Here is a 57,671-nt window from a genome sequence, read left to right as displayed (position 1 = left end):
TAGAATTCACGCACGAAATGAACAACTTCCCAATGTGCTTCTGATAGCTCGATGCTTTCTTCTTCTGCCAGCATAGGGACAAGTTCGGGTGTCCAATCCTCAACGTTTTTTAAGTAACCTTGAGCATCGGTTTCAATGGTTTTACCTTGGAATTCAAGCATGGTACGCCTCAACATTTGGAACGCTGCCAGAATAGTGATTCAAGGGAACTGCTGCAAGTAGAAGTTATTATTTTTCCTGTTCAGTAAGCTGAGACTCTTTTATTTGGCTGGTGGCGAGTCATGACACCTTGGTGCGAATTGCAGACATAAAAAATGCAGACATAAAAAAAGCACCTCGAAGGTGCTTTTTAAAATATCTAGTAGCGATTAATCGTCGCCACCCATGATGCCTAATAGTTGAAGTAGGCTCAGGAATAGGTTGTAGATAGATACATACAGCGTAACAGTAGCTGAAATGTAGCTTGTTTCACCACCGCGGATGATTGACTGTGTTGTCAGCAGAATTGCTGCTGAAGAGAACAGTACAAACATTGCGCTAATTGCTAGAGAAAGCGCAGGTAGTTGTAGGAAAATATTTGCGACTACAGCGGCAATAATTGCGAAGAAACCCGCCATTAGCATACCGTTAAGGAACGATAGGTCACGCTTAGTGGTTAGTGCGTAAGCAGAACAAGCAAGGAAAGTCAGTGCTGTACCACCTAGTGCAGTAATAATCGCATCACCCATACCTGCACCTAAGTACATGTTTAGGATTGGACCTAGGGTGTAACCCATAAAGCCAGTTAGTGCGAATGTAAAAACAAGACCCATTGAGTTATTACGGTTCTTTTCAGTTAAGAACATTAAGCCGTAAAAACCAACAAGCGTAATGATCAGGCCTGGATGCGGAAGGTTCATCGCCATTGCGAAACCAGCAACAACAGCAGACCAGACTAATGTCATTGAAAGTAAGAAGTAGGTATTACGAAGTACCTTGTTTGTAGAAAGCACGCTTTCGTACGCACCACTATGGTTGACACTACGATCGTTCATGAAGACTCCCCTTAGGGTTAATAATATTGTTATCTGTTAAGACATATATGGGGTTAAAAGTTCATTAATGCAAGTTTATAGCCGCATTTTATTACGAGTAACCCAGCTATGCCTCAGAGCTAGTGGCTAGATGATACTTAACATTTCGTTAGCGTGAGCGTCGAAGTTGTAAATGAATGTTACAGTTCACCATTTCTATGAGTGAAATCACAATTTGCATTGCAAGGAAAGAGCCCTCTGCTCAATGTATAACCAAAACAAAGGGCTGTGATACTATCGAGGCTAGTGCTAATGCAAGATCTGACTCAGGAAAAGCTGAGTGCGATCAGACTGAGGGTTATCAAAGAAGTCTTGTGGGTTATTTTCTTCAATGATTTCACCCTGATCCATAAATATCACGCGATCTGCGACTTGGCGTGCGAAGCCCATTTCATGTGTCACACATAGCATTGTCATCCCTTCATTAGCGAGCTCAACCATGACGTCTAATACTTCACGAACCATTTCTGGATCCAGTGCAGAAGTAGGTTCATCGAACAGCATGATTTGTGGATTCATGCAGAGCGAACGTGCTATCGCAACACGTTGCTGTTGGCCACCAGATAATTGGCCGGGGTATTTGTCAGCCTGATCAGGGATCTTCACGCGTTCGAGGTAACGCATGGCAATTTCATCGGCTTCTTTTTTAGGCATCTTCTTTACCCAAATAGGTGCCAGCGTGCAGTTCTCTAACACAGTTAAGTGAGGGAAAAGGTTGAAATGCTGAAAGCACATGCCCACTTCTTTTCTCACCAGCTCAATGTTTTTAAGATCGTCGGTTAGTTCGTTACCCGCGACTAATATTTTCCCTTTCTGGTGCTCTTCAAGGCGGTTAATACAACGGATCATGGTCGATTTACCTGAACCTGAGGGGCCACAAATAACGATTTTTTCGCCTTTAGTCACGTTAAGGTTGATGTTTTTTAGCACATGGAATTGCCCATACCACTTGTTGACATCTGTTAGCTGGATCATCGGATCCGTGATAATCGTGTTGTCTGTCATAATGCAGTCCTTGCTTAACGTTTATGGCCGGTATGCAGCTTATTTTCTAAATAAATGCTGTAACGAGACATACTGAAACAGAAAATCCAAAAGACGAGAGCAACAAAAACATAGCTCTCAGTGGCGAACCCAAGCCAATTGGGATCGGTATTCGCTGCTTGACCGATACCGAGTACATCGAACATACCTATGATGAGCACTAAACTGGTGTCTTTAAACAGGCCGATGAAGGTGTTTACAATCGAAGGGATTGTAATTTTTAATGCTTGCGGTAAAACAATTAGATACATTTTTCGCCAGTAGGTCAGCCCTAATGCATCTGCTGCTTCATATTGCCCTTTGGGGATAGCTTGTAAGCCGCCACGTACTACCTCAGCCATATATGCTGCGCTAAACATAACCACCCCAATTAAGGCTCGTACTAGTTTGTTCATTTCCATTTCACTAGTTAGGAACAGCGGTAACATCACAGATGCCATGAAGAGAACGGTAATGAGTGGTACGCCACGCCAAATCTCGATATAGACAGTACAAATGCTACGAATGATTGGCATGTCTGAACGTCTACCAAGAGCAAGAAATACCCCAATCGGTAGAGAGACAACTATCCCGACGATAGCAATGATCAGGGTGACTAATAGGCCGCCCCATAAATGTGTTTCAACAACTTCTAGCCCGAATAGACCACCATAGAGCAAGATGGCAGCAAAGAAGGGGTAGATATTAACGAATACGAGCCAAATCCATTTCCGACCCGGTGTGGACTCGATGGCTAATAACGCGATAAAAATGGCCAAGGTAAAGTAAAAAAGTTGCGGTCGCCATAACTGGTCTGAAGGGTAGAAACCAAACATAAACTGCTCAAAACGCACATTGATAAAAACCCAACATGCTCCTTCGCTAGTACAGTCATTTCGGGTTGTTCCTACCCAGTCTGCGGTTAAAAAAGCCCAATCGATAATATTCCAAAGGCCAACTAAGGTGATATAGCCGAGTACAAAGGTCAAAATCGTATTGAGTGTTGATGAGAACAGGTGTTTTCTCGACCAACCGACAATACCAATTGTATTGGATGGCGGCGGTAGATCAGGTTGGAATTGATGCTTACTCATACATTACCTCTCCACCAAAGCGACTTTGCTGTTGTAGATATTCATTAAGTACGATGTCACCAAACTTAATGTGAGGTAGACCCCCATCGTCATTGCAATAATCTCTATTGCTTGTCCTGTCTGGTTGAGTGTTGTACCTGCAAAAACTGAAACCAAATCGGGATAACCTATTGCCATAGCAAGCGATGAGTTTTTGGTTAAATTCAGATACTGGCTAGTGAGAGGTGGAATAATGATGCGAAGAGCTTGTGGAATCACGACAAAGCGGAGCGTTTTACCTTGCGGTAATCCCAGCGCTAAAGCGGCTTCTGTTTGACCATAACTTACGGCATTAATGCCTGATCGCACAATTTCAGCAATGAAAGAGGCGGTGTAAATACTCAGTGCTAATAACAGCGCAGCAAGTTCGGGCAGGATGCTGATCCCCCCGCGAAAGTTAAAGCCTTTCAGCTCTGGGTACTCAAGTGAAATTGGCATACCAGACACAAAATATGTCGCAAACGGTAAGGCAATTGTCAAAAGTAATACAGTACGTAAAATTGGTGATTGCTCACCTGTTAAGCGTTGTTTACGTGTGGCCCAAATTGCATAAGCAATACTGCATACTAAACCTATGAGGAATGCTAACCCTATCCAGATAGAACCCTGCTCAAAAACGGGCTTGGCAAAATACAATCCGCGAACATTAAGAAATACGCTTTCCCCAAAACTCAGGCTTTGGCGAGGAGAGGGCAGCACTTGCAATACGGCAAAGTACCAAAAAAAGATTTGTAGCAAGAGTGGAATATTACGAAAGGTTTCAATGTATACGGCCGCTAAACGACTAACAATCCAGTTGGACGACAGTCGAGCGATACCTATGATGAATCCCAGTATTGTCGCTAAAATAATGCCAAGTACAGACACTAGCGCAGTGTTGAGTAGCCCGACAATAAAAGTGCGCCCGTACGAGTAAGTTTCATTATATTCAATCAGGGTTAAGCCAATGCCAAAGCCTGCCTCTTGCTCTAGGAAGCCAAAACCTGTGGCAATACCGCGAGCATCGAGATTAGCGAGAGCATTACTGACGATGGTATACAAAAAGAAAAAGAGCCCAACAACGGCTAAAGCTTGAAAAATAATGGCACGAAAAGTGGGATTATATAACAAGCTTTGCTTCTTATCGGTTGGGAGTGATACTTCCGATGTATTTGTTGTTTTAGGAGCCATACAACAACCTCAGTCCCTAGGTGCTAAAAAGTGATGTGACGCAAGGTGATAGGTGTTAGGCGTGGACATTTAGCTAACGGGCTAAAACCTATAGTTAAAAAGAGAGGTGGCATCATGCCACCTCGCTATTTTTTATGATGATTAACGGATAGGTGCTGCGTAAAGAATACCGCCGTCTTTCCATAGCGCATTCAAGCCACGTTTGATTTCAAGCGGTGAGTTTTCTCCGATAGTACGATCGAAGCTCTCGCCATAGTTACCTACTTGTTTCACAATTTGGTAGCCCCAATCATCACGTAGCCCTAAGCCTTTACCTTTAGGGCCATCAAGACCAATAAGTCGACGAATGTTTGGATCATTCGATTTTTTCATTTCATCCACATTTGCTGAAGTGACACCGTATTCTTCAGCATTGATCATGGCATTAAGCGTCCACTTCACAATGTTGAACCACTGATCGTCACCTTGGCGAACAACTGGGCCGAGTGGTTCTTTCGAGATAATTTCCGGTAAAACAACGGCTGAACTTGGATCTTTAAGGTTTAAGCGAAGTGCGTATAGGCCTGATTGGTCTGTGGTCAATACATCGCAGCGACCAGAGTCAAACCCTGCTGAAGTTTGTGGTGCTGTATCGAATACAACCGGATTATATTTCATGCCGTTTACACGGAAGTAATCGGCAAGGTTAAGCTCTGTGGTTGTACCTGATTGCACACAAATAGCGGCGCCATCAAGCTCTTTGGCACTAGAGACTCCTAGTTCTTTTTTCACCATAAAGCCTTGACCGTCGTAGTAGCTTACGCCAGCAAAGTTAAGGCCTAATGAAGTATCACGGTGAAGTGTCCATGTTGTATTGCGAGATAGTACGTCAATCTCGCCTGATTGAAGGGCGGTGAAACGTTCTTTTGCTGTTAGTGGAATATATTTTACTTTTGACTTATCACCGACAGTTGCCGCCGCGATTGCTTGGCAAAATTCAACATCAATGCCTTCCCATTCACCTTTAGAGTTTGGGTTTGAAAAGCCAGGTAAACCAGCGCTCACGCCACACTGGACATAACCTTGTTTCATGACTTTATCTAGCGTGCCATCAGCTGAAGCATTAGCTGAAAATAGTGCAGTTGAGGTGGCGAGTACCGCAAAAACAACTGAAAATTTGTTAGCCATTAGTACCTTCCTTTGTAAGTTTGTGAAGCAGTAGAGCACTGTCACAATGCATAATGATGCAAGAAGCACCATGTCTTTTGTATATAGTAAACATACTGTTAACAAAACTAAGTATAGAAACAGATACGGGTTCGTCTAACATCGAGTGTCGAATTCCTCACATTTTTTTCATTTAAGCAAAGCTGAATAGAATGAATTGCTTGCAATTAGACTTAACAATAGAGATGAAAAAACGGATGAGGCGGATTGGTGGAGCGTTTTAATATACCTAAAAGCAATACATTGAAATTATATGTTGAACTAACCTCTTGTTTGACTAGATTCTGAGCGGTTGGCATTTTTTATTAGAATTAGAGCTTTACATGTTTTTCATGACTCTATATTATTCGCCGCACTTACGGAGAGATGGCTGAGTGGTTGAAAGCACCGGTCTTGAAAACCGGCATACGTTTATAGCGTATCTAGGGTTCAAATCCCTATCTCTCCGCCACATTCGAAAAAACCGCTGAAACTTCAGCGGTTTTTTTTCGCCTAAATTTTGTGATTAAAGATAGGGTGCCGAACCCTAGAACAGGGTTCACCTGAGCGAAGCGAAAGCACATTGCCCGTGCCGAAGGCGCGAAAAGGCAATAGCCCGAAGGGCGCGAGCTTGCGAGCAGTAAATCCCTATCTCTCCGCCACTTTCAAGAAAGGCGCTAATTTATTAGCGCCTTTTTTACGTTTGAGCTAAGTGGAAAGGATTTGTACCAAATCCGCCATACCTAAATTTCCCCACCATATTAGGAAAACAGCTAAACCTCTTCTTACTGGCGCCTTAGTAGCACGTTAGGCCTCTTTTATGATGAACACCTTCTGTGTAAATACTCTGTTGATAGTTAATAATAGTTCTGATGAAAGCATGCATATTAATAAAAAAGGTAAAAACAACAACCATGTAATTAGTTCATTATTATATCCATGGGCATAATTCTCAAAAGGAAAACGTAAGAAACCATTAACTAGAAACAAAGGCATTGAAATCTTACCAAAATATGCGAATACCTTGTAGGTGGTTGATGTAGGTTTCATTGTGGTTATTTTATCATAAGTAAATAAAATCAAGATTAAAAAAGCCATGAAATGGCTAATAAGGAAAAAATTAAAATGGAAATTACCTAAAGAAAATATAGCTAAGGCAATATACCCAAAGGACTTTGGTATATTTACCTTTTGTTTAGAACTCATGAGTATACCTAGAGCAAGAAGAGGGAAATGTCCTATTACTGTAAAAAATAAGCTAATACCAAATATTTCGCCAGAAAATAAATACATTATTATAATCGAGAGTATTAATGGTAGGGTCAAAATGATATTCCCATACTTATTTCTCATGTTAATAACAAAAGGGAATATTAAGTAAAATTGAAATATCATGGATAAAAACCACCATGGACCAACAAGAGAAAATCCTTGACCAGGATATAAGTTATATAACAATGTCAGTTTAAGTAGTATTGCATCATATGATGAAGCGATAAAAAGTATTACACCATCCATTCCCTTGCCTAATAGAAGTGGTTTTAATATTCCTATATATGAAATGTAAAACAGAATGCTAATTAAAAACATAGGGTATATTTTTATCAATCTGTTTTTCAAAAATGGTAGTGTTTCACATTGTTTATTTTCGTACTTTAATGCCAAGCCGTAAGCACTAAAGAAAACAAAGAACTGAACACCGAAATGTCCAAAGTATGAAAACATTGCTCTAAGTATACCTGATGGTTCATTTAAAAAAATATCGAATAGCGCGTAAATGGTGTTTTCATTAAAGTACATCTCATTTTCTTTAGGGGAGGGAAAGCGATGCATAAAGTTATGCGTGACAATTAATAGAATGCCTAATCCTTTATAGAGATTAACACTATCCTTATTTATTCCGTTCCACTTCATAGGCTTCCTTGTCATGCTTAGTGGCACAAAGTTTAAATTTAGTTATTTTGCTAACTATTAAGAATAGTTCAAATATATTGTAAATCAATTGACTTGTTTGGTTTCGTTGTCTAAGTTAAATTTGATGGTAGATGCTATTGTGAGTAAATTGCTATAGGCAAGGAGTGCTTCAATGAATAATATTAAATACCTGTTATTGTCTCTATTCATTGTGCTATTCACATCTGCTTTTTTTCTTTATGCAAATCAAAGCTTTTTATTTGGTCGAGACTCTGTTAATTTTTCAAGTGTCTTAGGTGTCTTTATACGCTCATCTATTGAGCTGAGCTTGATGTTTATTCTTTTATCCTTTTTTAGAAATAGATGGATTCGAGCGGGAATCAGCATACTATTTGCCCTGATATTAACCTTGGTGCTAAGTTTTGAGTTGAAGTATGGAGGTTTAAGTCACGGTATTGTTGCTTCCGTTATTGATTCTACAGTAAAGGAAAGCTATGAGTATGTTTTCTCTGTCAATCTAGGTGTTGAAGTTTTATTTTTTATTTTGTTGTTTATTTTGATGCTTTCTATCTCCAGCATTAAATCAAATTGCGTTTACTTTTTTTATATCCCATTGTTAATTTCATCTTTGTTAGTTTTATCTTTTTACCATAGTAAAAAAGAGCGCGATGACGGCGGTGAGAAAGAACCCTTGTTTGCGTATTCAAGTAACATTTTAAGCTTTGCAAATACAATAAAAGAAACATTTGAATTTATAGAAAGTGAAAAGGTTCCTATTGTAAATAAATGGTCTGCAGTTAAAGTTAGTGATGAAAATGTAAATTATGTGGTAATTATAGGTGAGTCGGTTCAGCAAAAAATGTTCAAAGATGAGGTCGTTTCACCAGCATTCTCCGAAATAACACAACATTGGCTTTCGTATACCAATGTTATTTCTCCTTCAAACTTAACTCGATTTTCTGTGCCAAGAATATTGAGTGTTAATAATAATGATAACGTGAATAAAAGCCTCAACATTATTGATTTAGCAGGTATGGCTAACTTAACGACACACTGGTTTTCAAATCAATCACAAACGGGCGTTCATGATTCTCCAATCGCTCAGCTATCGAGAAAAGCAGATCATGTGATTTATCATAGCTTCGATTTCAGTTTTGCTGGTTATGATTCCATTTTGCTTGACGACCTTAAATTTGCACTAACAAAAAACAGTGGCAATAATATGTTTTTTTTACACATGATGGGTTCACACCCCGATTTTTGTAATCGAGTTGAATATGATGAAGCCCATCCAAATTATATAAATCGAAATCAAAAATTATGTTACAAAGATTCGGTTCGTAGCTTAATCTACTTCATAGATGCGATAAGTAATATACTTTCTCATTACGATACGCCATATAAAATTGTTTACCTCTCAGATCATGGACTGACAGATATTAACGACTCACCATATAAAACACATGGAACAAAAAATAAATTCAGTCGAGATGCTGTTCATGTACCCTTTGTGTTTGTTGATTCAAGTATAGAGAGAGGTAATATTGAGTATGACGATAGGCTTTATTTCTTACGTGATTTTCCACATACCTTTGCAAGTTGGATTGGTGTAACGAGTGCTAACACTATGCCATCTCTCAGTATTGAAAAGTGCGACTCTTGTCAGGTGCCATATGTTTATGATGGAATTACCAAGAGACAGCTTAATTAGCAATTGCTTATCTAAAAAATAAGAGTGCAGTTAAAGAGGCCAGCACTTTAAATCGGCTGGCCACTGTCACGTAAAAGGATAAGCACTAAGTATTTGTAACGTGGTACTTATTGTTTTTTAAGTTGTAGGTAAGTCAGAACAGACAGGAAAGTGAAGAAAGCCGGATCACTCCAACCAAAACCAACAAAAATGCCTGTTACACCTGCATACACAGTAATGATCACCCCTAACATGTTCGAGATGAGTAAAGCGGTTAATAGTTTCTTAGCCGTAATACCTGCCTCGATGTCTTTCAACATTAAGCTAACAGCCGCAATACCCCCCAAGAAAATACTGGTATGTTGCGACAAGAAATACGCATATTGGTCGTTGATTTCGACGCCATACATAGGCCACATCATGCTTGGTACAAAAAACAGTGCCAATGCAAAAACAAAATAAATGCTGCCATGTAGTGTTAAAAATGTTTTGTTGGTCATTTTGCTACCTTATTGCTATGGCGATTAAGCCATTGGCCCTTTGTTGATGCTGGTTAGTGGTTCGTTTATGTCAAAAATAACGCCACGAACATCATTAACGCCCATTTTTTGTAAGCGTGCGGAATGCATTTCTAAATAGGCTTGGGCTGTTGCTTCATCTTCAAAAAAGTAGATGCCACCACCTAGCTTATCTTGCGCGCTTTCGGTCCAAATTTTCCAAATCATGCCGGGTTCTTGGTTGATAGACTCCGCTAAACCAACCAGTGCTGTTGCCATTTCTTCGCCAAATGGGCCATTAAAATCGAAATCAACTTGAAGTAATTTAGCCATGGGTATGTTTCCTTATAAATAAAAAATAGTCGATAAAGTTAGTGACCATATCGGCTGCCAGCTCTTTGCTATGGGTCTATTCTTATCTATAAAAAACGAACAGAAAAGTTCATAATGTTGCGGTTAACTGTGGAAAAATTAGACCAATGAGATTAAAGAGCACGTTAGAACAGTGGCTAACCCTGTATGAAATTGAGCGGGCAGGCAGCATTCAAGCAGCCGCAACGGCACTGAATAAGAGTCATACCACGCTGATATATGCAGTTAAAAAGCTGGAATCACAATTAGCGGTGTCCTTGGTAGAAGTACAAGGGCGTCGAGCTGTACTGACAGAAGACGGTAAATCGTTACTGCGTCGTGCTACAGCCATGCTAGAGCAAGCACGCGAACTGGAAGAAATAAGTGAGCAACTTGCAAAAGGATTTGAATCAGAAATCACCATAGCGGTTGATCACCTGTGTGATCTGTCATGGCTATACAGCCCGATGGCAGAGTTTGTGGCGCAGAACAGCACAACCTCGATTCAAGTTGTCGAGACATCTCTATCAAAAACGACGGATATGGTGGTTAATGAGCTAGCTGATATGGCCATCGTCAATTTGCCTATCACCAATTATCCAGCCGAAGCATTTGGCGTGACGTCTATGGTGCCTGTCGTGGCAGCGCATCATCCGTTAGCGTTGAAAGACACCTTATGTTTAGCGGATATGTCTACCACCACACAGATTGTTATTCGGGATTTAGGACGCACGCTTCACCAATCCGGCAAGCAAGACGTAGGCTGGTTGAAATCACGTCAGCGAATCACTGTCGATAATTTTGACCATGCTTTTCGTGCGGTGGAGCAAGGGGTAGGGTATTGCCGCCTTCCTGAGCATCTTGTGCAAAGTCGCCAGAACGACAGCGTCGTTGTACTGAAGGTTGAAAACGCCGATCAGTACCAAGTCCCTTTGCATTTAACGCTCCCCAAAGGCGCGAAAACTGGCCCCGCAGCAAAAAACTTTTATGATATTTTGCTACGCTCGGCCAGTTCAAGACGCTAACAATCTTTTATGCGCATTGCTTCACTTGCGCTGAATGCTTGCCAAGCAGTAACTGCGTAGGGGCATCTGGGTAAAAATCGCAAGGCGCAAAAATGTGCATGGGCCGCTCAGAATAAGGATGTCTGAACGTTAGCTCAGCGGCATGCAATTGAAGCCGTGGCGCCTTTGTGATGGCTGCTTCATGGGCATAGAACTGATCCCCTAAAATAGGGTGGCCGATTGCTTGAAGATGAACCCGGAGCTGGTGCGAACGACCTGTGGTTGGAAATAGCGCCAGTAATGTCGTTCCCTGATCTCGCGAGATCACCTTGTAGTGAGTCAGTGATGGCTTACCTGTATTGAAGCACACCTTTTGTAATGGTCGATTTTCCCAGTCGCAAGTTAACGGAAAATCAATCACCCCTTTGTTGTTTTCAACTTCTCCCCACACTCTTGCATAATAGAGTTTTTTGGTTTGCCTATGTTGGAATTGGCTTCGCATATGGCACTCAGCTTTCTTGCGAAGTGCGAGCACAATCAGGCCTGACGTTGCCATATCGAGGCGATGGATAATTTGAGATTGTGGATGCTCAGCCAATACGCGTGACCATACGCTGTCTTGGTGAGCGGGATCTCGACCTGGATTTGAAAGTAAACCTGATGGTTTGTTGATGGCAATAATATCTTTGTCTACGTATAAAACATCCAGCCATGGGGTCATGGGCGGATTATAGATAAAATCGGTCACGCAGTTTTTCTCCGATCAAGGGGAAGTCCCTCAATCACAATGTTGATCGAGCTATTTGATCTTTTTGGGGAGATCAATAAGGGTTGTTATGAGTTAAAACAGTTTGTCGAACACTGGGTGTGCTCGGTGTTTGTAATAAAAGGTGTTTTTAACAAACGACGTTCGTAAAAAGCCTAGTTATAAGAGATGTAATGGCTGCCGAGAGGTGTTCTTGCATGCAGGTATGAACTAGGTCTTGAATGTGGCGCGGATTCTACTCCAACATGCTCGAATGTGGGAATAATATTTTCATCTTTTTTATGTAAAGAGTGAGCAGCCGTTTGTAGCCATCGTGATGGTTTTGAATTCGCGACTGGCTGCTCATTGTCTACTGTGAACTTTTAGGTGTTAAGCGTAGTTTCACTGTCAGCACAACAACTGTTATTCGAAGGCGTTTCTACATTCACGTTGCTATTGGAAACGAGCAAGGTTTGCGTTAAGCATTGCTCCGTTAATGCCAAATAATAACCAAGACTTGGGTGTACTAAGGCCTCTTCTTTGCCTAGATCATCAAACAGCCGCACTTGTATGGCGTCTTTAAAATAGGGCTCAGCTTCGAATTGATTCACTTCTTGCTCACTCATTAAGCCCCCCTGAACATGTAGTGTGTCTTTAGAGGCTTGGCTGAGTTTAGCCAGATAACCGGGCTTCACCGTACATAGGTAGCGCTTTGCCGCGACATGAAGCTGAATGGGGTCTAGGATACTACTTGGCAGATAAGGGCGAAGAAAATCAGCGCCAATATCTTCATGGAAACCGTCTATGCCGTTTTTCGTAATATCTTCAGGCAACCCTAAAATTAAGTGACCAAAATCATGTAAAAAAGCGGCGACAACCAACTCGCGAGTGCCGTTTTTCTTTTCGGCAAAGTAAGCGGATTGCATCATGTGCTCTGCCATAGAGATACGTTCGCCGTAGGCGACATGACCGTTCTCGATGAACTGCTGGTGGATAAAATCGATAACTTTCATTATCGCTCTCCTTGAATGGTACGCATGGTACTCAGTAAGGAGTCTTTGTCGGCATAACAACCCTGTAAGTGACGCTCGCCTATTGCGGCCACCTCACGGCCATGCAGAACGCGTTCGTTATCAAACATCATTAATTCGCCAGGCTCTAGCTTGCAGGTGAACTTGCATTCTTCACTGTGTAGCACTTCCATAAAGCATTGGTAGGCCTCATAAAAAGCGCGCTGTTCATTGAATGGTAAGCGGATAGTTTGAATCGAACGGTTGTTAATGCGTACTTTCGTAACCTTACCTTGAGTATCTGTTTCAATAATGCTGCCGCTGCTTTGCAGATCGACTTCGGCACTTTTAAAGCGGTAGCTCAGTATGGTGCGGTTCAACATGTCGAAGTGATGTTTATATTGTTCTTTTACTATTTGCGCGGCATAAAACCCATCGGCTAGGGCGGTGATCCCACCTTCAGGTGCCGCCACCAAACAATGTAATAACTGCAAGCTAGGCACAGGGTGACGATAAGGGTTATCTGTATGCAAGCTCAGCGGTTTAGGCGTAAAAGCTAGATTCTCAGGGTTCTCTTTGGTGATGACCTCGAAATATTTACCGTAATTGGTTTCACGAACGTAACCGAATTTATCAACCACTTCTAGTAGTTGCTGATCGTGATTAGGCACATGATGAAGGAACGCAATGCCATGCGTATTAACATGATTAAGCCACTGATATTTTGACTCTGGCTTATCAAGGTCGCGATAATCAACACTGACTGCGGCTTGATCTAATTGGCTTCCCCATAACGTCATACCCTCATCAGTATTTGTCGTGTGGCTCATGGCTTCAGAAGGAAATAGAAGTGCGTGCGGGTAGACAGATTGATGGCCATCTTGCCATTCAACAAAGAGCTGATCGTTATCGTATTGGGCATCAAGGATCTGAATGTCGAGATTAAGGTTAATGACTTCTTGTAGTCGTTGCCCTGATGGGTGAAGACACTCTGCGCATGGGCAGTTATCACGTAGCCAGAAGAAATGAAATGGCGTGTTGTTAACCGTTAAGTGGTTGTCAAAAATCGATAATACATTCATGTTAATACTACTTCTAATTAGCTTCTGTTTTCAGTGCGAGATTCAAAATGCGCAGACCATTTTTTCAAAACAGCAGCGCGGTCATTAGCCATGGCATTAAAATCAATATCAGCAATGGCGGATTCAACATCGGGGTAGTTTTTCACATTGCCGTTGACCTCTTTATGGGCCACGACAGGGTAGACAGTGTTATAAAGCTCGTTGGCTTCTTTTGAGACAGACCAGTTCACCAAGGCTTGTGCGGCTTTAGAGTCGGTGTTCACCAAGGCGACCGCTTCGGTATCCCAGCCAATCCCTTCTGGCAGTATCAAATCAATAGGAGCCCCTTGTGATTTGAGCTTGGCGGCGCGAAGCGCGAACGAGATACCAATCACCGTTTCCCCTTGGGCAGATTCAACACAAGGCTTTGAGCCTGAATGGGTATATTTGGCGATGTTATTGTCTAATCGCGTCATGTAATCCCAACCTTGTTCGCTCCCCATTGTTTGTAACCATGCCGAGACTTGGGTATAGCCCGTACCTGAAGAACTTGGGTTTGGCATCACAATGTGGCCTTTGTAAATTGGTTTGGTGAGATCTTCCCATGTGGTTGGCTTTGGCAAGTTAAGCTGCTTGGCGATAATTTCGTTAAAGCAGACAACGTTGAAAAAAGCGTCGTGGCCATACCAAGCTTGATTGGCTTGAGGATCGAGCATAGTAGGTTTTAATGATTGCACACCCACAGGGGTAAAAGGCTTGATGACGCCTTGCTCTTTAAGTAGTGCAAGCGAAGAGCCAGCCAGTCCCCAAATAACATCGGCTTGTGTATTTTTCCCTTCTGCAAGCAACTTCGCGGTGATGACACCGGTTGAATCTCGGACCCAATTAATGTCGATATCAGGATGGCTTTTTTGAAATGTATTTTTAAAATCGGCCAACAAGTCGGTTTCAAAAGCGGTATAGACAGTGATTGTTTCTTTTGCGTAAACGTGGGCTGACGTAGCAAGTAATAGGGTTACGCCGAGGCAATGTGCAAGTTTCATTTTCCATCCTTAGTCATTGTGAGCTTGGTGATAATAAGAGTGGTTAATGAAGGCTAAGTGTGATTTTTGTTACGAATTGGTTAATGGTTTTCTTTGGGGAGGATGAGTGCGTTTTTACTATCAGGTGTTATACCGAAAAGTAGCGCGGTTTCGTATGAATAACGTACACCAGCTTGCCAGGTTTGATCGATGAAACAACGGCTTGTATAAATGCTGTTCGCTTGAGCTTTAATTTAAGAATTAACGGTTTACAGCATCCGAGGGAAAACCTACTATAAGCGCCATGGAGAGATGGCTGAGTGGTTGAAAGCACCGGTCTTGAAAACCGGCATACGTTTGTAGCGTATCTAGGGTTCAAATCCCTATCTCTCCGCCACATTCAAGAAAGGCGCTAATTTATTAGCGCCTTTTTTACGTTTGGGCGAAGTGGAAAGGATTTGTACCAAATCCGCCATACCCAAAGCGCTCCGCCATATTCGAAAAAACCGCTGAAACGTCAGCGGTTTTTTTTCGTCTAAATTTTATGATTAGAGATAGGGTGCCGAACCCTAGAGCAGGGTTCACCTGAGCGAAGCGAAAGCACATTGCCCGTGCCGAAGGCGCGAAAAGGCAATAGCCCGAAGGGCGCGAGCTTGCGAGCAGTAAATTCCTATCTCTTTGTTGATGGAATGAGTAAGTGTAGATGGCACTTTCTAACTCGCTTTTGCCCCAAAGTTTGATAGATATAAATATTCAATAGGCTTTTTTTCACAAAGAATACAGTCAATAATTTTGACTTGAACTAACAATGATTACTGTGAGAATGGCACTTCTAACCAAAAAGTAACATTGTTAGCTCTGTAAGTGGTTAGCGTTGATTCATCTGCGCCTGAACCGAAGTTGCGCCAAGGTGGGTAATACGATAAGGTTTTCCACCTTTCGAGCTGATCAGTTTTTTACTTTTCAACTTCTTAAAAGTGTCTATTTTACAATCAGATAGACCATAACCTTCTCTCGTAAAACAGGTGATTTCAGCTAACTTTCCAGCGTCATCTAGGTAGCGACGAATTTCGCCACCCATTGCTAATGTATGAAGCACTCTTTGTTCTTGCTTTGAAATATTCAAAGGATTTCTCCGTTTATATTGCTAAGTTTTCCTCATGGTTGAGTTGGAGTGTGTGTTTGTCGATCGCAGTATCAAACACGGTGTCTATACAATGCTAAGTAGTGTTTTAGTCAAAAATTGCCTTTTACTTTTTCTAGATTCATGGAAGCCGCGAAGACTTCTGATTAAAAACGATTTGATATGAGAGATGAAGCCTCTACTTCCACTCTTAGATTTGATCGTCTGGGTTGCTCCACATAATTGGGTTAGCGAATACACCTTTAATGGTTGATGAAGATTTGCCAATGCCCTCAAGCACCCCTTGTGTTAATTCACGAGCAAACCAAAAGTCAGGTGATTCACCTGTGCCGACAGGTAATTCAACATTATGTTTGGCGTTAAAACGGCGAGCATAATGTTTTGGATCTCCGAGAACAAAGACGACATCAGCGTCTAATTCGCTCTCAGCTTGTTCCATTAATTTTGTCGCATAACCTTTACCTTGATGTTCTGGTCGTACTGCTAACGGAGCTAATACAAAGCACTTTAGATTGGGCGCTTTATCAATTGTGATTGGGGTGTAGCATGCGTGTGCAACTCCCTGATATACGATTGAATAGTTACCCTCTGCAATTAAATCTTCTGCAAATTGAGCGTACAATTTTGCATGTGCTTCTGTGTAAAAATCATCTGCATTAAAGGCTTCAAATTGAATTTGATAAGGTGTTTTCATTGTTTTATTCCTTTCATTTAAATACCAACCAGTTGGTATGTTTGTTATTGTTAAAAAAATCACGCATTAATACGTGATTTCAATAGGTTACTGGCAGTATTTTTTTGTGAACTCTATCTGGATTGCTTCGATAGGAAAATCATCATTTAACAAGTAGTTCATGGCTATGCCGTCAATCTCAGCAATAAACATCTTTGTGATTATTGTTGGATTATCGTGTCCTAACCTGCGAAAAACCTCTTCAGTTGAGGCTTGCAGGCCCTGATACCTCTCTTCAATAAGATCGGCAACGATAGCCCGTGTTACTGGGTGAACCATGACATTAAAGTTGAACTGGTACATCAATCGGTGTTCAGGAATTGTCATTCCGTCAAAGACCGACTTAATCAGCGATGACAACACATCATCTTCAATGTGTTGATCTTGCTTATCTGCTTCTTCTATAAACTCAGTGATATAAAGAAATACCGCTCTTAAAATCTCATCTTTATTCTTAAAGTGATGGAAGACTGTTCCCTTTGAAACTTCCGCAACTTCACAGATAAGTGAGACAGGCGTTTTCTCAAACCCTTGGCTCGCAAACAACTCAGTTGCTGCTTCAATGACTCTTTGCTTTCTACTCATTTGTCTTCCCAAAAAATAAAAAACCGACCAGTTGGTATGTAATATATTCTTTGTTTTGGTTACTGTCAAATGAACATGTACATTTCTATTTCAAACCTCAAATCTAAGAGTTGCTCAAATAGTTTTGTCCAAAAACACGGTGCCACGGCTCATAGCTACAGATTAAGTTTCTTTGCAACCTTAGTCGCCACGGCGATGATTTCAGACTCTTGTTGAGAAGAAATAGATGACATGTTGTAGAACAAAATACAGTCTTGGCGCACCATTCTTGGGGCTTCTTGTAGTTCTACTTCTCGAATATCACCACTTGCGATGTGTTGGCTCATCTTATCGGGTGAGCACACTGTCCATCCGCCCAGTTTTAGTTTATCGATGAGTAAGTGTTGCGAGCTGACAATCTCAAATTCGCTGCTGAGCTTAGTGTGTCTTAACTCATTGGCGAGGTCATTTTCTGTTATAAGCTGGCGAAAAGTGGCTAACTCAGCGATAGATACTGGTTTGTTCGGAATTGTTGAGTTGGTAGCAGTAAAGATGCTCAGATGAAAAGAGCCCAGGTTGATACTGCCAATGCCCGCGCTAGGGTGGAGGTTACCCATGCCCGGCATGATAGCAAACAGTGCATCGCCGTCTTCTACTTGCTGTAAACAGTGGTTTCTATCTCGTTGCAACCAGTTAATGATCATGCTTGGTTGAAGCGATTTAATCTCTGACTCGATACTCAACAGCAATTGTGAGGGGATTGAGCTGTCATGGTAAACGGTAATGTTGCTTAATTCACCTTTGTAGGCAGACAACGCAATATTCTCGAACTCCAAAGACTGTCTTGCCAATAACCTTGCACGTGGGTATAGCCGATGTGCCGTATCACTGGGTATTGCCTTCTTCCCTTCGATAGAAAAAAGCGTCACGCCCATCATATCTTCCAGTGCGTTAATGCGTTCTCGTACCGTTGAGCGCGCTTTACCCAGTTTATTACTGGCGGCGCTATAGCTTTGTAGTTCGTAAACACTGGTGAAGCAGGCTACTTGCTCTATCGAAATCATTTCATCACCTTCGTACTGTTTGAGCGTACATTTTGAATTTATATGTTTGAATCTAACAAGTTAATCTAGCCCCGTACACACAAGATTGTTAACGGGGATTTCAGATGAATAAGTCGATTATTTCACTCATGGTGACAGGTCTAGTTTCTACCTCAGTGTTTGCCGACGTTAAACCAATGTCGACAGTGCCAGCACAGCCGAACGAGCAAGTAACATTGAGTAACTATACCCATGCTCCTTTCAATCAGTGGGCATTCCAAAATATGGGGATCCACCCAAGCGTGATGGTCGCTCGTGATGGGGCAATCAAGGATATTCCTCAGGCGCTTGACCCAGAGATTGTTCAGCACAAGTTTGTCTATGGTGATGACGTGTTGTTATTTCGTGAGGCGATGATTAACGACCATACTGATGGCTATATTATTCTGAAAGATGGCAAAGTCCTGCATGAAGAATATTTTGGTGATTTTACTGCGAAAGATCATCACCTGTGGGCTTCAAGCACAAAATCACTCGTTGGTCAGGCGTTAGGCTTATTGGTTGAGCAGGGTAAAGTCGATGTAAATGAAAAAGTGAGCGCCTATATTGCCGAATTAAAAGGTACGCACTTTGGCAAGCAAACCGTGCGTACGCTTTTGAATATGACTTCCGCGATTAACTACAGTGAAGACTATGTGAACATGGCACCCGGTGATGTGCATTTCGAGTACTTTCGCCGCTTAGGCTTTATTCCAGCGTATGACTTGATGGCATTAGATCCGATGAAAGCAGACACACCACGTGATCTACTGGCTTTTGCGGCTATGTTTGAAAAGAATAAAGAACTGAAGGTTAATCATAAGTTTGAATACCATAGCCCGAACGTTGATGTGATTGGCTGGATCGTCGCGCGTGTATCTGGTCAGCCACTGAACAAATTCATTGCTGATAATATCTGGAGCAAACTTGGGGTGGAGCATGATGCCTTCTTCATAACTGACATGAACTACAACCCTGTCGCGACAGGGGGCTTCAATACGACATTACGAGACTTCGCACGTGTTGGCCTAGCAATGGTCAATAATGGTGCATATAACGGTGAGCAGGTTTTCTCTGAACAGTGGGTGAAAGACAGCTTTACTATCACCAAAGAAGAAAATGCTCACATGATGAATAGCGTGTATAAAGACGCTGATGGCGCCGTGTTTGATCCACACTTAGAGGGCTATAAAAACTTCCTTTGGGTGCATGACTCTGAGAAAAATATTGCGACCTTTCGAGGGGTATTTGGTCAGTTCCTCTATATTAACCAAGAAAAGAATGTCGTCATCGCTAGTTTCTCTTCGGCTGACAGCGCATCCAATGCCGCTCGTGAAACCTCAAAGGCAAGAGTTCAAGCATTCGAATCGTTAGCTGAATCGCTATAACTTGGTATCGATTATAAAATTAGGAGAATCAGACGCGTATCAAATGCCGAGGCTAAATTCGAACATTCAACAAAGGCACTGATTGCTAAGTGCCTTTCTTATGTTTGGGCCAATAACCGCTTAGCGACTGGCATATAAGTTCGTTATTACGAGGTTTATTGTATCTATATAGCCAAGTTGTCACTTTCTCTGCTTGGGCGTTTAGTCAGTTCTTTTACCCAGGCGCCACTTTTAATCCGGTATAGGATAGGAATCAGTTTCAAACCCTCTTCCAGTAATACAGCGCAAATAACAATCTCGACAGGCCAGCGAAACCAAAAAGCAAAGAGTAGTGAAAGGGGAACGGCTCCTAACCATTGTGCACAGAAATCGAGCTTCATGGTAAATTGCGTATCGCCCCCGCTTTTTAAAATACCAGACATGGCTGTCATTGTAATAGAGCGTAAAAAAATACTGGCTAAGATAAAAGGGAACAAGGTGTACAGCATGTCTTGTACATCGTCTTCAATTGCGTTGAATAGGCCCAACACATAATGTCGACTAACCCAAAGTAATCCCACTAAAATTAACCCGACAGAAATGGCTGAAATAAATCCAGCGGTGACGTAATGGTTCAGTTCTTTTTGCTGATCTGACCCTATTTTTTCACCAATTAAAATACCTACTGCTGCGGCACAGCCCCAACTTAATGCCGAAGCCATCACTTCAATAGGCGATAAAATAGAGATAGCCGCTAGTGCTGTCGTGCTAATGTTGCCGTAGATTGCATGGTATAAAAATACGCCGCCACTCCAAATAAACTCGCCAGCAATAATAGGTAGACTGATTTTTAAAAACGTTGCATGTTTAGCCCAACGAAATGATTGCTTGAATATTTTTGCTGAGAGCATCAGATACGGCTGCTGGTTATAGATATAGAGGAAAAATAATAGAGTAGAGAGCAAGCGAGCAGCCAGTGTTCCCCAAGCCGCTCCTATTAAACCAAGTGCTGGTAACCCCCATAAACCAAAGATCAGTAGGTAGTTAACAGTGACATTTAACACCAACTCAACCACAAACAGATATAACACCACTTTAGGCTTTTGCAATGCCCGCATGCCAGCACTCCAAATCACAGAAAATGCACTTACCAATACGGTCAGGGCCGTGATCTTTAAGTATTCAGCGGCCAATTCAATAATTGTTATATCGTTTGTCATTAAACCAGCAATGAAGGGAGCAAATAAGTAGAGCGCAGGTACTAAAACAGCCGCCGTTAATACGCTATAGAAAAGCCCGATATGGATTGTTTTGTGAAGTTCAGTTAGGTCTTTTGCACCCCAATACTGGGCACAAAAAATTGCTGCGCCTCCACCGACACCAATAATAAGATTGAGTACAAACCACAAGGTTTTCGCCCCGATACCTGCCGCTGCAACTGTGTTGCCGCCTAATTGGGCCAGCATATAGGTATCAATAAACCCTAAACAGGAAAACAGCATGCTATGTAACGCAATGGGAACCGCGAGAGTAAATATTTTTTTATAAATAACCATAAACCTAACTGCATTATTTAATGTATAGAAGCTCTTGTTCACCGAACAGCGAGCACACAGATCCCTTTGCGTGTTCAGCAAAAAGAGAAGATGTTGTAATTAAATGAGGAGGGTTAGTTACCGCTTGATGGGATCGGCGCTAAACCACTGCTGAATGAAATCAATAAAGGCAGACAAGCTGGCACTGCGGTGAAGCACCTGCGGATAGATAAGGAACATATCGTTTTTACAAATAAAATAGTTTTCTAATACTTGCACTAAGGTGCCTGTTTTCAGCGCAGGCTGAACCAAATAGTCGGGTGCCTTAATGATGCCTTGGCCCTGCATGGCAGCGTGTAATAATAAAAACTGGTTATTCGCGGAAAATGAGCCTTGTATATCCACTTCAACCCGAGTTTGACCATCATAAAAGGGCCAGGTTCTGATCTGAGGGCTGGACAAACAATGGTGATCCATAAGATCGAGTGGCTGCTCAGGATATGTAAACTTTTCTAAGTATTCAGGTGAAGCACAGCAGATATGCTGATAGCTTGTTAGTTTCTTAGCTACCATATTTTCAGGTGGAGTGTCGGTTGAGCGAATGGCCAGATCAAAATGGCTTTGAGTAAGATCATGTAGGTTGTGGCTCACATCAATTTCAAACTCGATATCCTGATGGTTTTGTTTGAAGTGATGACAGATCTCCGTCAGATGAGACTGGCTAAACATTTCGGGGGCTGTGATCCTAAGTAACCCGCTTATCTCGCTTTTACTCTGATCTAACTCACGCTCCATGCTGATTATAGCGCTGTTAATTTCTTGCATCTTTTCCAAGACCTTGAAGCCAGCCGGTGTGAGGCGAACTTGTCGCGTTGAGCGGATCAACAAGCTGGTTCCTAACTCTTTCTCTAGCTGCTTGATCTGACTTGAAAGAAAGCTGCGAGAAATCGCTAAACTGTCTGCTGCTTTGGCGAAGCTTAATAATTTGGCCACTTCGCTAAAAAGAACGTAGCGCTCCACGCGTTTATGTAGTTTTTGCATAACAGCTCCTATCCATGCTTTTGCCTACGGCTGTACCCTTTGTCTCTCAGTGAGGGAAATATACCACACTAAAGTACGACCATTGTGCGTTATAGCGAATTATGTATTCTTGTGCTTTTGCTCAATTTCACCATTAATTGTTTGCATTATCCGCATATAAGAAAGCCCAGCAAAAATGCTGGACTCAATGATTCAAAGCGTTATTGGTCAGCGGTGAGGTTAAAAGTTATTTAACCAAACATCGATCTTTGATGATGCTTTGTTTTTACGCTTTTTCTTACCCGTGCCTTCTGGCTTAGCTACTGGTTTGATGGCAGCCAAAAGTTCTGCTGTGATGTTTTCATCTACTTCAAAGCCTGAAACTTGTTCACGCTCAAGTCGAATTTTGTTCTTTTTCTCGATGACTTTGAAGTGGTGGTAATCTTCATAATCAATCAGTGATAGTGCTAGACCCACTTCACCTGCACGACCACTACGGCCAATACGGTGCATGTAGTCTGATGGGCTACGTGGTAAATCAAAGTTGATCACAACAGGTAGTTTTTCGATATCCAAACCACGTGCAGCGATGTCTGTCGCAATTAATACTTCAATTTCGCCTGCTTTGAATGCATCCAGTACGCGAGTACGTGCACCTTGGCCTTTGTCACCGTGGAAGACTTCAGCATTAATGCCGCGTTTATGAAGCTTGTCTGCTAAGTGCTCACAGCTATTTTTAGCATTCACGAAAATAAGTGCTTGTCGCCATTGGTGCTGTTTGATTAGGTGCGATAGCACGGCTGTTTTTTCACCTTTGTTAACGGTAAAAACGCGTTGAACTAGGGTGCTAGCATCTGTGCTTTGTAGCTGTACTTCTACAGGGTCGGTAAGTAGCTCTTGGGTTAAGGCTTGAACCTGTTCTGGGAAGGTTGCAGAAAAGAGTAAGGTCTGTTTTTTCTTCGGTAATAATGCCAGTAACTCGGCAAGCTCTTCAGTAAAGCCAAGGCTTAACATACGGTCTGCTTCATCCAGCACTAAGGTTTTGACCTTATTTAGCTTGATGGCATTGCTTGAAATCAAATCAAGTAGACGGCCTGGCGTTGCGACCAGAATGTCAGTGCCGCCACGTAGCGCAAGCATTTGTGTATTGGCGGATACACCACCAAACACTGCAACAGTTTTAATCGCACCGTTAAAATGGGTCGAGTAAGATTTAATACTGTCAGCAACCTGCTTCGCTAGCTCACGAGTTGGTACTAAAATAAGTTCACTGACATAGTTACCTTTACTGCCAGATGTGCGTTCACTGTGTTTTTGTGTCGCGAGGTTGTGCAAGATAGGTAACGCAAAAGCGGCTGTTTTACCTGAGCCTGTGTTAGCGCCTGCAATTAAGTCACGCCCTACTAAGACACTTGGAATTACTTGCGCTTGGATAGGGGTTGGCTGCTGATATTCCAGCTCAGTTAATCGATTTAAAAGAGGTGAAATAAGGCCAAGTTCCGTGAAGTTGGCTGGCGTTGTGGCTGTAGTCATTAAGATAAAAGGCTCAGAGCTAAGATAATAGCGCGGCATTTTAACGTATTTGCGCCGTATTAAGTAGCGCTTTGATAGCTCTAGCATAGCTCTAGCGTGAAAGTGATAGCTTATTCCTTGGTTTAAGGTGGCTTTGGTGTGCTTAGACGGCGGTGCTTATCACACATAGTGACTATTCAGTTAAACCGAAGACTGATTTAGGCTTTTGCCTAATTATCAAATAATACTTATTGCATATAATACTTTTAAAACATTGTTCGAAAGCTAGGGAAGCCAATGATGGTAGGTTATTTCCTGCTTTTTGAACGTCGATTTCAGTATTTTGATGTTAGCGAGTAGCGGTAATACTTATTGTATTTAATTGGTTGCGAACATTAATAGTTAAATTTTTTAAATATTGTTTTTATTTAAATGTATTCTTGATGCTTATTTTTGAACTTAAAAAATAAGCCTGTTTTTTAAAGTTTATGTTATTAATCGAGATAATTTAATTAACAATGATAGTGAAAAATAAAACTGATTTTAATGATTTTGTTTTATTTCGTTCATGAGAAAAAATATAAGTAAAGCCTTTATATAATAAGCGAATGTTATTTTCTTTGCTTGTTAATAGAAAAACAAAAGGAATAATAATGATGAAAAAGTTGACTACTGCTGCTGGATGTCCTGTCGCTCACAATAATAACGTTATGACAGCAGGCCCCCGTGGCCCTATGTTGCTTCAAGATGTTTGGTATCAAGAAAAGCTAGCGCACTTTAACCGTGAAGTCATACCCGAGCGACGCATGCATGCAAAAGGTTCTGGTGCATTTGGTAAGTTCACGGTAACAAATGATATTACTCAATACACTCGGGCTAAGATTTTTGCGGAAGTGGGTAAAGAAACCGAGATGTTTGCCCGTTTCACCAGTGTTGCTGGCGAACGTGGTGCTCCTGATGCGGTACGTGATATTCGCGGTTTTGCATTAAAGTTTTACACGGAAGAAGGTAACTGGGATTTAGTTGGTAATAACACTCCCGTTTTCTTTCTGAGAGATCCGCTAAAATTCCCTGATTTGAATCGCGTTGTTAAACGTGATCCTCAAACAAATATGCATAACCCAACCAGTAATTGGGATTTTTGGACATTACTCCCTGAAGCGTTGCACCAAGTTACGGTGGTGATGAGTGACCGTGGTATTCCTGCTTCTTATCGACATATGCATGGCTTTGGTAGCCATACGTTTAGCATGATCAACGCTGATAACGAGCGTGTTTGGGTCAAGTTCCATTTTGAAACCCAGCAAGGTATTAAAAATCTCACTGACAGCGAAGCTGCTGAGGTTGTGAGCCGTGATACTGAAAGTAACCAGCGTGATTTGTTTGATGCGATTGCAAGGAATGATTTCCCTAAATGGACCATGTCTATTCAAGTGATGACGGAAGAGCAGGCAACTCAAAGCCCATTTAACCCGTTTGATTTGACGAAGGTGTGGCCAAAAGCGCAATACCCATTAATTGAAGTGGGTGTTATGGAACTAAACCGTAACCCAGACAATTTCTTTTCTGATGTTGAACAAGTGGCGTTTAACCCTGCTGCTGTTGTACCTGGCATTAGTTTTTCACCCGATAAAATGTTGCAAGGACGATTATTTGCTTATGCAGATGCGCAGCGTTATCGCTTGGGCGTAAATCATCATCAAATTCCAGTAAATGCTCCCCGTTGTCCGGTTCATGCATCACACCGCGATGGGCAGATGCGTGTTGATGCGAATCATGGTAGCACTATTGGATACGAACCGAATTCGTTTGGCGAATGGGCGGAGCAACCAGAAGCGGAAGAACCAATGTTAGAGTTATATGGGTCGGCGGGTCACTATGATTTCCGAGAAGATGATGATGACTACTATACGCAGGCTGGTGACTTATTCCGTTTAATGACGAAAGATCAACAGCAGGTTTTATTTGAAAATACAGCCCGCGCAATGAATGGTGTCCCTGATTTCATCAAAGAACGTCATATTAGCAATGCAACTAAAGCGGATGAAAATTATGGGCTTGGTCTGCAAGAAGTACTCTTTAGCAATAGTTGATAGAAGCAATACAGGCAGAGATTGAATGCCAATTTATTGGAATCGCAACCACTGCTGAGAATGAAGTGATGTGCTAAATAGGGGAGTATAGAAACATGATTGATTATAAAGCATTAAGTGACGATATTGATAAGGCATTTTGTTATGAAAATGATGAGCTAGATATTTTTGACAATGCCACATTGGGTTCATGGCAATTAACCTGTGCTTTCTTAGGACTTTTAATTGCGGCACTCATTGACAATATTTAGCCTTATTTAATGACTGATTTCATGGGTGTATATTCCTGTTTATGATAAAAAACCGCTGAATAATCAGCGGTTTTTTATGAATGTCACAGTAATTTTATTACTTAGCAGGCTGTGTGTCCGTCGTTGATGCTGGTTGTTTTTGAGCAAATTTATTTACCCAAAGTGAAATCGCACCATCGCCTGTAATGTTACATGCTGTTCCAAAGCTATCCTGCGCCATGTATAGCGCAATCATCAATGCTAGTTCGGCTTCACCAAACCCAAGCATAGACGCCATTAACCCTAATGCCGCCATCACACCGCCACCTGGTGCTCCTGGTGCTGCGATCATGGTAATACCAAGCATCATGATAAAAGGTAACATTTCTAGTAACGAAGGTAGGGCAATATGTTGGCTAAGTGCCATCACTGCTGTTGAACAGGTTACTAGGGTAATCGTTGAGCCAGACAGATGAATAGTGGCACACAGTGGAATGGTGAAGTTAGCAATAGACTCATCAACACCGTTATTTCTAGTCTGACGCAAGGTTACAGGTATGGTTGCAGCAGATGACATAGTACCAATCGCAGTGAAGTATGCTGGTAGCATATTTTTGATCAACTTGATTGGTGAAAGGCCTAGCGCTAAACCTGTGATTGTGTATTGAATAGTGATCCATACCCAGTGCATGAACACAGCAAGTGCTAAAACAACACCAAATGTTTTAAGGGTTGTGAATACGGTTCCTTCTGCTGCCATTTCAGCAAAAATGCCTGAAATATAGAATGGCAGTAATGGAATGATGACTTTAGATAGCAAGAGATCAATGATGCCACGGCCATCATCGGCAATTTCTTTTAGGCGGACACTGTTAGTGACACTAATGCCTAAACCAAATAAAAAAGCCGTCGCTAACGCTGTCATCACACCAAACATCGGCGGAATTTCTAGGCTAATAAAGCTGGTTAGTTTAGCGCCAGCATCAACCGTGGTTTGTTCTGGGCTAGGAATACCTGTGATAACAGAGCTAGCAACGATAAACGCTAAGCTACCAGCAATGATCGTTGAGCCGTATGACAGTGCCACTGTTTTACCCAGTAAGTTACCTGAGTTTTTCGGTAAACTTGCAATTCCACTGGTGATATAAAAAAGAATGATTAACGGGATAGTAAACCCGATAAGTTGGCCACCAATGGCTTTTACGGTCAGCAGTATGCGCACGATTTCATCGGGAGCAAAAAAGCCAAGTAAGATACCGGCAACAATACCGGCGATCAGTTTTAATATTAATTTCATTATGTGTATCCAGATGTGTATTTGCTAACGGTTAGCCAGTCGTTGTGAATCATCCATTAATGTGCATTTAGTAGCATTTAATTTTAGAAAATGGATGTTTGAGGCTATTATTTACAACCGTAGGTACTATTTAGCATTTTTATGCCGCTGTGTCATTTGTTGAAAGTTTATTGGGATTTTTTATTTTCGTTCAAGACTGAGTGAGCCAAATTTTTATGCTGCTTGGTTGATATTAGCGAGGGGGTAGGTGCTTGATCTATTTTTAACCTCGATATCAGCACGCATTGATGGCCGCTCCGCTGTGTTTTTATCGGGTGTTAAGGCATAAAAAAACCGCTGAAAAGCAGCGGCTTTCGACCGTATCAGTGTGCGTTATGCTGTCGCTAACATCTTTTTCTGATGCGCAAGGTATTCATCATATGTACCTTGGAAGTTTACTAGTTTTTGGTCTTTCACATCGATGATTGATGTTGCAAGCGATGAAACAAACTCGCGGTCGTGACTCACAAAAATGAGTGTACCTTCGTAGTTTTTCAGTGCGTTATTTAACGCTTCGATGGCTTCCATATCCATGTGGTTTGTTGGTTCATCCATTACCAGAACATTGACGTCTTGCATCATTAACTTACCAAACAGTAAGCGGTTCTTTTCACCACCAGAACAGTTCTTCGCTTTTTTGTTTGCATCATCTGCCGTGAATAGAAGGCGACCTAAAATACCACGCACCATCAAGTCATCGTGTTTAGTGGTACGCCATTGTGAAATCCAGTCGAAGATACTTAAATCGTTGTCGAAATCTGCTGAACTATCTTGTGGGCAGTAACCAATAGATGCATTTTCAGACCATTTAACAACGCCTTCTTTTTGTTCTAATTCGTTTACTAGGCAGCGAAGTAGGGTTGTTTTACCGACGCCATTTTCCCCAATAACAGCTAAACGCGAACCGGCTTCTAGCAGTAAGTTACCTTTTTCGAAGAGTAGCTCGTCACCAAAAGCGTGGCCTAAATCTTGTAATTCGAGTGCTTGGCGGTGTAGTTTTTTACCTTCGCCAAAATCAATCGAAGGGCTGATACGGCTGGTCGCTTTTACTTCATCTAGCTTGATCTTATCCATTTTTTTCGCACGAGAACTTGCTTGCTTCGCTTTAGATGCGTTTGCACCAAATCGATTCACAAAATCTTGCAGCTCACTGATCTCAGCCGCTTTTTTAGCATTACTTGCTAATAGCTGTTCGCGAATAAGCCCTGATGCTTCAAGGAAGTAGTCGTAGTTACCCGGATAGATACGTAGTTCACCGTAGTCAATATCTGCCATGTGAGTACAAACTGAATTTAGGAAGTGACGGTCATGCGAAATGATGATCATCGTACACTTACGCTGGTTTAACTCTTCGGCAAGCCAGTTAATCGTATGAATGTCCAAGTTGTTGGTTGGTTCATCCAGTAGCAAAATATCTGGGTTTGCAAATAGGGCTTGTGCAAGTAACACACGCAATTTCCAGCCTGGCGCAACTTGTTGCATCAGACCGAAATGGAATTCTTCTTCAATACCAGCTTGTAGCAAAATATCGCCAGCACGGCTTTCTGCTGTGTAGCCGTCCATTTCTGCGAACTCGCTTTCAAGTTCTGCGACTTTCATACCGTCTTCTTCGCTCATTTCCGGTAGCGAGTAGATGCGGTCACGTTCTTTTTTAACTTCCCATAGCTTACGGTCGCCCATGATCACAACATCAATAACATTGTGTTGCTCAAAAGCAAACTGATCTTGGCTTAGTACACCAAGTTTTAATCCCGGAGTAATAGAGACGTTGCCCGAACTTGGTGCCAGTGCGCCACTAAGAATCTTCATGAAGGTTGATTTACCACATCCATTGGCTCCGATTAAGCCGTAACGGTTGCCGTTACCAAACTTAGCAGAAATGTTTTCAAATAAAGGCTCGGCGCCAAATTGCATAGTGATGTTAGCGGTTGAGATCAAAGGAGTGTTCCTAGGTATAAGGTGGGCTAATTGCTTAGTCAGATATGCCAAATCAACAGAAATGAAAGCACGAATTAATAGGCGGCGAATTATACAGATATATTGGGCAAATAATAGATGTGAGAGCTAAGTCACAGAAGGCGTTAGATTGGGTGTTTTTACTCGTCCTATAAATAGCACAGGTAATTAGCTAAAAATGAGGGGATTTGACAGGAAATGCTCAGGAAAACACGGGCTCAATAGGATGAGCCCGCTTGATGTTTAGTGCTTAGTACTGAGAAAACAAGGTTGATACCTCAGCCGCTGTCAGCGCTTTGTGGTACACCTTGACACTATCAAATGCTTGAACCTGAGTGATAGGGCAGTTCTCGGTTTGGTTTTCTGCACAAACAACCGCAGTATGTCCACCCACTTTGAAAGGTGAGCCACCGCCGTAACCCGAGCTGTTCATTGCCGCCATGATAGGTTCGTGGCTGGCGAGTAAGTTGGTTTCAAATAGTACATCATCCAAGTAACCTTGCAGCTTGTTGTTCTCGCGATCAATGACTATCACCACATGGTGCCATTGTTCATCATCAACCGTTGCGGTTTTACTGATGATGACTTTATTATCTTTCATCAGTCGATCTCGGAAACTGACCTGCATTTCAACACCTGTGGTGGTAGAGCGAATTTCCCAACCGCCATACTGCATGTTGTTAGGACCCGCTGAAGATTTACCAATCAAAAGCTTATTGCCATCGGCTTTACTCATTTTGAACCACATCGTAGCACTAAAGCTTTTATGACCAGGATCCAGAGTATGCGGCAACAATGCGTGTCCAAGTGCATCGTTTTCCATCTTGGTTGAGGCGATTAATGGAACACTGAGGCCATTACCATTCCCTGGACCAGAAACTTGCGCATTAAGAATATCTTTACCTGAGATCTTATTGATATCAGGCGCGGTTAAATCATAGTGATTCGGTGATTTATCTTTAATCGTATTGCCTTCTAAGGTATCCAGATCCCAATCGCCTGCGATGTCGCGCTTAATCACTTGGATTTGAATCGGACCCGTGGTCTCAAATTGTCCATCTGTTGCGGTATAACTGAGTAGGTCGACACCGATGAAATCAGCTGGTGGGGTGTAATTCAAATTATTCCCAATTTGCGTCACAGTGCCACCTTTTGCACTTGCGGGATCAAAATGAGCAATTCGTAAGACTTCACCGTTGGCATCAAAGTCGTTGGCCAGTGGATTAACAGAGCCTGACTCGTTTTGATATACCGTGATGTAGTCTTTAAATGTGGCAGGCAGCATAGGATCGGTCAGCGCTGTTGCTGCTTTAAACTTAGAGCCATGTTGTAAGCGCCCCGTTGTTTTCCATGCCTGCATGTTACCCATGTGTGTTGATGGAGTTTGGATTTGTTCGTTATTATCGGTTTGCTCGCCATGGCCTAAACCAAAGTTATGGCCGATCTCATGGATGAAACCCCAGTTCATTCGGTAGTTAGCGACACAGCCGACCCAGTCGCCACCGCCCCAACAATAGCCACCGTTTTTCGGATCTTGGAATTGAATCGAAAAGTTAGCGGCATCTCTAGCGGCAGGGCGTGGATCGGTGGCTTTGCTTGAATCGCCATTTACTTCAATTAATGATCGTGCGATATCCCAGCGTAGGCCTGTTTTTTGCGCCCAAGCATAATCAAGTTCATTAATATGTCCTTCCATTTGTGCAACTGCATTGGTGATGTTGCTACCCGCATTTGCAAAGAACTGAGAGTTGTTATGCGTGAAGGTGATCCGCCCTAGGTTGTTATGAAAATCAAGCCCGGGCTGCGGCAAGTACAAACGATTATTTGTCATGACTGGCATGTCAAAATCGATAATGAGTTCATCATTGCTGATTTCACTATTACCCAGTGCACTTTTGTTAATGCGATCATTAATACTGATGTCTTGTGTCCAACGAAGGCGATCCCCTCCCCATAAAGAGAGATACATTTTACCGTTTGTATCAACGACACCCGTTACTGTGAGTGTTCGGTCATTATCTACAACGCCACGGTATGTGCGCACTTCAGGCATAGGTACAACAGGCATAAATTGTTGTTCGCGTCTTTCATCATAAGTGAGTAACTGATAGTGAGGCGAACGAACTGAATGCTTGGTGAGTGAAAGATCGTATTGCTTCCCTTCATGGGTAACGGATAGTGACATTGAACGTGGCAGTGCTTCGCCAGCGACTTTGCTTTCATCGATCACCACAGTATCGACAATCACTGGGGTTGATGTCCACGAACTTCCCGCAGCACCTTGTGTTTCAATGCGTATGTAGTAACGGCGGCCAGGTAGGATATTGTCTAATATTGCTTTGTTTTTACCTGCCTTTAAATCGTTAAGTTTGATGCGGTATTGCCAGCCTTGATCATTATTACCCGCATCCCTTTCACCGTAATAGACCCATACATCGCCATCGACAGCACTTTGATCAAGCAAAAAATCGATAGTGATTTGATTGCCATAGCTGGTTAAGCCGCTCTGGTAGCCATTTTCAATGATTGCTGTCGCGGGGTAGAGGCTACTGTGTGGGATTAAGTAATCCCCCTTTAATAGCTGCTTGGGAATGTTCGGTCCTTGCCATGCCACCGATAAGTGGTCACCGCCACCACCTTCTTTGTGCATGGCTTCAATGTAGTAAAGCTGGCCCGCATTAAGCTGAATGTTTTTGGTAACTTGGTAGTGGTTACTCCAGTTGTCGATAGAGGTATAACCATTGATTCGTGCGGCGACCACGCCCTTTTCTGGCGTTAGATCTTCACTAATACGTAGCTCACTACCATCGTCAGAGGCGATCCAGAAGTTATACAGACCCGTTTCAGGAACACGCAAATAGCCAGAGATTTTCTGACCATAGTTATTACCCATGCCAGAGATACTCTTAAATTCTGCGAGTATGGTTTGCGATGAAATTGGTGCAAGGGTGTTAATGTCGTTAATCGAATTACCAGAAATACCTGTCCAAATTTGTTGAAGTACGCCTTGTTGCTGAAGTTTTGCAGGATCAACCAGTACAATTTTCACGGTAGAACGCGTACTAAGCGCACCATCTTTAATTTGAACAGTCAGCAAGAAGCTGGTGGTATTGCTGGTCGCAACGGCTTGCGATAAGGCTTTTACTAGCTTGATATTGCCTTTGTCATCGACAGCGAAGTAACCATCATCATTCCCTGATTCAATGTGAAAGACAGGTGTGTTGTTACTGGTATAAGAAAGCGTACCTATTTGACTGTTTGCGAGGCTATTAGATGCAAAAGCAAAGGTATAAGAGGGATAGTTAAAAGTAGGCGTACCAGCGATCAGAGCTAATGTCGTCGCTTGTTGTTCGCTTGATAACTCGCTGCTATTACCAGCAGCATCGATAGCTTCTACTTGGATTTTGTAGTGAGTGCCCGCAGTAAGTGCTGACACCTTGTATTGGCTCGCATAAGTCTGCCCATAGGCCTGTCCGTTCAGGTACAACTTGTAAAGTATACTTCCTTGGCGCTTATCGCTTGATGCAGCCCAATTAACGGTGAAGCTGTCATGGCTGATGTTGGTTATTGCGATATTTTTTACCGCTGAAGGTGGTTCAATATCATTGATGATAATGACCCCGGTTTGACTGCTTGCGGATTCATTTCCCGCTTTATCAACGGTTTTGACTGTGATGTTATAGCGGGTATCACTTGTTAGCCCCGTCAACTCAAGGCTTAGTCCATCGACTTTTTTGAGTAATTTACCATTGTTATAAACAGTGTAGTGATCAACGCCGACATTATCTGAGGCTGCTAACCATTCTAATAAAATGTCATTTTTGCTTTTTTTCAACCAGTTAAAACCACTGATAGCCGTCGGGTTTTCAGTATCAACAGGCTGAAGCAGATAGTCAGTAGTAATGATCTCTCGTGCACCTCCCGGGATGGCCCAAGCGACATCGACAAAATCAGCACCGCCACCTTCAGCCATGAGTGCTCGTAGCAAATAAGGCTTACCAGCCTCAAGCGAGATAAGTTCAGATTGTTGCGCCGGATTTTTATCCCACTGGTTGATTGATGTATGTGTTGGGGCAGCCGCTATTTTGGTGAAGTCCTCTTCACTAGTGCTACTACTTAGCAGTAGTTCAGCTTCATCATCTGCTGCAATCCAGAATCGATAGTCGCCTGTAATTGGCGGAATGATATAGGCAGACATACGTTGCCCATACCAGTTTGCAGTATTACGCGGGGATGAAAAGTTGGCTTCAGTGCTCACAGAAGAAGGAGCGTGTGGGTAGCTTGGGTGCACTTTAAGCGAAGCAAGATTGCCGTGCATGTTTGCACCAGTATAAACCTCGCGGTGAACCCCTTTTTGTTGCTTGCTGATAAAGCCAAGTTTTAACTCGGTTGTTGAGATACTTAATCCATCACTGACTTCAACTAGCACTTGCATGACTTTATTGGCGAGCTCAATAGGGGAGTGCTTTACAGACAGTATCCCTTGTCCATTAATGCTAAAGAAGCGCTGAGCTTCACTTGTAGCAAGGTGATAAGTCAGAGGGTTGTGGTTTTTATCTGTCGCGATTATTTGACTAACAGGGTAACCATGAGGTGCATCGGCAGCTAAGACAATAGGTGTTACTTGGCTGGTAATATCAGGTGCATCGTTGGCTTGTGGTGTCGCTTTAAAGCTAATGGGCTCAGATACTTTACCATCGTCATTAAAACTTAAGACTTCATACAGATAGCTTTGATTAGCGGTTAATCCGCTGTCTGTAAATGAGCGAAACCCCTGTTTGATGACTGCGATTTGTTGTCCATCTCGATGCACATAATAGCCTGATGCGTTATGTGCATCTTGCCATCCTAAGGTTACAGATGTTTCTGCTGTCGCCAGTAGTCGCAGTTGGGAAACTGGCGGCATAGGTTTTGTTACATCCGGCTTATCAGGATCGACGGGAATGCTGGGTGTAACAGGTTTTTGTGTATCTGCACTGTTACCTGACTCGCCACCACAGGCGGCAAGAAGCACCAGAGAAGTTATGATAAATAAAGGCTTAGTAATGGTCATGTCTGCGAAATCTTTATAATTATTGATTTATATCTATCTAAATAAGCATGTATCAGATAAGCAAAAGACAATCAGCGTGTTATCTAAGGTGAAAGAGAACACATGGTGAGTGTTTTATTTATATGAAAATAGCCAACCTATTAGCTTGAATTATGATTATGACGCTTATTAATAGAAGTGAAAAGATGCTAACTGTTTAAATTGATGCTAATTGATGAGCAATTTAAGGGGAAGAACAACAGAGTTGTGATCTTGATTCAGGCTAGGGCTGTTATGGTTTTTCTTGTGTTTAAATGATAAAAAGCCAGCTAACTGTGTTAACTGGCTATTTTCATTATTGTAGAAAAATTAGGTACGGAAGTTATTTAATTCTTTACGTAAATCCGTTGCACTTTCAGCAAGACGCACTGTGATGTCAGCAGAGTCATTCATGCTGTCCATAGCATCAGTGGCGGTTTCGTTGATGATAACAACGTTACGGTTTACTTCTTCAGTAACAGAGCTTTGCTCTTCAGCAGCAGAGGCAATTTGATTATTCATATCGTTAATCACATTGATAGCTGCGTTAATTTCTTCAAGCGCAATTTGTGCCGCTTGAGTTTCTTCACGTGTGTCTGACGCTTGTTGCTGGCTTTCAACCATTAGTGTCACGATAGACTGTGTTTCGTCTTCTAAACGAGCAAGCATACCTTGAATTTCTTCGGTCGATTTTTGTGTACGGTTCGCCAAGTTACGCACTTCATCTGCTACCACAGCAAAACCGCGGCCATATTCACCGGCGCGCGCTGCTTCAATTGCGGCGTTAAGGGCAAGTAGGTTGGTTTGGTCGGCAATGCCGCCGATCTCAGACAAGATACTTTGAATTGCTGCGCTTGAAGCCGCTAGGCTTTGGATCTGATCTTGCGCGTTGTGAATTCGCTCAGCCAGCTGTGTTACAGACGTTGCAGCGTAGTCCATTTTGGCAATGCCGTCTTGGCTACTTGTTTGTACTTGGTTTGCTGCTGTTGCTGCTTGTACTGCTGAATTTGCGACTTCTTGAGCGGTTGCGCTCATCTCATTAATAGCCGTTGCTAGCGAGTTCACCTCATTAAGCTGTGTCATTAGCTTATCTTTGGCTTCTTCTGCTTTAATACGGCCAGAGCTTGCATTCGAGTCTACATTTTCAGCCGTTGTTGTTGCATGGCGCAGTGTATCTTGCATCCGAGTGAGGAATGTATTAAACCACTGTGCCAGTTGGCCTGTTTCGTCTTGGCTACTGATTTGAATACGGCGAGTTAAATCACCTTCACCTTCAGCAATATCACGCATGCGTTCAACCAGCTCACCCATAGTATTACCAATGCGGTTCGCGAGTACGAACATAGCAATAATGCCGGCGATTGCTGCAAATACACCTGCGAGAATACCTTTCGAGATTGCTTGCTCGCTTTGTGTTTCACTCCAGTTTGTAAAGTTGGTGACGTCTTTAGTTAATATTTCAGATGGAATAGAAACAATGACAACCCAAGGGTTACCTGTGGTATTCACTGAGGATACGGCAACCATTTCGTTGCCTATGGTAAGTAATTCGTTACGCTTGGTTGATGCTAACGATTGGATATTCGCCCATTGTTGCAGTGTTTCACCCGACACTTTACGGCCCACATCAGATGGCTTTTTACTGTGAGCCATGATGTTACCCTCCCAAGAAGTGATCATTACGTCACCTTGACCTTGGAAAAGTTTACTCGCCAATTGTTCACTCTGACCTTGGAACTCAGCCAGAGACCAGTCAAAACCTAATGAACCAACGATTTTACCTTTTACTTTTAAAGGTTGGCTGATGGTTGTGATGAGCTCTTTGTTACCACGAACATCGTAGTAATACGGTTCCATCACGAAAGTTTGACCAGATTCAAATGGTGCTAAGTGCCATTCGTCAATGCGTTCACCGTTGTTATTGAGTGCTTGGTTTCGGAACGAGGCCATCGCTGCTGGCTCAAAGCCACCAGAAGGTGTTGGAGAAAAGAATGGCGATAAATAACCTTGTTCGTTGATTGAAGCAATGCCGTTTGGTGTTGTGGCATCACTCCACACTTTGTTTTCCCAGACCATGTAGCCTGCAAAAACACTTTCATCTTGCGTTTTTAAGCCGGCAATAAATTGTTCGACAAGCAAATCTGCGCTTGCATTAGCAGTGCTACTTAATTCAAGCATAGCGCGGAGCTGGTCGAGGTTTGCCAGTACTGGAGCGAGCTGGCTATTTAACGTGTTACTTTGCTCTTTAGCTGTTGCGAGTAGGTTATCTTTGGTTGCTTGTGTTAGTTGCTCAGATACTTGAGTTGTAATTTGGTGTTGTACATTACTGAATGAATATGTTGTAAAAGCCATTGCAATGCTAAGTGTAAATACCATTGCCAGACCGGCACTGACTGCAATTCGTGTTTTAATAGATTTAAACACGGTGATCCCTCGAGTGTAAGTTATTAATAAAAAGTGCTTTTTTTGTATTATGTATTAGTAGGGGAAGCCCCTATATTATGCCGGTGTATTTTATATTAACTTTGTAAATGGGTGATTTAAGAGTGTGTAACCTTGTGGGTATATATGAATGAGATATGAATGGGGGGTGTTCAGTTTAAAATTGGTTTTATTTAAAGCAATTTTAGTTGTGTAATACTTTTTAAGTATTGTTTAAATTGTTCATTATATTCAGGTGATTAGAATGGCTTAGATAGTATCCTTGCTCCATTTATACTCAAGTTGCTATATTGATTTAAAATAGAACCAAAGGTCGGTTATGCTCACAGTGAAAGAAAAAAATCAGCTAGCACAACAAACAACTCGTCATAAAGCCATGAAGGCGAAAGTGCATGAAAAATCAGATCTTGCGAATGATGATAAGCGGCGAGTGTTGGTATTAACGGGAAACGGTAAGGGAAAAACCAGCTCAGGCTTTGGCATAGTTTTCCGAGCTTTTGGTCATGGACAGGGCTGCGCAGTTGTTCAGTATTTGAAAGGCGATGCAGAAAGTGGTGAGAGAAATGTGTTACAGCAACTAGGTGTGCCTGTTGTTACTATGAATACAGGTTGTTCGTTTAAAGCAGGTTACTGTGCTGAACGTGAACGTATTCGAGCACGAGAAGTATGGCAACAGACGTTAATTTTTTTACAAGATCCAAGTGTGGACGTGTTACTGCTCGATGAAGTGACTTATATGGTGGCGCGAAAACATTTAGATGTGAATGAGATGATTGCGGCATTTGAAGCACGGCCGATCAATCAATCCGTTATTATTACTGGCCGAGCAGCCCACCGTAAACTTCGTGAATATGCAGACACGGTATCACGGGTTGATTGCGTTAAACACGGTTTGCAAATAGGGCTGAAAGCACGAAAGGGAATAGAGTTCTAATGTAGCTGTATATTGCCTTGGTTAGTGTGACCTTTGTAAGCAAAAAAGCCGCTGGTGGGGTCACCAGCGGCTTATTAGCTCGAATTTAACCTCTGATTAAAGCAGCTCGTTACCAGTGTGTTTTAATGTTGATAGTTGCAATATTCGAGACATTACCCGCCGTGTCTTTGACGCGGTAAGTGATAGTCACATTTTTGTTTTTATTCGCTTTATAACTCACAGTGCCGTCAAGGTGATTGATCACCTTACCTGTCATTGATTTTGGTTTATCAATGATCTCAACAGAACTGATATCAAGCGGTAAGTCTGATACATCATTATCGAGTACATTTAGGGTAATCGCCTTATAAAAAGGGCCAGTTGCACTGTCATCAACCGCTTTAGGCCCGCTTGGAATCGGATTTGATGTGCTTGCAGTTAGGAACGGTTCTAAGGCTGGTAATCCTTTTGCTGCACGCCCATCAGCACCAATTGCTGGTAGCTCTAGCCATTCTGTTTCTGCACGGCCCTCATGGTTTACACTCACAGAGTATTCATCACCAATATGACCATTAGGGACATAGAGTTGAGGACGATCAAAGGGTGCTTGCTCCCAGCGTACGCGCTCATCGGTTAAGGCCTTAAGGAAAGCTACGAGATCTGAGATCTGTTGATCATTAAGCCCTAGTGGGCGAATATCACGATCACGGTTAGAGTCTAAACTACCAAAAGCGGTTGTATTAGAGCCATCAGGGAGATCACGGCTGTTACCACCACGATTATAAAACTCAATGACTTGTCGCAATGTAGACATACTGCCGTTATGCATATAAGGACCTGTTAATTCGACATTCCGTAACCCAGGTACTTTAAACGCGCCATCTATTGCATTGACTTCATCTTTACCTGCTGGGACACCCGCATCAACGCCAAATCGATCGCTATCGATCTCGAAGTCATCGGGCACATGATTACCATCTAGTCCTTGCTGCAACTGACGTGTAAATGAAAGTGGGTAGCCGTGTGGATCGGTGCGGCCAAGGCCAAGATCTTCCTCTGTTGGGCGAACGCCAATATTATAAAACCCTGTGTCGTACAGCGCCTTATTGTTGTCACTCATGATCATCCTATCGACAAGTTCACTACGGAAATTATCAGGAATAATTTCTTGAGCTGCCGCTGTGAAAACTAGGCCACCGTGACAACGAACACACAGACCTTGCCCGAAGAAGACACCCGCGCCTCGTCTTTCAGCAATGGAAAGCGCTTGCTGGTCCCCATCTAAGAAGCGATCAAACCGCGTATCATCGGAAATTAGCGTACTTTGATAGAGTTGGATTGCTAACCCCCAAAACAAAGAAAAGTTAGCTTCAATCTGACTAAAGCCATTTTTACCTGTTGGGCTCATCCAATATTCACGATTAAAAGCATCCATGATTAAGGTGCGGTAGTCGGTGTTCAGTCCTTTTGCTGGATAGGCAGATAGCCAACCTAGCTCACTGTCTTTTGGATCGACTTGTTGGAGTGCTAATGGTTTTGTATTAAGAAGTTTACGACCAATATGAGGGAAGGTTTTACCGCCACAAGCCATCTCAAATTCATCGACCGCAGGGCCTACAGCCTGTGAAGCGAGACTTGAGTTCTTAAGGTTGACAGATTCGTGTTCAAGGCGGCCGTATTTTAGGTCAAACCGCAACACTTTTGCATCTGCGTTACGTCTGCCGAAGGGATCAACACCATTAAAGACGTTGTTTGCACGCCCATCCCATAAATTGCGGAAGTTAAACACAGCATTAATGACAGTGGGCGTATTTCGGGGTTCGACTCGACGGGTATTCATACCATTGACATGAAAGACGTCTTCAACATTCTCACATTTTTCCTCATGGCCAAAAAAACTGAGGGAAACAAATTCAGTTGGCGTGACCCCTTGGGATGATATGACATCATCGCTTTCATATAAGATTTCGGAATTACGGTTTTTTTCATCAGCCAGTCTGTACAGTGGGAAATCATCAGCGGTAAGTGTGTAGTTAGGTCCGCCATCTTTGCCTGAACCCATATAGGGAAAACTTGGCATGTTGTACTTACGAGCCATATCACCGCGCTCGTGCAATACGCTTGGGCTGATTTGGTTTTTTACTCGGTTATCTGCACCTGCACTGAAGTGACATGAACCACAACTCTGTCCTTCGCTACCAGCTTGCATATCCCAAAATAATGCTTTACCTAATTTGATGGCGGCTTTTTTATCTTTTACGTAACGCTCTATACCGGGAACTTCTGGTGGAGCGACACCTTTTAGTGAGTTACTGGGTTGTGGATCAGGGGTTGGATCGGGTTGATGAGACATTTCCGCATAAGCCAACGGTACTGTTAAAAGGCTTGAGGAAATAATGGCGCAAAGCAATCGTTTATTTAGGTAGTTATTATTTTTCATAGCCACTCCTAAACTCCTGTAGAAATTATTATTATGTTTAGCTGTTACCAGCTATTTAAGAATGACGGATTAATTGAGTTGCAGTTATTAAGATTGATACCTGATGAAATAAAAAAGGATCAATGGTTATTGAGAAATTTAAGAATCGTATTAAAAATGAAAGAGGGTATTATATTTAATAGTAGATGAGGTATAAAAAAGGTATAGGTGCTTGATATTTGTCAGTCGGTCTTATAAATCATAATCAGTATTAATGTTATGATTATTATAAATAGCCATTTTAAAGTGTGTTTTCATGTCTTTTTTTGCCAAGTGTCGGTGTGATTAAGCAAGATGTGATAAAAATTGACGACTTTAAGACTTTGTTTGAAATATTAATGCTTTAACTTACCTCTAAAGTGGTAAGTCATGATGTCCAGATTACACGAAATTATGCTGCTGAGAATAACCTAGTTTAATCATTCCGATGCCAATGTTGCTAGAGACAATTATATTGTTTATATATTAATCAGAATTATTAAAGGATGATACAAATAAGCGTTAAATTTCATATGGAGTTGCACTGAAAAAACATGTCTATCTTATAACCTCACATTTTATCAATATTACTAGGTTAAAGTATGATTAAATGTAAATTTCAGCTTGTTTGTTTATGTTATCTTCTTGTAATATTCCGCCGCTAAAATACAAACGCATTATTTCCCTTATTGTACATTGCTAATACAGCGCTCTATGCGAGAGGGAATTATTCCGATAATAATTATACGTATTATAAAAATCTAAATGAAAAAAACAGTTATTTCTTTACTTGTAGGGGCTGCAATAGCGCTACCTGCGACTTCGCAGGCAATTGCTTCAAACCAAATTAATTCATCAGTTGAGGATGATATTGTCGTTGCTGGCGATGTACTGCAGATCATGGTACCCGCTGCCGGATTATTTGCGGCTTGGATGCATGATGATTGGGAAGGGGCAAAACAAGTAACTTACTCGACGATCGCAAGTGCAATTGTTGTTGAGGGACTTAAAAAGTCAACAGAGCGTCAGCGCCCGAATGAAGTGGGAACCAGCTCTTTCCCTTCAGGCCACACAGCTGCTGCTTTCAGTGGTGCTGCATTCCTTCAATCTCGTTACGGCTCCGCCTGGGGGATCCCAGCATATGGCGCTGCTACTTTTGTTGCTTACAGTCGGGTACATGGTAAGCGTCACCATGTAGATGACGTCATGGCATCAGCAGGCATCTCAATTTTAGTGAATCAATATTTTGTCTCACCTTATTTTGATGAAAATATCCAAGTGAGCTCAATGGCTGTTGATGGTGGCGTCGGTGTTAATATTCAAATAAATAATGCTGCCTTTGATACTGAACGTACAGAGCGGGGAGTGCAGCCAGTATTACCAACGCGTTATGATAGTCGTTTTGAGTTAGGGCTGGGTGGACACACGACAGATGGTGGTGCATTGGTTGCCGGGCAGGGATTCACGGAAGCACCAGAATTCGACCGTGAATTTAAGCCATTTGTTTATATGAATTATCAACATGCGTTGAGTAATAACAATCATGCCGAGATTTATTTAAACAGTACTGACTCTCGTGAGCGTGGCGTGATCGCGGCAGACCAAAAATTAGGGAAAAATGAATATAAGCAAGGGCAAGAGGTACTGACTAATTTTCAGCATATTAAGTTAGGCGGTACAGTATATAAAGGCTATCAGCCTGTAGATGCATTGCATATCGACTTAGGTTTGGGGATGTATTACCACCTGTTATCACTGCAAATGGATGATGATAAAAATGGTGGTAACTATGCAAAAGAAGATAGTTGGCGCTTAATGCCTAATTTGGCGATGAAACTTGATTATGAGGTAACTGATAATTTGTCGCTGGTTGCAAAAGGACAGTACCAAAAGTGGTCGACAGACAGTTATATGGAAGCTGAAGGTGGCGTGAACTATAAGTTGAATAAGCAGTGGGATATGGGTATTAAGTACGTTTATGCTGACTCAAGTTTTAGTAACAGTGCTTTCAACGCCGTATATGATAGCCAAGCCTTTGCGCTGACGTTTGCTAATCGCTTCTAATCATTCCAATCGAATAAGTTGGATGAATCATATTTGATTGAATGTTGCGATCAAAAAAGCCCAAATACTTTTTCAGTGTTTGGGCTTTATTTTTACTGGATAGCTACTTAATAAAATAGCTACGTAATTCCAGCGAGAGCATTATGCGTTCGCTAGTTTCTTCTCTAACGCTTCAGCATCAACAGGCTTAGTGATGAATGATAGGAAGATAGCAACACCTACCATTGCCGCACAGATAGTGTAAGCCATAGTGTATGAGCCGGTTGTATCAACAGCGATTGCAGCAACAACTGGACCAATGAAACCACTGATACCCCAAGCTGTGTAGAGTACGCCGTAGTTTGCACCGTAGTTCTTAAGGCCGTAGAAATCAGCGATGATAGATGGGAATACTGCTAGTAACGTACCGTAACCCACACCAGCAACAGCAGCACCAATCATTAACGTGAAATCACTTTGGAATGTTGCGAACATTACCATGTTGATGCCTTGCATGATGAAAGCAAGCATCAGTGTTTTAACGCCACCTATTTTATCAGACAGAATACCTGCAACTACACGACCACCTGAGTTGAAGATCGCTAGGATTACGACTAGGTAAGCAGCGTCGCTAATATCAGCCTGTAGCGAGGCGATAGACGTGATGTTACCGATGATCATAAGACCCGCAGCAGATGCTAGTGCGTACATGAACCATAGCGAGTAGAACTGAGGCGTTTTAAGCATGCCACGCCAGTTAATGTCGACAGGCTTGCTTGTTTTCGCAGCATCGCCAGACAGGCCTGCTGGCAGTGCTGGCGTGTAGCCTGCTGGTGGGTTGTTAATTGTACATGCTAGTGGCACGGCAATCACAAGAACCGCACAGCCTAGAATAAGGAAGCTAGTGTTGATGCCGTATTGTGCGATCAGTGAAGATGTTAGCGGAGCTAGGTAAACAGCAGCTAGACCAAAACCAGCAGCGATAAGACCATTAACAAGGCCTTTCTTAGAAGGGTGGAACCACTTCATAGCAGCAGGACTTAGACATGCGTAGCCAAAGCCGATACCACAACCTGTTAGTACACCAAAAGTCAGCACTAGCATTAGTGGAGAGGTAGCAAAGCTTGAAGCGATCATACCTAGGCCAACCATGATTGCGCCCATGATAAGAACGCGGCGTGGGCCCATGCGATCTTGTAAGATACCAGCCACAAGAAGAGATAGAGCGAAAGTAATGATGGCTACGGTATAAGGCATTGATGCATCAGCATTTGACCAGCCTAAATCTACAACTAATGCTTTTTTGAATACACTCCATGCGTATAGAATACCCATACACAAGTTGATGCAGAATCCAGCAACTAGGATTTGCATAGCTCTATCAAACTTTTTCATTCTTACTCTCAATACGCGCAATGGACACCATGACTAATGGCTATCCAGAACAGCTCTAAAAAAATTAAACATTTTCAACAAAAGTTGAATATCTCGTTTTAAGCGCGCGGATTCTATCAATAAAAGAAGATGAAAAGTGGCAGATACATACAATGTTACAATTGTAATATTATCTTCATTGAGATGGTTCTTTGCTGACTACAAAAAAAAGCCAGCTAGGATAAGTGGTTAGCTGGCTGGTCTAGTTCGATAATATATTTTCGTCATATTTTGTCAAAATATAATGTTACAACTAAAGCGAAATCACGTTCAGTTATATTGACGGGCACGAATGATTGCCTAAGTGCTACTTGTCTGTCTTGCCTATGATCTCGAAGATTTTATCTTTTAAATGTGCGCGTTCTAACTTCATTTGGCCAAAACTAGTATCACTAATAGGTAGGCTTTGGTTTTCTAATCCTCGTATAGCATGGTCTAATTTATGGTACCGATCAGCCATTGATTTGAAGTTCGCGTTAGCCATTTTAAGTTGGTGTATGGTGCTTTGATGTTCAGGGAACTCGATCGCAAGAGAGTGATTTTCATCTAACATTGTTGCTACTCCGTAAACATATTATACCCATAGGTATTGTCGGAAGGATTACTGTGTTTATTATTGAAGTTGCTCTGGTCCAGCGCATCCCTGTAAACATATTAAGCATAGCCGTAAACACTCTATTTGGCTGTAAAGAGGGTAGATGACAAAAAGCGGGTAATAAAATAGGCAGAGAAGAGTAAGAGTGATAAGCGAATCTTCACAACAAGAGAGGATTTGAGGAGAGTTAGTTAAGCGGATATTGTGGCTGTCTGTTGATGACAGGTATAAAAAAGCGCACCTATATAGAGGTACGCTTTTTTGAACAGTGTTGAACTGTGACTATTACTGAATAAAGCTGATGTAGCCTTGTAAGACAACTAAGTTAGCAATATCAATAAAGAATGCACCCACAATTGGAACAACCATAAAGGCTTGTGGTGAAGGGCCATTACGTGACACAAGTGAACCCATGTTCATCACTGCTGTTGGTGTTGCTCCCATACCAAAGCCACAGTGACCACCTGCAATGATTGCCGCATCATAAGTTGAACCCATTACACGGAATGTCACAAAGTAGGCAAATAGACCAAGGATCAGTGTTTGCACAGCCAGAATGATAAGCATAGGTAGTGCAAGCTCCATCAATTCCCATAGCTGTAGGCTCATGAGTGCCATGGCTAGGAATAAGGAAAGCGAGATCGTACCAAGGGCATCGACGGTTTCTCTGTTTACTTTGTAGACTTTAGTCCCTTCACAGATGTTAGTGATAAATACACCGATAAAGAGGGCATAGACAAAGTCAGGAATACGTAGCCAATTGATACCAAAGCTATCAACTAGATCTTTAACATGCGAAGCACCAGCGACACAGATCAATAAGATAAAGAGAACTTCGATGGTATTTTTTGATGTAATACGATCCTCTTCTTTATCACTATAAGTGACTAGGTCTGGGTGTTCAATGTGGTGCTTCTGCCCATCACCAAATGCAGACTTAAGGCTGAATTTGTTGATTAAACGTTGAGCAACAGGGCCACCGATAATACCACCCATGATCAAACCGAACGTCGCAGATGCCATAGATAGTTCTAAAGTGTGTAGCCCGTAATCGCTAGCAAAGGTTTGCGACCAAGCCGCACCAGTACCGTGACCACCAGATAGGGTAATAGATCCAACAATCAACCCCATTAATGGGTCTAAGCCTAGCAGTGAGCTTAAGCCGACACCAACACCGTTTTGGATAATGATAAATACGGTCGCTAATGCAAGAAATAGAAATACACGAGAACCGCCTTGGGCAAGTAGTTTAAAGCTTGCTGCTAAGCCAACGGTTGCAAAGAACATCTGCATTAACGTGTCTTTTAAAGGAACTTTAAAAGCGATATCGACACCTTGTGCATGCATAACAGCAACGAAGATAGCAACGATTAAGCCACCTACGATGGGTTCAGGAATATTATATTTGCGTAGAACCTTTACTTTGCTATTTATAAAGTAGCCGAGAAAAAGCACGATAATCGCAATGAGCATTGATTCAAGCTCATTTATTTGAATAAGTGAGTTCATAATGTTTTCTTTGTCATACTTTTCTTAAGGGCCAATTTTAGCGGCAAAAAGTTAGCCTGCCTATCTTGCCTATTAATCATTAATAGTGTAGCAGCCATCCTCTTTATGTAAAAAAATGCAGTAAAGTTGCAGCGATTTATTCACTATTTCCTTTTAGGTTTGGTACTAAGCTCTTACTCTTTCAATTATCTATCTCGTAATAGGCTCCGTATTGCGTATTGTCAAAAGTATTTTTATGGGACTAGTGAGTGAATAACAGGCAATATAAAGTAATCCTTATATTTCAGTGGTTTACATATTTATCTTGCTGTGTGTTAGATTACGGTCTTTATTTTATCGATAATCTCTTAACCTGCAATTCAGGTAATTAATCTCAACGTTAATAAATTTATCTTAATTGTAACAAGTGCAACAAATATGAATCATCAATGAATATAAAAAACATGGTTTTATTGTTTTTTTCTTTAATATTTTTTTCAACTATTTTTATCTGAGCATTTTATAAGTTTAAAAGCGGGCTTAAATAGATTACTTAATGAACAAACGTGATCTGTGAATAAAAATAAACATGGATTCATTAAGCAGGAAAATGCTTTTTATAACGCAACGAAAACGATTGCGTGGTGTGGGCGACAAATAACGGTGAGTGAAGGATTAGAGGGTTATAATCAGCTTTAAACTAGAAATACAAAAAAACCACGTGATACGTGGCTTTTTATATAGGAGATAATAAGCGGTAGCTTGTACGCTAACTCCGCTTTTTTAAATGAAGATCTTTACGAAGTTGCTGAATATAAGCAATACGATTGGTATTCACTGGTGTAGGTTGAACGCGTAGTTGCTCAATCGCTTGGGCTTCATTCTGAGTGACGCAGCGACCGTTTACACGGTAATGATCTTCTTTGGTTTCTATTGAGGATCGCGTGAACGCATCTTCTTGAGATTTGGCCAGCGCTTCTCGCGCAATACTCTGGCTTGTTGCGTCTGCAACAGTTTGTTGTTGACGAAAAGCAGCGCGGTTAGAAGAGGGGGCTGCTGTGCCTTTTTGGTCACGCTGCTTAATAAAGTCATCTAAATAATCGCTAAAGCTCATAGGTATTCCAGAATGCCTGTTAATCGTTGACACTTTTATCTTAATCGTTTTTTAGCCCAACCTCTAGGTTATCTCGCTAACTAATGGCGCTATCTTCCTCTTGCGGTACATTTAAGCAGGTACGTTCAAAATCGGCGAGCGGCATCGGCTTGCCAAAATAGAAGCCTTGGAACTCTTCCACGCCGATTGTTTCTAAGAATTTCACTTGATCGATGTTTTCGACGCCCTCGGCGACAACATCGATATTTAGGTTATGAGCCAGTTCAATAATTGAGCGTGTAATCGTGATGCTATCTTTATTCATTGGAAGCTCTTTGACAAATTCACGATCGACTTTGAGGATATGGATAGGGAAGCGACTGAGGTAAGCAAGCGATGAGTAGCCTGTACCAAAATCATCAATCGCAATGCGTACCCCTAATGCTTGTAACTTCACTAATTTATCAAAGGCTGCACGCACGTCTGACATGACAACGCTTTCTGTTATTTCGATCTCTAGATAGTGAGGATCGCAGCCTGACTCCGTAATGGCTTTGTGCATAGTGTCAACAATATTAGAGTTGAGTAGTTGTCGAGCAGAGATATTCAATGCGTAATTGAAGTAATACCCCTGAGCTTGCCATTTCTGCAGTTGAATACAAGATTCATAAATTAATTGCTCGCCCACATCAATAATAAGGCCAGAGCTCTCAAGAATTGGGATCACTTCATTAGGTGGCTGGATTTTCCCTGCATCATCAGTCCACCTCAATAGCGCCTCTATACCACATAGCTGGTGAGTGCCTGCCGAGACTTTTGGTTGATAAAATAAGGTGTAGCGTGATGTCCCCAGCGTTCGACGCAACTCTCCTTCTAAGCTCAGTAGCTTATTGCTATCAACTGCCATCTGTTGAGTGAAGAATTTAGCTTGGTTACGACCATCGTGTTTTGCCCGAGAAAGCGCAATGTCAGCACTTTTCACCAGTGCATCGTGACTCTTAGCATCTTCAGGGTACATCGCAATACCAATACTGGCGCTTAACCAGAGTTCTTGGCTATTAATTGAAATTAAGCTGCTTATTATGGTGAGTAAACGACTTGCGAGTTGGGTAACGTTTTCAGGCGTAACGTGCGATTTCATTAAAATTGAAAACTCATCACCATCAAGCCTTGCCAGAATGTCGTTATCACGCAGTGCGCTGCGAATGCGTTTGGCTACAATGATTAAGACCTGATCGCTTAAGTCATAACCCAGTGAGTCATTGACTTGTTTAAACAGATCTAAATCGATATTTAGCAGTGCGAGTGGTTCATCTGTTATTTTTGCTTGCTGTTCTGCTGTCTCAAGTTGTTGATAGAAGAGTGTTCTATTGGGCAGGCTTGTTAGCGCATCATAATGAGCAAGTTTATGGAGTTGGCTTTCAAACAGTACGCGCTCGGTAATATCTTTACCTGTGGAAATATAGTGGCTGATCTTTCCACGTTCATTGCGTATAGGAGAAATGGTCTTTTCTTCATAGAAGGTGTTTTCACCTTGTTCACGAGAAACGATACGGTGAACTGTTTGCCCTGTTTTCAACTGATTTTGAATGTTTCGCACATCATGCAAAGATCCAAGTGCGCTCTTAAGTAAAGCTTCTGATTGTGAACCAACGAGTTCTTTTGCACGCTGACCCGACAACTCCTCAAACGAGTGGTTAACATATTCAATAATGCCGCGGCAGTCCGTAATTAGAACGGTATCATTACTTTGTTCTAGTGCACGCGAAAGACTCTTGAGTTTTAACTCGCGATTTACCCAAGATGTTACATCTCGAATCGTCAATAAAATCTCTTTACTATTACTGTACTGTGTTTCAACACCAACGATTTCTAAATGCTGTTTACGCGTGGCTGATAGCTTTATTTGTGATTTCACTGGGACTAGGCTGCCCAGTTCCGCGGATTGTTTAATGTTTTCGATAAGGTTGGTGATTTGTCGACGGGCCCTTACACCTAGTGCTAGCTGGTTAAAAGGTTGTCCAATAACATCGTCACTTATGACTTGGAAAATTTGCGCTGCGGCTGGGTTCATTTTTGTAATACGTTGCTCTAAATCTAGTGTGATCAATCCATTAGGCGTGTTTCTCACGAGGGTTTCGTATTGATGTGCAAGATCTTCAGAACGTTGCTTTAATTCGGTTTCTTGTTGTAGACGGCGTGATAAATGCCAAGCCATGACTAAACAGCCTGATAACAGGGCAACAATTAATGCGCCTGATAAAGCAAACTTGATGATTCTGTCGGGTGTAAACGAAATGGCCGTAACGGCATCATTAAGGTTGATTTTAGAGATGATAGTCCAAGGTAAATCCGTACCGCCAAAAGGCAGGGTATATAACTCTTTTGCTTTTGATGTTTCATCTGAAAATAAGCGCGAATAGGTATAGAGGTAGCCGTCAAGGGTTACTTGCCCATGTTGATGTTTCAGAATGCTGTCCCAAACCGCGGGATACTGTGAGTTAAAATCTTTTCCTTCAGTAACATTGTCCATAAATAGCCATGAGCTCGCCTCATTAGGCCCCAGTAACCAATTACCGTTGCCATTAACAAGCCAGCGTTCACTATTTTTCCATGTATATTCTTTCTTTAAATGAGAAAGGTATGTCACCCCCAAGTAGTTGAGTGAAACTAGCCAATCGTTACCATTAATTGATATGCGGGTAATGAAGCGTAGCGTTGGCTTCTTTGGGTACTCAATACTGCCGTTTTCAATATTCAAATCGAACTGTGAGGTATAGAGGCTATCGGGTGGGGAGCGAAGTGCTTTTTGTACGTATGGACGAGCACTTTTATCTTGGAGCTTATTCTCCGGTAGTGCAATAGCATCTCCATTATGGTTATTAACCCGAATAACTTCTTGCCCGTTGCTATCTAGGAGGCGTACTTGATCATAAAAATCGCGTGTGTTGATGATACGTTTAAAGTCTTCGGTGAGAATATGCCTATCGTCAGCGGAAAGGGTACTGCTGATATCAAGTGCCTTCACTTTAAGTGCTAACAGCTGCAAATCACTGACAATTGGACTGAAGTGCAATTGTGTCATTTGCATTGAAGATTGCTGTCTGCCTAACTCTCTGTCTTTAATTCCTTGCTCGAGCTGTTGTATATCCTCGTTATAGATATACAAAGTGATCGTCGTTGTGATAATGAGTAAGGGCAGTAAAAGTGCTAAAAAGCGTAAAAAGGCTGCTTTCATATGTCGTCCATGAAAATGATAAAGCTATATTGATTATAGGCATAAAGTGATATTGGTTTCATATTGTTCGGCATTGATATGTGTTTTTGTGACCTTGGTTTTTATTGTTATCCCAAATGTGCATACCAACGAGAAAAGAGGAGGGGAGGAACGGCAAATATCTCACTGATAAAATGAAATTTATCAGTAAAAATAGGGGATTATGACTTTAAGATGACATTTTTATTATAGGAGAAATACAGTTTTAAGCTGTTGTATGAGAGGTTGAGTTAAAACTCTAAATGAAGCAGCAAGCACCACAGGTGTGATGCTTGGCTTAAAGCGCTAAAAGTAATGGTTTTGGCTATAAAATTAAGCGGTCTCAAAAGCGAGCGCGTGCTTTTCTACTCGGCGGAAAATAAGCGTTAGTACGCCATTTACGGTTAAATAAAATGCCCCAGCTAAACCAAACACAGTCAAGGTGTCATAAGTTTGGGCATTAATACGCTGCGCATATCCCATCAAATCCATGATAGTGATAGTGCTTGCTAATGATGTGCCTTTAAACACCAAGATAACTTCGTTTGAATAAGCCGGAATAGCTCGGCGGATTGCATAGGGTAAAAGTACACCCAGCGTGGCGATTATATCCATTCCTAAGGCTTTGCATGCCTCCCACTGCCCATGTGGAATGGCTTTAAAGGCGCCATGAAACAGCTGTGTACTATAAGCTGCCGTATTTAAAGCTAAGGCCAACATGGCGCAAAACCAAGGTTGGCTTAACCAGTTCCATGCCACGCTTTCTCGGATAGCATCAAATTGGCCTGGACCGTAATAGATCAAAAATATCTGTACTAATAACGGTGTGCCAGTGAACAAGGTAATGATGCCACGGCTTATCCAATGCGCAATTGGTGCTCTTGTTATTAAGGTGATTGTCATGAGTAGTGCCAGTAGACAACCCACGACTAAAGAAACACCAGTTAGTTCTAAGCTGGTTACTAATCCATCCGCGAGTTGCCACATGTGTTGTTCATTCATGCTTTAACTCCTTGTGAAAAGCCTTGTGCAGTAAATTTATGATCTAACTGTTTAACAGCTCGTTGTGTAATTAACGTGATAATGAGGTAAATAGCTGCAGCGGCCGCGTACCAAGTAAAACTTTCGTGTGTTGCGGCAGAAGTTAATTGCGCTTGTTTCAGCAGATCAGTCACGCCGATCAAAGAAACCAGAGCTGTATCTTTAAGTAACACGAGCCATTGGTTGGTCAAGCCAGGCAAGGCATGGCGTACCGCCTGTGGTAACACTATCCTAAGAAAGCCATGAAGAGGATGCATACCTAACGCACGGTAGGCCTCTCGTTGTCCTACAGGCACCGCTTTTAATGCTCCCCGCAAGGTTTGTGAAGCGTAAGCGGCAAAAATAAGCGATAAGGCAATAACCCCAGATATAAAAGGACTCACTTCAATATACTGATCTGTAAGCAGAAATAAGACCTGGGTCGAGCCAAAAAAGATAAACAAGACTACTAACAATTCAGGCAAGCCGCGCAATACCGTAACCAAGGCCGTTGTTGGCCAAGCGATAAAGCGGTGGCGAGACATTTCGCCACCTGCAAACATGACTGCTAATACCAAGCCGACGAGTACGCTAACCAATGACAGTTTTATGGTTACCCAACCTGCCGAAAGCAGGGCTGCGCTATATCCCGAGAGAAATTCAGGTACTAACATATCAACACCTATTACTTCGCGAAGTATTTATCGAAAATGACTTGGTATTGGCCATTACTTTTTACTGTTTTCAACGCTTTATTTAGTTGATCTACCAAGGCTTGGTTATCTTTATTAACGGCAATACCAAACCCATTACCGAAGTATTTCGCGTTGGTAACTGGTTGACCAACAAACGCTAGTTTTTCATTTTTCTCAAACCATTCAGCGACGACGGCGGTGTCGCCAAATACTGAATCAATACGGCCATTTTGCATGTCGATGAAAGCATCTTGGTAACTTGCGTAAGGTACAGCTGTCACGCTAGGCATTTGATCTATCAGATAGCTTTGGTGCGTAGAGCCATTTTGAACCCCAATACGTTTATCCGTTAACGCTGCTTGGTCAGCAATTTTTCCTTCTATTGCCACAAATGCTGCGGCGTTGTCGTAATACGCATCGGTGAAATTAACTTGCTGCTGACGCTGTTCAGTAATATCAATGCCTGAAATCGCTGCATCGTAACGACGGAATTTTAGTGCCGGGATAAGACTGTCGAAAGGTTGGTTGTGAAAACTACACTTAGCGTCAATTTCCTTGCAAAGTGCGTTAGCTAAATCAACATCAAAGCCTTGGATTTCATTATTGGCATCTACGTATTCGAAAGGTGCATAGGTGGCTTCCATAACGAATTTAATTTCTTGCTGTGCTGCTGCTTGTGCAGAAGCTAAGCCCAGACCTAAGCCAATAAGAGAGGCAAGTACAATCTTTTTCATGGTAAAACTCCGTGTGTTAAGCGTAGACCTGCCCTTATTGAATAAACTGGCAGGCTTATTTTTGTATTTATGATTCGTTATTCACTCGTTGAAATAACGAATGACGGTATTTGTGTGTTTATTGTTTCGGACTAATGCGCGAGATACTCTGCAAATTTTTGTGTTTCCGGTGCACTAAAAGCCTGAGATGTGCCATGCTCAATTATTTTTCCTTGCTCAAGGTAAAGGACATGGCTTGCGACTTTTTTCGCAAAGTCGACTTCATGGGTAACAATCACTTGTGTAATACCAGTTTGGCTTAATGTTTTGATGATATTGACCACTTGATTGGTGATCTCTGGGTCCAATGCAGCTGTTGGTTCATCAAACAATAGTACGTCAGGTTTCATCATCAGCGCTCGGGCGATAGCGACACGTTGTTGTTGTCCTCCAGACAGCTGCAGTGGCCAAGTATCAGCTTTATCAGCGAGTTGCAACATGGTGAGGATCTCTAGTGCTTGATGCTTCGCATCTTCTTTCGCTAATTTAGCAACTTTGATTGGGGCTTCTATCAGGTTCTGCATGACCGTCATATGGGGCCATAAATTATACTGCTGAAAAACCATACCCACTTTTTTACGTAGTGCTGAACTGGCTTGCTCATCAATGGTATTTGTAAAGTTGAAAGCGCAGTTTGCTACTGTCATTTCACCGTTTGTTGCAGTTTCCAGTAAATTCAGTACACGCAATAATGAGCTTTTCCCTGCACCACTTGGACCCAGTAACACGAGCGTGTCACCTGCATCACAACTGAAACTGACATCATGCAATACTTGCGTATTTCCGTAATGTTTATTGATTTTGCTTGCTTGAATACTCATGCTTAAATACTGAATTAATCATCACATGCTATTTATACTACTCATGTGGAATTCTTATGCAAGAAAAATGTATAAAAAATCTATTTTGTTGCATTTTTGTTTGTTTTTTGTGCTTTTTTAAGGTGAAGGTGCTGAATCTGGAGTGGGGCAGAATTGCAATGGGGGAAGTAAAGCAATGAAAACAGTCAAGAGTGGACGGCGATCGTTGCAACGGCCTTATTTCACATGTTTAGTGAATAAGCTATTTGCACTAATGGATAAGAGTTGCTGCGAGCCGAGATCGCTAACTATGAGGAGCTAGTGTTGGGGAAGGGGGTTAATATGCAGATGGTGATTAGAAAAAAGAAAGGCCACCCGTAGGCAGCCTTATGGATTGTTATGCGGCTAGATTACTTTATGCTGTTTGCTCGTTAAGTACATTTTGTCGACGAGCTTGGACAACCAGCGCGTAGCCAACAATGGAAAGGAAACCAGCAACGAACATTGCCGTTGTTACGGTTAATAGACCATACATCGCAAACGCTGACACAATACCGCTTGCTGCGAAGCAGATCATTGTTTGTAGGAAGTTCAAGAGACCTGCTGCTGTTGCGCTACAGTTTTTGAAGTCTTCCAACGCTTGGCTAACAACGATTGGGTAAATTGCACCATTTGCGACAGCTAGGAAGCAGAATGGAATCAGAATTGGCCAGATTGTTGTTGGCTCTGTGTTAGTCGAGATTAAGAACATCACTAATACGCTAGCAAAGAACAGTTTAATCAACCAAGGTAGAATTTGTTTGCCTTCAAAGCGAGCGAGCAGAGCGCGACAACCGTAGCCACCAATGATGAAGCCCACTGTTTGTGGTGCGTAGCTTAAACCGATATCTGCGCCAGAGTAGCCCATCGCTGACATCACGAATGGTGAACCTGTTAGGTAAGCGAAAAACGCAGCAGAACAAGCGGCAAAGATAACCATGTTACCAATGAATTTTTTTGAACCTAGAATTTGTTGATAATCACGCTTAAGTTGAACAAATACTTTCTCTTGTTTTTTATCAACAGGAGCACTTTCTGTTTCTTTTAGCGTCATAACTGCCAATACTGCACCAAAAGCAACCAGTGCAATAAAGATACTACGCCAGCCTAGTTGGTGTTCTAGTAGTGCACCTGCAAGTGGTGCAAGTGCTGGAGATAGCGCAACTAACGGCATGATGGTCGCAAAAACACGCTCAGAGACCTTACCTTCGTAACGGTCAACAACGACTGCTTGCCAGATAACGGTTGCACTACATGCACCAAGTGCTTGTAGAAAGCGAGTAAATAATAAGATCTCTACATTTGGCGCCATCGCACAAAAGGCAGAGGCAATACTGAATAGCGTCATGCCGCCAAGCAGAACTTTAATACGACCAACACGATCAGATAGTGGTCCGTAAACCAGTTGACCCAATGCCATACCTAAAAGGAAAACACTTAAAGTTAAACCAATAAGTGATTGAGAAGTATCAAAATCAGTACGGATTACTTCAAAAGCGGGTAGGTACATATCTGTTGCAAGGAAACCTAGCATACTTAAGCAAGCAAACCACACTAAAGTAAGTTTGGAAGGTTGTTTATTCATGTTTATTGACCGTATTTCATTATTGTATGGTCGCTATGATAGTTCTGGCAGTTATCGCTGTGAAACGTTAATATTTCACCATTGCTTTCAAAAAAATTGATTTGATATGTTTTCGTACAATGATCTGCAAGTTATTGATGTTGTAGCGCGTAGAGGCAGCTTTTCTGCCGCTGCGGAAGAAATGCACAAAGTACCAAGTGCTATTAGTTACACAGTTCGGTTAATAGAAGAGCGATTAGCTGTCGAATTATTTGTCAGGTTACACCGTAAGGTCGAACTTACTCCTGCAGGACATTATTTTGTTGAACAAGCGAGGGATCTGCTAAAGCAGATGGATAGCATTCGTTTGCAAACACAACGCGTAGCCAATGGCTGGTCGCAGAGTGTGTCAGTTGCGTTGGATACTGTGGTCCGCGAAAGTAGGGTAAACACTTTGGTTCGTGACTTTTACAAAGCTTTCCCTGATGTTGAGCTTCACCTAACGATGGAAGTGTTTAACGGTGTTTGGGATGCTTTAGCGGATGGGCGCGCTGACATTGCTATTGGTGCAACCGCAGCGATTCCCGTCGGTGGGAATTTCGATTATAGAGACATGGGTATATTGACGTGGAAGTTTGTGGTTGCGCCAAATCACCCGCTTGTCAATGTGCCAGGCCCCTTAGGGGATAAGGTGTTGGCGCAATACCCTGCAGTATGTCTGGAAGATACTGCGCGAACCTTGCCTAAGCGCACAACGTGGCTGGTGGATAATCAGCGACGGATCATGGTACCTAACTGGCACAGTGCTTTGCAGTGCATTAAGTCTGGGCTTGGTATTTCAGTTGTACCGACCCATATGGCCATTCCACGAATAGCGCAGGGCGAACTAGTGGAGTGTCAGTTGGAAAAAAAACCATTTGATAGCCCATGTTGTTTGGCATGGAATAAGGAAAGTAAAAATCCTGCTGTCGATTGGCTCTTACAATATTTAGGCGATAGCGAACAATTGCATCGTGAATGGATGCGATAGCCCTTTTAAAATGAAGGTAGCCCTAGGATGAGCTACCTATTCCATTATCCTGCGTTTTCTTAATCTTAGCGGTTATAGCGGATCACAGACATAACGCCACCTTGCGGATCACGGAAAGACGCAATGCGTCCAATTCGTTCGATATCCATTGGTGGTAATAAAACTTCAGCGCCATTCTCTGTAGCCTTAGCCAGTGTATCTTCAATACTATCAACCGTTACATAGGCTTGCCAAAAACTTGGAACACCACGTTTTTCAAGTTGTTCGGGCATAGTTAATAAACCTGCAAAAGGTTGTGAGCTGTTCTCATTCATCACTAGGGCGTAGCGTGAGTTATTACGACCAGGCACTTCGCGCAATGTCCAACCAAGTACTTTATTGTAAAAGGCCATTGAGTTGTCAAAGTCGTTTGTCATGAGTTCACACCAGCTAAATAGGCCGTGATCTTCGAATGGCTTATCCATTATTTTCTCCTGTTAAATTTTGCACAAACCTGAGCAATAAGTTGTGCATTTGTTGTTGTTCAGACTCATTAAACCCTGTAAGTGCTTGTCCGAGTACACCAAAAGCGATGTGTTTTGCCTCTTCGGTAAGCTGTTTACCCATCGGGGTGATATCAACACCGTAGCTACGACCATCATTGCTAATCGTCACTTTATGTATGAGCTCTCTCTTTTCTAACCCTTTGATTAAACTTGTAATAGAGCCTCTATTCTTCATCAGTTTTTTCGCGAGGGCGAGCGGTGTAAGCGGAGATTCATTCATCAAAGTCATCAAAAAAATCCACTGTTCACGTGTCAATTCGCAACCATTGCGCATAAATTGATTTTCTAATTCATTGGTCAACATTCGTGATGATAAGCCAATCAAGCCGCCGATGGTTTCTGTAGGGTTCATAGAATAAACATTTAATTTGAATTTAAACTATTTTAAGCTAAAAATAACTCAAGGATCAAGTTCGGTGTCGTATCTTTTTACTTGGTGTGGAGGGCGGGGTAAATGAAGTGGTTGGCGTACCCAAAGAGTACGCCAATTTGTATTACTCTTATTTTAATGTTTGGTAGCCTGCCCAAATTCGTGTGATTGTGGTTATCCAACAAAGCGTGCCAAAGATCCAAGCGATTAAGGCAAAGTGGTGCGGCAGTAAGCAAAATAGAACAAAGCAGCCTATGGTTTCAGTCCCTTCGGTTAACCCACCGATATAATACAAGGACTTCTGTTTATATACTGGGCTTTCAATATTGCGTTTACTGGCCATGATGGCAAAGGCGAGAAAACTCGATCCCGTGCCTATAAACGAGAAAATTAAAAAAGCCCCTGCGACGGCATTTGCTTCTGGGTTAGCAATAACAAAACCAAACGGGACCATAGAGTAGAACAGGAAGTCGAGGGTGATATCGAGAAACCCTCCGCAGTCAGTAATCCCTTGGCGGCGCGCAATTGCTCCGTCTAACCCATCAAAAAGTCGGTTAATAATGATGAAGCACAATGCCCATGTATATTGTTG

46 protein-coding genes and 2 tRNA genes (2 of these 48 only partly in view) are annotated in these 57,671 nt (G+C 42.1%); 10 read left to right on the top strand and 38 right to left on the bottom strand.

Features of this window, described 5'->3' with window-relative positions; translation table 11 throughout:
• From OCU77_RS10415 to OCU77_RS10390, 6 genes are all read right to left on the bottom strand, one after another.
• Positions 1 to 161, bottom strand: the beginning of a protein-coding gene (locus OCU77_RS10415; RefSeq protein ID WP_048900660.1) for a TusE/DsrC/DsvC family sulfur relay protein. The gene continues 169 nt to the left of window position 1, outside the view; only the first 161 of its 330 coding nucleotides appear in the window; the start codon lies at positions 159 to 161; the stop codon falls past the left edge of the window.
• Positions 162 to 368: 207 nt separating this feature from the next.
• Positions 369 to 1,034 (bottom strand): Bax inhibitor-1/YccA family protein, encoded by a 666-nt coding sequence (locus tag OCU77_RS10410; RefSeq protein WP_048900659.1) that lies wholly within the window; start codon positions 1,032 to 1,034, stop codon positions 369 to 371.
• Positions 1,035 to 1,322: 288 nt separating this feature from the next.
• Positions 1,323 to 2,078 (bottom strand): amino acid ABC transporter ATP-binding protein, encoded by a 756-nt coding sequence (locus OCU77_RS10405; RefSeq protein WP_048900658.1) that lies wholly within the window; start codon positions 2,076 to 2,078, stop codon positions 1,323 to 1,325.
• 14 nt (positions 2,079 to 2,092) lie between these two features.
• The gene (locus OCU77_RS10400; RefSeq protein ID WP_048900657.1) at positions 2,093 to 3,190 is read right to left on the bottom strand and encodes an amino acid ABC transporter permease; all 1,098 of its coding nucleotides are present in this window, start codon (positions 3,188 to 3,190) and stop codon (positions 2,093 to 2,095) included.
• A 3-nt stretch (positions 3,191 to 3,193) separates the two neighbouring features.
• Entirely contained in the window at positions 3,194 to 4,399 is a 1,206-nt protein-coding gene (locus OCU77_RS10395; protein ID WP_048900656.1) for an amino acid ABC transporter permease, read from the bottom strand.
• A gap of 141 nt (positions 4,400 to 4,540) precedes the next feature.
• Positions 4,541 to 5,566, bottom strand: a complete 1,026-nt coding sequence (locus OCU77_RS10390) for an amino acid ABC transporter substrate-binding protein (protein ID WP_107302490.1) — start codon at positions 5,564 to 5,566, stop codon at positions 4,541 to 4,543.
• Positions 5,567 to 5,965: 399 nt separating this feature from the next.
• Between OCU77_RS10390 and OCU77_RS10385 the strand changes: the two genes are divergently transcribed.
• Positions 5,966 to 6,056, top strand: a tRNA-Ser gene (locus OCU77_RS10385).
• Between the two features lie 335 nt (positions 6,057 to 6,391).
• On the opposite strand, the gene OCU77_RS10380 is transcribed toward OCU77_RS10385, so the two are convergent.
• Positions 6,392 to 7,498, bottom strand: a complete 1,107-nt coding sequence (locus tag OCU77_RS10380) for an acyltransferase family protein (RefSeq protein WP_048898484.1) — start codon at positions 7,496 to 7,498, stop codon at positions 6,392 to 6,394.
• 172 nt (positions 7,499 to 7,670) lie between these two features.
• Between OCU77_RS10380 and OCU77_RS10375 the strand changes: the two genes are divergently transcribed.
• Complete coding sequence (locus tag OCU77_RS10375) at positions 7,671 to 9,209, top strand: sulfatase-like hydrolase/transferase (RefSeq protein ID WP_048898485.1); 1,539 nt, start codon at positions 7,671 to 7,673, stop codon at positions 9,207 to 9,209.
• A 107-nt stretch (positions 9,210 to 9,316) separates the two neighbouring features.
• On the opposite strand, the gene OCU77_RS10370 is transcribed toward OCU77_RS10375, so the two are convergent.
• Together OCU77_RS10370 and OCU77_RS10365 are read right to left on the bottom strand one after the other, a co-directional pair.
• Positions 9,317 to 9,688 carry a hypothetical protein gene (locus tag OCU77_RS10370; RefSeq protein WP_048898486.1) on the bottom strand — a complete coding sequence of 124 codons (372 nt, stop codon included), beginning with the start codon at positions 9,686 to 9,688 and terminating at the stop codon, positions 9,317 to 9,319.
• Positions 9,689 to 9,712: 24 nt separating this feature from the next.
• A complete protein-coding gene (locus OCU77_RS10365) occupies positions 9,713 to 10,018 on the bottom strand; it encodes a monooxygenase (RefSeq protein ID WP_048898487.1) in 306 nt (101 codons plus the stop codon).
• Positions 10,019 to 10,164: 146 nt separating this feature from the next.
• Here OCU77_RS10365 and OCU77_RS10360 point away from each other — a divergent pair, with 146 nt between their 5' ends.
• Positions 10,165 to 11,061, top strand: coding sequence for a LysR family transcriptional regulator (locus OCU77_RS10360; protein WP_048898488.1), 897 nt, complete (start codon positions 10,165 to 10,167; stop codon positions 11,059 to 11,061).
• Positions 11,062 to 11,068: 7 nt separating this feature from the next.
• Here OCU77_RS10360 and OCU77_RS10355 read toward each other — a convergent pair whose 3' ends face one another.
• From OCU77_RS10355 to OCU77_RS10340, 4 genes are all read right to left on the bottom strand, one after another.
• Positions 11,069 to 11,788, bottom strand: coding sequence for an RluA family pseudouridine synthase (locus tag OCU77_RS10355; RefSeq protein WP_244915153.1), 720 nt, complete (start codon positions 11,786 to 11,788; stop codon positions 11,069 to 11,071).
• Positions 11,789 to 12,168: 380 nt separating this feature from the next.
• The gene (locus OCU77_RS10350; RefSeq protein ID WP_107302489.1) at positions 12,169 to 12,798 is read right to left on the bottom strand and encodes an HD domain-containing protein; all 630 of its coding nucleotides are present in this window, start codon (positions 12,796 to 12,798) and stop codon (positions 12,169 to 12,171) included.
• Positions 12,798 to 13,877 (bottom strand): TauD/TfdA family dioxygenase, encoded by a 1,080-nt coding sequence (locus tag OCU77_RS10345; RefSeq protein WP_107302488.1) that lies wholly within the window; start codon positions 13,875 to 13,877, stop codon positions 12,798 to 12,800. The genes OCU77_RS10350 and OCU77_RS10345 overlap by 1 nt, the downstream gene beginning before the upstream one ends.
• A gap of 17 nt (positions 13,878 to 13,894) precedes the next feature.
• Positions 13,895 to 14,899, bottom strand: a complete 1,005-nt coding sequence (locus OCU77_RS10340; protein WP_048898489.1) for a putative 2-aminoethylphosphonate ABC transporter substrate-binding protein — start codon at positions 14,897 to 14,899, stop codon at positions 13,895 to 13,897.
• A 285-nt stretch (positions 14,900 to 15,184) separates the two neighbouring features.
• Here OCU77_RS10340 and OCU77_RS10335 point away from each other — a divergent pair.
• Positions 15,185 to 15,275 (top strand) — tRNA-Ser (locus OCU77_RS10335).
• Between the two features lie 471 nt (positions 15,276 to 15,746).
• Here the strand turns inward: OCU77_RS10335 and OCU77_RS10330 are convergent.
• The 4 genes from OCU77_RS10330 to OCU77_RS10315 form a co-directional block, all read right to left on the bottom strand.
• Positions 15,747 to 16,004 (bottom strand): YjhX family toxin, encoded by a 258-nt coding sequence (locus OCU77_RS10330; protein ID WP_048898490.1) that lies wholly within the window; start codon positions 16,002 to 16,004, stop codon positions 15,747 to 15,749.
• Positions 16,005 to 16,212: 208 nt separating this feature from the next.
• Complete coding sequence (locus tag OCU77_RS10325) at positions 16,213 to 16,716, bottom strand: GNAT family N-acetyltransferase (RefSeq protein WP_048898491.1); 504 nt, start codon at positions 16,714 to 16,716, stop codon at positions 16,213 to 16,215.
• An 87-nt stretch (positions 16,717 to 16,803) separates the two neighbouring features.
• Positions 16,804 to 17,340: a TetR/AcrR family transcriptional regulator gene (locus tag OCU77_RS10320; protein ID WP_048898492.1), complete on the bottom strand. Its 537-nt coding sequence runs from the start codon at positions 17,338 to 17,340 to the stop codon at positions 16,804 to 16,806.
• A 155-nt stretch (positions 17,341 to 17,495) separates the two neighbouring features.
• Positions 17,496 to 18,383, bottom strand: coding sequence for a LysR family transcriptional regulator (locus OCU77_RS10315; RefSeq protein WP_048898493.1), 888 nt, complete (start codon positions 18,381 to 18,383; stop codon positions 17,496 to 17,498).
• A 104-nt stretch (positions 18,384 to 18,487) separates the two neighbouring features.
• Here OCU77_RS10315 and OCU77_RS10310 point away from each other — a divergent pair, with 104 nt between their 5' ends.
• Positions 18,488 to 19,789, top strand: a complete 1,302-nt coding sequence (locus tag OCU77_RS10310) for a serine hydrolase domain-containing protein (protein WP_107302487.1) — start codon at positions 18,488 to 18,490, stop codon at positions 19,787 to 19,789.
• 164 nt (positions 19,790 to 19,953) lie between these two features.
• Here the strand turns inward: OCU77_RS10310 and OCU77_RS10305 are convergent, their stop codons facing one another.
• The 3 genes from OCU77_RS10305 to OCU77_RS10295 form a co-directional block, all read right to left on the bottom strand.
• Entirely contained in the window at positions 19,954 to 21,324 is a 1,371-nt protein-coding gene (locus OCU77_RS10305) for an MATE family efflux transporter (RefSeq protein ID WP_048898494.1), read from the bottom strand.
• Between the two features lie 117 nt (positions 21,325 to 21,441).
• Positions 21,442 to 22,344: a LysR family transcriptional regulator gene (locus OCU77_RS10300; protein ID WP_048898495.1), complete on the bottom strand. Its 903-nt coding sequence runs from the start codon at positions 22,342 to 22,344 to the stop codon at positions 21,442 to 21,444.
• 219 nt (positions 22,345 to 22,563) lie between these two features.
• Positions 22,564 to 23,856, bottom strand: coding sequence for a DEAD/DEAH box helicase (locus OCU77_RS10295; RefSeq protein WP_048898603.1), 1,293 nt, complete (start codon positions 23,854 to 23,856; stop codon positions 22,564 to 22,566).
• 632 nt (positions 23,857 to 24,488) lie between these two features.
• Here OCU77_RS10295 and OCU77_RS10290 point away from each other — a divergent pair.
• Together OCU77_RS10290 and OCU77_RS10285 are read left to right on the top strand one after the other, a co-directional pair.
• Positions 24,489 to 25,928: a catalase gene (locus OCU77_RS10290; RefSeq protein ID WP_048898496.1), complete on the top strand. Its 1,440-nt coding sequence runs from the start codon at positions 24,489 to 24,491 to the stop codon at positions 25,926 to 25,928.
• Positions 25,929 to 26,023: 95 nt separating this feature from the next.
• Positions 26,024 to 26,179 (top strand): hypothetical protein, encoded by a 156-nt coding sequence (locus OCU77_RS10285; protein WP_160314706.1) that lies wholly within the window; start codon positions 26,024 to 26,026, stop codon positions 26,177 to 26,179.
• 97 nt (positions 26,180 to 26,276) lie between these two features.
• Here the strand turns inward: OCU77_RS10285 and OCU77_RS10280 are convergent, their stop codons facing one another.
• From OCU77_RS10280 to OCU77_RS10265, 4 genes are all read right to left on the bottom strand, one after another.
• The gene (locus OCU77_RS10280) at positions 26,277 to 27,455 is read right to left on the bottom strand and encodes a dicarboxylate/amino acid:cation symporter (protein ID WP_048898497.1); all 1,179 of its coding nucleotides are present in this window, start codon (positions 27,453 to 27,455) and stop codon (positions 26,277 to 26,279) included.
• Between the two features lie 372 nt (positions 27,456 to 27,827).
• The gene (locus OCU77_RS10275; protein ID WP_084711767.1) at positions 27,828 to 29,432 is read right to left on the bottom strand and encodes an ABC-F family ATPase; all 1,605 of its coding nucleotides are present in this window, start codon (positions 29,430 to 29,432) and stop codon (positions 27,828 to 27,830) included.
• 268 nt (positions 29,433 to 29,700) lie between these two features.
• Entirely contained in the window at positions 29,701 to 34,503 is a 4,803-nt protein-coding gene (locus tag OCU77_RS10270; RefSeq protein WP_048898498.1) for a fibronectin type III domain-containing protein, read from the bottom strand.
• A 348-nt stretch (positions 34,504 to 34,851) separates the two neighbouring features.
• The gene (locus OCU77_RS10265) at positions 34,852 to 36,945 is read right to left on the bottom strand and encodes a methyl-accepting chemotaxis protein (protein WP_048898499.1); all 2,094 of its coding nucleotides are present in this window, start codon (positions 36,943 to 36,945) and stop codon (positions 34,852 to 34,854) included.
• A 337-nt stretch (positions 36,946 to 37,282) separates the two neighbouring features.
• On the opposite strand from OCU77_RS10265, the gene OCU77_RS10260 reads away from it, so the two are divergent.
• Entirely contained in the window at positions 37,283 to 37,897 is a 615-nt protein-coding gene (locus OCU77_RS10260; RefSeq protein ID WP_048898500.1) for a cob(I)yrinic acid a,c-diamide adenosyltransferase, read from the top strand.
• A gap of 109 nt (positions 37,898 to 38,006) precedes the next feature.
• Here the strand turns inward: OCU77_RS10260 and OCU77_RS10255 are convergent, their stop codons facing one another.
• Positions 38,007 to 40,316 (bottom strand): cytochrome-c peroxidase, encoded by a 2,310-nt coding sequence (locus tag OCU77_RS10255; protein ID WP_107302486.1) that lies wholly within the window; start codon positions 40,314 to 40,316, stop codon positions 38,007 to 38,009.
• A gap of 783 nt (positions 40,317 to 41,099) precedes the next feature.
• On the opposite strand from OCU77_RS10255, the gene OCU77_RS10250 reads away from it, so the two are divergent.
• On the top strand, positions 41,100 to 42,398 hold the full coding sequence (locus tag OCU77_RS10250) for a phosphatase PAP2 family protein (RefSeq protein WP_107302485.1): 1,299 nt from the start codon (positions 41,100 to 41,102) through the stop codon (positions 42,396 to 42,398).
• A 141-nt stretch (positions 42,399 to 42,539) separates the two neighbouring features.
• On the opposite strand, the gene OCU77_RS10245 is transcribed toward OCU77_RS10250, so the two are convergent.
• The 10 genes from OCU77_RS10245 to punC form a co-directional block, all read right to left on the bottom strand.
• Positions 42,540 to 43,772, bottom strand: a complete 1,233-nt coding sequence (locus OCU77_RS10245; RefSeq protein WP_107302484.1) for an L-lactate MFS transporter — start codon at positions 43,770 to 43,772, stop codon at positions 42,540 to 42,542.
• Between the two features lie 346 nt (positions 43,773 to 44,118).
• A complete protein-coding gene (locus tag OCU77_RS10240) occupies positions 44,119 to 44,364 on the bottom strand; it encodes a YdcH family protein (RefSeq protein ID WP_048898502.1) in 246 nt (81 codons plus the stop codon).
• Between the two features lie 327 nt (positions 44,365 to 44,691).
• Positions 44,692 to 45,915 carry a sodium/glutamate symporter gene (gltS, locus tag OCU77_RS10235; protein ID WP_048898503.1) on the bottom strand — a complete coding sequence of 408 codons (1,224 nt, stop codon included), beginning with the start codon at positions 45,913 to 45,915 and terminating at the stop codon, positions 44,692 to 44,694.
• A gap of 748 nt (positions 45,916 to 46,663) precedes the next feature.
• On the bottom strand, positions 46,664 to 47,008 hold the full coding sequence (locus tag OCU77_RS10230; protein ID WP_048898504.1) for a hypothetical protein: 345 nt from the start codon (positions 47,006 to 47,008) through the stop codon (positions 46,664 to 46,666).
• 76 nt (positions 47,009 to 47,084) lie between these two features.
• Complete coding sequence (locus OCU77_RS10225; protein ID WP_048898505.1) at positions 47,085 to 50,225, bottom strand: EAL domain-containing protein; 3,141 nt, start codon at positions 50,223 to 50,225, stop codon at positions 47,085 to 47,087.
• 351 nt (positions 50,226 to 50,576) lie between these two features.
• Positions 50,577 to 51,245 (bottom strand): arginine ABC transporter permease ArtM, encoded by a 669-nt coding sequence (artM, locus tag OCU77_RS10220; RefSeq protein ID WP_048898506.1) that lies wholly within the window; start codon positions 51,243 to 51,245, stop codon positions 50,577 to 50,579.
• Positions 51,242 to 51,937 (bottom strand): arginine ABC transporter permease ArtQ, encoded by a 696-nt coding sequence (gene artQ / locus OCU77_RS10215; protein ID WP_048898507.1) that lies wholly within the window; start codon positions 51,935 to 51,937, stop codon positions 51,242 to 51,244. The genes artM and artQ overlap by 4 nt, the downstream gene beginning before the upstream one ends.
• A gap of 11 nt (positions 51,938 to 51,948) precedes the next feature.
• Positions 51,949 to 52,692 carry an arginine ABC transporter substrate-binding protein gene (locus OCU77_RS10210; RefSeq protein WP_107302483.1) on the bottom strand — a complete coding sequence of 248 codons (744 nt, stop codon included), beginning with the start codon at positions 52,690 to 52,692 and terminating at the stop codon, positions 51,949 to 51,951.
• A 131-nt stretch (positions 52,693 to 52,823) separates the two neighbouring features.
• Positions 52,824 to 53,552 (bottom strand): arginine ABC transporter ATP-binding protein ArtP, encoded by a 729-nt coding sequence (gene artP / locus OCU77_RS10205; RefSeq protein ID WP_048898508.1) that lies wholly within the window; start codon positions 53,550 to 53,552, stop codon positions 52,824 to 52,826.
• Between the two features lie 394 nt (positions 53,553 to 53,946).
• Complete coding sequence (punC, locus tag OCU77_RS10200; protein WP_048898509.1) at positions 53,947 to 55,155, bottom strand: purine nucleoside transporter PunC; 1,209 nt, start codon at positions 55,153 to 55,155, stop codon at positions 53,947 to 53,949.
• 106 nt (positions 55,156 to 55,261) lie between these two features.
• Here punC and punR point away from each other — a divergent pair, with 106 nt between their 5' ends.
• The gene (gene punR, locus OCU77_RS10195; protein WP_107302482.1) at positions 55,262 to 56,164 is read left to right on the top strand and encodes a DNA-binding transcriptional activator PunR; all 903 of its coding nucleotides are present in this window, start codon (positions 55,262 to 55,264) and stop codon (positions 56,162 to 56,164) included.
• A 65-nt stretch (positions 56,165 to 56,229) separates the two neighbouring features.
• Here punR and OCU77_RS10190 read toward each other — a convergent pair whose 3' ends face one another.
• The 3 genes from OCU77_RS10190 to OCU77_RS10180 all read right to left on the bottom strand — a co-directional run.
• On the bottom strand, positions 56,230 to 56,628 hold the full coding sequence (locus OCU77_RS10190; protein WP_048898510.1) for a VOC family protein: 399 nt from the start codon (positions 56,626 to 56,628) through the stop codon (positions 56,230 to 56,232).
• The gene (locus OCU77_RS10185; RefSeq protein WP_239685938.1) at positions 56,621 to 57,061 is read right to left on the bottom strand and encodes a MarR family winged helix-turn-helix transcriptional regulator; all 441 of its coding nucleotides are present in this window, start codon (positions 57,059 to 57,061) and stop codon (positions 56,621 to 56,623) included. The genes OCU77_RS10190 and OCU77_RS10185 overlap by 8 nt, the downstream gene beginning before the upstream one ends.
• 148 nt (positions 57,062 to 57,209) lie before the next feature.
• Positions 57,210 to 57,671: the 3' portion of a CDP-alcohol phosphatidyltransferase family protein gene (locus tag OCU77_RS10180; protein ID WP_107302481.1), read on the bottom strand. 144 nt of this gene lie beyond the right edge of the window; only the last 462 of its 606 coding nucleotides appear in the window; the start codon falls outside the window, past its right edge — the gene reads right to left on this strand; it ends in the stop codon at positions 57,210 to 57,212.

The sequence above is a fragment of the Photobacterium swingsii genome, from assembly GCF_024346715.1.
Lineage (GTDB): Bacteria > Pseudomonadota > Gammaproteobacteria > Enterobacterales > Vibrionaceae > Photobacterium > Photobacterium swingsii.
The sequence above is the reverse complement of the archived record's forward strand: the minus strand, read 5'-3'. Positions and strand labels throughout refer to the sequence as shown.

What these genes read in the sequence shown, in the direction of transcription:
- OCU77_RS10410 (WP_048900659.1), bottom strand. Translation starts at nt 1,034, where the DNA reads ATGAACGATCGTAGTGTCAACCATAGTGGTGCGTACGAAAGCGTGCTT.
- OCU77_RS10405 (WP_048900658.1), bottom strand. Translation starts at nt 2,078, where the DNA reads ATGACAGACAACACGATTATCACGGATCCGATGATCCAGCTAACAGAT.
- OCU77_RS10400 (WP_048900657.1), bottom strand. Translation starts at nt 3,190, where the DNA reads ATGAGTAAGCATCAATTCCAACCTGATCTACCGCCGCCATCCAATACA.
- OCU77_RS10395 (WP_048900656.1), bottom strand. Translation starts at nt 4,399, where the DNA reads ATGGCTCCTAAAACAACAAATACATCGGAAGTATCACTCCCAACCGAT.
- OCU77_RS10390 (WP_107302490.1), bottom strand. Translation starts at nt 5,566, where the DNA reads ATGGCTAACAAATTTTCAGTTGTTTTTGCGGTACTCGCCACCTCAACT.
- OCU77_RS10380 (WP_048898484.1), bottom strand. Translation starts at nt 7,498, where the DNA reads ATGAAGTGGAACGGAATAAATAAGGATAGTGTTAATCTCTATAAAGGA.
- OCU77_RS10375 (WP_048898485.1), top strand. Translation starts at nt 7,671, where the DNA reads ATGAATAATATTAAATACCTGTTATTGTCTCTATTCATTGTGCTATTC.
- OCU77_RS10370 (WP_048898486.1), bottom strand. Translation starts at nt 9,688, where the DNA reads ATGACCAACAAAACATTTTTAACACTACATGGCAGCATTTATTTTGTT.
- OCU77_RS10365 (WP_048898487.1), bottom strand. Translation starts at nt 10,018, where the DNA reads ATGGCTAAATTACTTCAAGTTGATTTCGATTTTAATGGCCCATTTGGC.
- OCU77_RS10360 (WP_048898488.1), top strand. Translation starts at nt 10,165, where the DNA reads ATGAGATTAAAGAGCACGTTAGAACAGTGGCTAACCCTGTATGAAATT.
- OCU77_RS10350 (WP_107302489.1), bottom strand. Translation starts at nt 12,798, where the DNA reads ATGAAAGTTATCGATTTTATCCACCAGCAGTTCATCGAGAACGGTCAT.
- OCU77_RS10345 (WP_107302488.1), bottom strand. Translation starts at nt 13,877, where the DNA reads ATGAATGTATTATCGATTTTTGACAACCACTTAACGGTTAACAACACG.
- OCU77_RS10340 (WP_048898489.1), bottom strand. Translation starts at nt 14,899, where the DNA reads ATGAAACTTGCACATTGCCTCGGCGTAACCCTATTACTTGCTACGTCA.
- OCU77_RS10325 (WP_048898491.1), bottom strand. Translation starts at nt 16,716, where the DNA reads ATGAAAACACCTTATCAAATTCAATTTGAAGCCTTTAATGCAGATGAT.
- OCU77_RS10320 (WP_048898492.1), bottom strand. Translation starts at nt 17,340, where the DNA reads ATGAGTAGAAAGCAAAGAGTCATTGAAGCAGCAACTGAGTTGTTTGCG.
- OCU77_RS10315 (WP_048898493.1), bottom strand. Translation starts at nt 18,383, where the DNA reads ATGATTTCGATAGAGCAAGTAGCCTGCTTCACCAGTGTTTACGAACTA.
- OCU77_RS10310 (WP_107302487.1), top strand. Translation starts at nt 18,488, where the DNA reads ATGAATAAGTCGATTATTTCACTCATGGTGACAGGTCTAGTTTCTACC.
- OCU77_RS10305 (WP_048898494.1), bottom strand. Translation starts at nt 21,324, where the DNA reads ATGGTTATTTATAAAAAAATATTTACTCTCGCGGTTCCCATTGCGTTA.
- OCU77_RS10300 (WP_048898495.1), bottom strand. Translation starts at nt 22,344, where the DNA reads ATGCAAAAACTACATAAACGCGTGGAGCGCTACGTTCTTTTTAGCGAA.
- OCU77_RS10295 (WP_048898603.1), bottom strand. Translation starts at nt 23,856, where the DNA reads ATGACTACAGCCACAACGCCAGCCAACTTCACGGAACTTGGCCTTATT.
- OCU77_RS10290 (WP_048898496.1), top strand. Translation starts at nt 24,489, where the DNA reads ATGATGAAAAAGTTGACTACTGCTGCTGGATGTCCTGTCGCTCACAAT.
- OCU77_RS10285 (WP_160314706.1), top strand. Translation starts at nt 26,024, where the DNA reads ATGATTGATTATAAAGCATTAAGTGACGATATTGATAAGGCATTTTGT.
- OCU77_RS10280 (WP_048898497.1), bottom strand. Translation starts at nt 27,455, where the DNA reads ATGAAATTAATATTAAAACTGATCGCCGGTATTGTTGCCGGTATCTTA.
- OCU77_RS10270 (WP_048898498.1), bottom strand. Translation starts at nt 34,503, where the DNA reads ATGACCATTACTAAGCCTTTATTTATCATAACTTCTCTGGTGCTTCTT.
- OCU77_RS10260 (WP_048898500.1), top strand. Translation starts at nt 37,283, where the DNA reads ATGCTCACAGTGAAAGAAAAAAATCAGCTAGCACAACAAACAACTCGT.
- OCU77_RS10255 (WP_107302486.1), bottom strand. Translation starts at nt 40,316, where the DNA reads ATGAAAAATAATAACTACCTAAATAAACGATTGCTTTGCGCCATTATT.
- OCU77_RS10250 (WP_107302485.1), top strand. Translation starts at nt 41,100, where the DNA reads ATGAAAAAAACAGTTATTTCTTTACTTGTAGGGGCTGCAATAGCGCTA.
- OCU77_RS10245 (WP_107302484.1), bottom strand. Translation starts at nt 43,772, where the DNA reads ATGAAAAAGTTTGATAGAGCTATGCAAATCCTAGTTGCTGGATTCTGC.
- OCU77_RS10240 (WP_048898502.1), bottom strand. Translation starts at nt 44,364, where the DNA reads ATGTTAGATGAAAATCACTCTCTTGCGATCGAGTTCCCTGAACATCAA.
- gltS (WP_048898503.1), bottom strand. Translation starts at nt 45,915, where the DNA reads ATGAACTCACTTATTCAAATAAATGAGCTTGAATCAATGCTCATTGCG.
- OCU77_RS10230 (WP_048898504.1), bottom strand. Translation starts at nt 47,008, where the DNA reads ATGAGCTTTAGCGATTATTTAGATGACTTTATTAAGCAGCGTGACCAA.
- OCU77_RS10225 (WP_048898505.1), bottom strand. Translation starts at nt 50,225, where the DNA reads ATGAAAGCAGCCTTTTTACGCTTTTTAGCACTTTTACTGCCCTTACTC.
- artM (WP_048898506.1), bottom strand. Translation starts at nt 51,245, where the DNA reads ATGAATGAACAACACATGTGGCAACTCGCGGATGGATTAGTAACCAGC.
- artQ (WP_048898507.1), bottom strand. Translation starts at nt 51,937, where the DNA reads ATGTTAGTACCTGAATTTCTCTCGGGATATAGCGCAGCCCTGCTTTCG.
- OCU77_RS10210 (WP_107302483.1), bottom strand. Translation starts at nt 52,692, where the DNA reads ATGAAAAAGATTGTACTTGCCTCTCTTATTGGCTTAGGTCTGGGCTTA.
- artP (WP_048898508.1), bottom strand. Translation starts at nt 53,552, where the DNA reads ATGAGTATTCAAGCAAGCAAAATCAATAAACATTACGGAAATACGCAA.
- punC (WP_048898509.1), bottom strand. Translation starts at nt 55,155, where the DNA reads ATGAATAAACAACCTTCCAAACTTACTTTAGTGTGGTTTGCTTGCTTA.
- punR (WP_107302482.1), top strand. Translation starts at nt 55,262, where the DNA reads ATGTTTTCGTACAATGATCTGCAAGTTATTGATGTTGTAGCGCGTAGA.
- OCU77_RS10190 (WP_048898510.1), bottom strand. Translation starts at nt 56,628, where the DNA reads ATGGATAAGCCATTCGAAGATCACGGCCTATTTAGCTGGTGTGAACTC.
- OCU77_RS10185 (WP_239685938.1), bottom strand. Translation starts at nt 57,061, where the DNA reads ATGAACCCTACAGAAACCATCGGCGGCTTGATTGGCTTATCATCACGA.